Genomic DNA, 55,921 nt, shown 5'->3' with positions numbered 1-55,921 from the left:
ATCTTCGTCTTCTCTGATGCCTCGGGCCAGTTCGAAGCCGTGCTTTTCTCGGAAACGCTCAACCAGTATCGCGACGTTCTCGAAGTCGGCAAATCCTTCGTCATTACCGCCCAGGCAGATGAGCGCCCGGAAGGCATCAGCCTGCGCCTGCAGACGGCGCAGTCGCTGGAGGAGAAGTCGTTGCAGATGCAGAAGGCACTGCGCGTCTATGTCCGCGATTCCGGCCCGCTGAAAGCCGTCGCCGCGCATCTGAACGCCAAGGGCGATGGCCTGGTTTCCTTCATCGTCATCAAGGAGGAAGGAATGCGCGAGGTCGAGGTGGCACTGCCGGAGAAATATCGCATCACGCCCGAAATCGCTGCTGCCTTGCGCACGGCACCCGGCGTGATCGACGTGGAGCTGGTCTGAAGCAATTCCAGGAAAAGTGGATAGCGGTTTTCCGTCCGGAATTGCGTAAAAACAAAAAGGCTCTAGCCCTTCTTACCCAGCGCGCCATTGTTGGTAATGGTGATGAAATCGGTCTCGTTGCCGGTTTCCGGTCCCACACCGGTATCGGAAATCGTCAGTGACGACCCGGCTGTCAGCAAATCCTCGATGCGGTGACGGATATCGTCGGGAATGGTGATGCGATTGAGCGCCTGTCCGGCTGCGTCGAACGATTGCGATTGCTCCTCGCTGGTGATGCCGTAGCGCTTCTTCGTCTGCTTGCTCAAATCTTCTTCGAGCGTCATGCCGAACCAGTCGGCCTTTCCGCTGATCCGGTCGATCGCGTTGGCGGTGAAGAAATGTACGCCGAGCGCTTCTTGCGGCTCGGCGATAATTGCGGGGCCTTCGAAGAGCGGCTTGAAGTTCTGGCGGACCATGATCGCACCGTTCGGCGGTTCGCCCTTGCCGGCGGCGGCATAGACCGCCTTCATCAGCGTGGGACTGACAAGGCCGCCCGTCGTCTTGATATCATGTGCCTTCTTGAAGTCTTCGATCGCCTGTACCGTCGCCGGCCCGAGCATCCCGTCGGGTGTTCCGGTGATAAAGCCCATTCCATTCAGGATGCCCTGTAGGTCGCGCACGTTTTCGCGCAGCCCGCGCCGGGTGATGAGGATGCTGAGCGGCGCTGGATCGGCCGGTGGCGCTAGAGTCTCCTGTGCCTTTGGTATCTTGATCGAGGTTACGTCATTCGTCGCGACCTGCAACGGTTGTGCCTGCGGCAGGAAGCTCGCGGTCATGGGGCGCAGTTCGATGCCGGAAAACAGCGCCGGTGGTGGAGCTGGCAGCGGCTGGAACAGCGTCGCGTTTTCGAATGGCTGCGGCACGAGCGGCTGATCGGCGATGACGACATGGACGCCGCGCTCGGTCATTTGATAGAGCGTCTTGGCAAAGGCCTTCGGCATGCGCACGCAGCCATGGGACGCCGGATAATTCGGCACCGAGTTGGACTCGTGCAGCGCAATTCCCGACCAGGTCAGCCTCTGCATGAAGGGCATAGGCGAGGCCGAGTAGAGGTTGGACTCGTGATAGACCTTCTTTTCCAGAATGGAGAAGATGCCGCTCGGGGTCGTGTGCCCGCGCTTGCCGGTGGAAACCTTCGAAGTCGCGATCACTTTGTCGCCGTCATAGACCGCAAGCGACTGCCTGTCCTTCGACACCACAATCTGCAGGGTGCGGGCATCCGGCGCAGCAAAGACGGGATGAGAAAGGGCGGTGGCTGACAACAGCGCGAGCCCCAGCAACAAAAATGGCTTCATAGACACAACCAAAACGCAATACTCGTTGGGCCGAAGGTTAGACTTCGAAGTTTAAGGAAGACTTGCCGAAAACTCATGCCTTTCCGCGTCCATGAAAACGTGAGTTCGCCGAATGCCAGCCCAATACAGCATCGCCGAAGCGGAGCGGCCACACTCTGCTTCGGCGATGAATGAAATCTGCGGCTTATGTGCGATCAGTGGACGTTGGAGGCCACCCAGTTGTGCCAGTCCTGCTCGCTGCCGTGGAAGGCGTTGAGGTCGATCCTGCCTTCGACGCCGTGGGATACGCCGGAGCCGGAATATTGCCAGAACAGCCATTTACGGCCCGGATAGACCTTGGATGGATGTTGAGCCACGGCGCGCAGCCAGAAGGGATAGTCGAGCAGCTCGCCGCTCAGATTGTCGCGATAGAAATCCGGTGCGGTGTAGACGATCGGACGCTGGCCGTAATGCTTTTCCAGCTTGTCCATGAAGACCTGCATCTTGGCGAGAACCTGCTCTCGCGAAGGACGCCGCTTGCAGCTCGACTCGCCGTTCCATTCGACGTCGATGACAGGCGGCAGCGCTCCGGCCTCCTTGGGCACGTTGCGGATGAACCAGTCGGCCTGCTCTCCCGCAGTCCGGCACCAATAGAAGAAGTGATAGGCGCCGTGCTTCAGGCCGGCCTGCTGGGCGGCACGCCAGTTCTTCTTGAACATGGGATCGAGATGATCGCCGCCATCCGTTGCCTTGATGTAGACGAAGTTCGCACCCTGTGTGCGCAGCGTATCCCAGTCGATCTCGCCCTGCCAGCGCGAGACGTCGACGCCATGGACGGCGAGCTTCCGGGGCGAGGTAGACGTACCGAAGTTGATCGGCTTGGCATCGCGGAAGCGATGGCTGTAGATCTGCATCGGCTGCTGCCTCAGGGCGCGGGGCATCGGGTTTGATGGAGAGAGCATGGCGAGCGGCCGCTGCAGCGGCACGGGTGCGTCACCGTCGTCGCTCTGATCGGAAGGCATGATCCCCTCCGGACGGAGGTTCGTCGGCATGGCGACTGCGAGAGCCTGCTGTCGCTCGACGCGCGAAACCGTTTCGCCGATTTCGACCGACGGCACCGGCCTGCTGGTCTTTGCAATGGAACTCGTCAATTCTTTCGAAGGCGGTGCGGCTTGCGCGGCTTCGCGCTCACCTCGGGCGGCGCAGCCTGAAATCGTCAGGCAGGCGAGAAAAATGGTCGATACAGCCGATAGACGCATAGGAACCCGTACGCAAAACACACTCGGCGACGAGTTCACGCCGCCGAAAAGTTACAGAATCCAAGTCCTAATGGAAATTTACCAAAAAAGTTTGAATCCGAGCTTTTTCGCGCGAAAGAATCGCGCGCGTGGCGCGATTATTTGCGACACAGCCAAAAATCACCATGTGGTGACTTGTGCTAAATAATTGTTATTTGTGGTTTTTGTCGCCAAACGTGTAGCCGGTTTCGACTGTCTTATTGCCGAATTTTTCTCGCAGCTTGTCCATGGCTGCTTCCGCCGCAGCCCGTCGCGCAGCCTGCACGTCGATAAGATCGGGTGGATCTGCGCGTCCGGCATCGCCAAGATCGGTGACGCCGATGCCGATGAGGCGAAACTTCGTGCCGTCCGTCTCGGGCTCGAGCAGCCGCAAGCCGGTGCGAAAAATCCGGTCCGCCAATTGGGTCGGGTCCTCCAGACGGCGGTTACGCGTGCGGATCTTGAAATCCGAGGTTTTGAGCTTCAGCACGACGGTCTGGCCGGCAATGCCGCTGCGTTTCAGACGCCGTGAAACCTTCTCGGAGAGATCGCGCAGGATCGGCACGAGATCCTCATGGCGCCCGATATCTTCGAAGAAGGTGGTTTCGGAAGACACGCTTTTCGCCGCTTCGTTGGGATGCACGGTTCGGTCGTCGATCCCTCGTGAGAGACGGAAAAGCCGCTGCCCGATAACGCCGTAACGGCGCATGAGATCGCCTTCCTCCATGGCCTGCAATTGGCCGATAGTGCGGATGCCATCGCTTTCGAGCGTCGCGGCAAAGGCCTTGCCGACACCCCATATCGTCGTGACTGGCCGTGGCTTCAGAAAGGAGAGGGCCTCTTCCTTGCCGATGACGGAGAAGCCTCGCGGCTTCTGCAGGTCGGAGGCCACCTTGGCGAGGAACTTGCAGTACGACAGCCCAACGGAGATGGTGATGCCGATTTCCTGCTCCACCCGCTTGGCGAACTTGGCGAGAATGCGAGCCGGCGGATCGTGATGGAGCCGCTGCGTGCCGTCGAGTTCAAGAAACGCTTCGTCGATCGAAAGCGGCTGAACCAGCGGCGTCAGGTCCTGCATCATGCCTCGAACCTCGCGGCCGACGCGGACGTATTTCTCCATGTTTGGACGGATGACGATAGCCTGTGGGCAGGCTTCCAGCGCCTTGAACATCGGCATGGCGGAGCGCACCCCGTGGATGCGGGCGATATAGCAGGCGGTGGAGACGACGCCGCGCTTGCCGCCGCCGATGATGACAGGCTTATCGGCGAGCTCCGGATTGTCGCGTTTTTCGATGGAGGCATAGAAGGCATCGCAATCGATATGCGCCAACGTCAGCCCATAGAGCTCCCGGTGGTAAACGAGGCGGGGGCTGCCGCAGCTCCGACAGCGCGTGCGCATGGCCGATTGCTCGCTCAAGCAATCGCGACAGAAGCCGGAGATCTTGTCGGGCGCATGGGTCATGGAACGAGAACAAAAATTGAACATCGCCACTTTATGTTCTAAGCTTGCGAGTCTCAAGCTGGAAAACTGCCGGGGAGGCGGGAGTGCAGAATTTAATCGTGCAGCCGTTGACGCCAGACCGATGGGACGATTTCGAGACGTTGTTTGGGCCAAGCGGCGCCTGTTATGGCTGTTGGTGCACCTATTTCCGCGTCCCGACATCGCAGCGCAAGACGATGGATGCAGCAGCAAAGAAGCAGTTGATCCGCGAGCGAATCTCGGCTGGGCCGCCGCCCGGCCTTCTAGGCTATAATGATGGACAACCGATCGCCTGGGTGCAGGTCGGTCCGCGTGCAGAGCTGCCGCAATGGAACTCGCCGAAAACGGTGTCGCGTCCGCTCGATCCCGCCGATGCGGAAGACAGTTCCGTCTGGGCGGTGAGCTGCTTCTTCATGAATTCGAAGGATCGCGGCAAGGGACACAGCCACCGCATGTTGTCGGAGGCCGTGAATTTTGCCCGTGCGTCAGGCGCGCGGTTGCTCGAAGGCTGTCCGATCGAGCGTACCAAGCAGTCGAAATCCGTCGGTCTCTATGTCGGTTCGCAGCGCATCTTCGAGGCCGCCGGATTTTTGGAAGTTGCAAAGCGCAAGGATGGCAGGCCTCTGATGCGCCTCGTGCTCTGAGGGCAGCTTGGGCGGCGTCAGCGCGCGATATGGGCCTGGATCAGCGGCGCTGCCTGGCTCCATTCGTTGGCTTCTGGAATACCCGCGGCCGCTGCCGGTGACATGCGGTGGACGATGGAATCCGGTTTCAGATTGATGAGGAGGCACTCCGGAACATGCTCGCTAACCGAATGCAGATTGTGGGCCATATCATCGACGAAGGCGAGGGGCATCTCGCGCCGCCGATGCAGCGAGCGCACGATCGGCCCCTTGGGCTGCAGCGACGCGAGCAGTGGATAGGTAAGCTCGAGTCTGTCCAGCAGTCGCCGCCTCTGTTCCCAGAACTGCGGCGGCATGGCGGTGAGGAAAACGATGTCAGCGTCTTTCGAGAATTCGCCGAGCGTATCGACCACGCGATCGAGTGGTGTCTGCCATTTTTCCTGTGCCTCGAAGAAGGCTCCGATCAGCCGATGAACATCCTTTTCTTCCAGCGCAGAGCCGTTGGCCTTGGAGACGATGTTGCCCGTCAGCCGGAAGGAACGCGGCAGGAATTCATGGCCTTCTGCCTCGATGAAGGTCAGGAAGGGCGCAAAGAAGTGCAAGACGACGTCGTCGACATCGCAAACGATCAACGGCCGCTCCTGCAGCTGGATATGCGATACGTCGAATTCGATCGGGGCATCCATGATCAGTATTCTCCAGAGGCAAGGCCTGGCGGCGAAAAATGCGCCGATGCAGCGGCGACGGCCTCCGGCGCAATGCCGCTGGCCTCGCAGAAGGCCAGCAATGTCGGTTCGTGGTTCATGAGGAAATCGAGCATACCGGCAAGAAAGGCCGGCTCGTTGATGGCGTTGCGCACCTGTGCCGGCTCTATGCCGGTCAGCGCCAAGAAGCGGCCGAACATATCCGGTTCATTGGCCAGCCAGCCGAGTACGGCAATGGCAGTCTCTTGCGGGTCGGCCGCGCTCTTCTTCGGGTTCTTGAAGTTACTTTGCATTTTGACGGGTGAGTTACCTATTTTTCAACCAAATGCCGGTAGTTTGCGATTCAAGTATTTCTGGAATCGGTTCCTCGCGACCCTATATTTCGAGAGAATGGATGCAATACCGGATGCAGGGACAGCTTTCCATGCCTAAGCAGGTAATGATTGTAGAAGACAACGAGCTCAATATGAAGCTCTTTCGCGATCTGATCGAAGCGTCCGGCTACACGACGATCCAGACCCGTAACGGTATGGAAGCGCTCGATCTCGCGCGCAAGCACCGTCCCGATCTGATCCTCATGGATATCCAGCTGCCGGAAGTTTCCGGTCTGGAGGTCACCAAATGGCTGAAGGAAGACGACGATCTTCACGTGATCCCTGTGATCGCGGTCACGGCCTTCGCCATGAAGGGCGATGAGGAGCGCATTCGCCAGGGCGGTTGCGAGGCCTATGTGTCGAAGCCGATTTCGGTGCCGAAATTCATTGAGACCATAAAGACCTATCTGGGCGACGCCTGATGATGGGGAAGAGCTGATGACCGCACGCATCCTGGTAGTCGACGATATTCCGGCCAATGTGAAGCTTGTGGAAGCGCGGCTGCTCGCCGAATATTTCGAAGTGCTGACAGCCGAAGACGGCTTGAAGGCGCTCGCCATTTGCGCGGGCACGCAGGTCGATCTCATCCTCCTCGATATCATGATGCCCGGCATGGATGGTTTTGAGGTGTGCGAACGCCTGAAATCCGATCCCCGCACCGCCCATATACCCGTCGTCATGGTCACGGCGCTCGATCAGCCTGCCGACCGTGTGCGCGGCCTGAAGGCCGGTGCCGACGATTTCCTGACCAAGCCCGTCAACGACCTGCAGCTCATTTCGCGCGTCAAGAGCCTGCTTCGCTTGAAGACATTGAGCGACGAGCTGCATATGCGCAACGAGACTGCGCGCAATTTCGGTATTGACGATCTGATGCGGGCTGGCGACGGCCGCACCGAGGAAGCCGGCCAGGTACTGCTGGTCGATGGCCGCGCCAATTCGCAGGAGCGTATCATCCGCACGCTCAAGCCGATCGCCCAGGTCGTCGCAATGTCCGATCCGCAGGCCGCTCTGTTCGAGGCTGCTGAACGGGCGTTCGAACTGGTCATCGTCAATTCGAATTTCGACGACTACGACCCGCTGCGGCTTTGCTCGCAGCTTCGTTCGCTGGAGCGCACGCGTTTTCTGCCCGTGCTGCTGGTGACGGAGCAGGGCGCAGACGACATGATCGTCCGCGCGCTGGATCTCGGTGTCAACGACTATATCGTCCGGCCGATCGATCCGAACGAACTCGTCGCGCGCTGCCTCACGCAGATACGCCGCAAACGCTATAATGATCGCCTGCGCGCCAGCGTACAGCAGACGATCGAGCTTGCCGTCACCGATGCGCTCACTGGCCTGCATAACAGGCGCTATCTCGACAATCACCTCAAGGTGCTTTTCGACCGTTCCCTGGCGCGGGGCCGGCCGCTCTCGATATTGATTACCGATATCGATCGCTTCAAGACCGTCAACGACACCCATGGCCACGATGCCGGCGATGAAGTTCTCAAGGAATTCGCCGCGAGAATCCGTTCCACGGTACGCGGCGCAGATCTCGCATGCCGTTATGGGGGCGAGGAGTTCGTTGTGGTTATGCCGGATACGCCTGCCGATACGGCCGCCGCGGTCGCGGAACGACTACGCGCTGCGGTAGAAAATATGCCGGTGAAATTACGCGAAAACGGTGTTGCGCTTAACATCACCGCTTCCTTCGGAATTTCGTGCCGTTTGGAGACGATCGAGACGCCGGAGCAGTTGATGAAGCAGGCGGACATTGCGCTTTACGAGGCCAAAAGAGCAGGACGCAATAGGGTTGTAGCTTCAGCGGCCTAGGGATGAATGGCGGAGAAATGCGGCCGCCCGTGAATATTGAGGGTATTTTTCAGGTTTTGAACAACAGTTCAAAATTTTTTGTTCTTTATCCTGCGGGCATCGTCACATAGCCTTGTTTTAAAGAAACGCTGCATACTTATACTTTTGAATTCGCCAGATACCTTCGCTTTTCGGGTACTTTCGAAATATTCTTGTCTTATCGGCATATAGTTTTGTTTTGTTGGCGGCGTGTTGATGAGATGTCCGTTGAAAGTTGACCGATTAACTGAATGTAATTTGTATATTCAAATGCTCTTGAATATCTGTATTCGATCTTTTCTAACAAAGGAGGCATTATCACTTTATTCTTGATAGTTTCTTGAGTTAATTTCACTAAGACTATCGGACATTCCTTTCCACCAAAGTCATGAATTTTAACCATCCGAGCAGACAGGCATTTTTTATCATTAAGAATTTGTTGATTTTCTTTCGGTTTCGCGCGAATTTAGTCTCGTACATGGACAACCCGCAAGGGTTCCGAGATACCCCATGATGCTCAGGTCCGCCGCATCTCCTGGGTCGTGGGGTCGGTCGGCTGGCAGGCAGAAAGATAACGGTTCCTCGTGCCGTTTTGCAGGCTAGCCGGCCCCCAATTTTAAAACGCCGCTCTTCGTTCGTCGAAGGCGGCGTTTTTCTTTTCTACCGACACGGCAGGCCATTGCTCCACGCGGGAGTTTTCTAACTGACGTCGCAAAATCGGACAACGATCGAGACGATACCGCCAAAACAAAAAAAGGCGCCAACCCGAGGGTTTAGCACCTTTTTGTAACCTAAAGTTTAGGAAACTTACTTGATCTTCGTTTCCTTGAACTCGACATGCTTCTTAGCAATCGGGTCGTACTTCGTCTTCGTCATCTTGTCCGTCATCGTACGGCTGTTCTTCGTCGTGACGTAGAAGAAACCGGTGTCGGCCGTCGACAGCAGCTTGATCTTGATGGTGGTAGCCTTGGCCATGGTCGTCCTGCCTTTAATAAAAATGAACGCCGTGGACGGCCAGTGCGGAGGTCCACGGCGAATTCTGGCGCGAAAATACAAATCGCGCCCGAAAAGTCAACCTCTGTTGCCCATGAAAAGCAGGCGTATCCCCGAAAGCAGGACATAAAGGCCGAAGAAAAAGGCCACAGCCCAGGCAAAGCCGCTCGGATTGGCGAGATCCATGGCGGTACCGATCGTCGGCGGCCCTAGAACCATGCCGACGGCGTAACAGAAGACGAAGGCCGCGTTGGCCGCCACCAGATCGACGCCGGTCAGCCGCGTGCCCAGATGGCTGAGCCCGACCGTATACATGCCGGAAACGCAGCCTCCCCAGAAGAGCAGGATGATCGCGAGAATGATCCAGTTCGATGCTAGGGAGGGCAGCAGAAGCGCTCCGACAAGCCCGATCGTGGCCATGATCGACAGCAACGGCCGCTTGTCGCGCATGCGGTCAGCAAGCAGGCCGAGTGGAATCTGGAAGACGAAATTGCCGACGCCCATGACGGTCAGCAGCAGTGCGGCCTGTGATTCGTTGAAGCCGAGACGTGTCGCATAGCTGGTGAAGAGCGAGCCGCCGCCGACGGTGACCGCGCCGAACACGAAGACTGCGGCTGTCGCCGTTGGCACCAGGAAGATGTAGCGGACGAAGTGCAGCTCCGGCTTCTCGTCGACGATCGGGCTCTCGTTGCGGGCGATGAAGATCGGGATGGCAGCAGCCAGAATGATGCAGGCGCCGATGATGAAGGGCATCAAGCCTTCGCTGCCGACAACGGAAAAGAGCAGGGGGCCGGCCGCAAAACCGAGCGAGAACACGGTGGAGTAAAGCCCGAGCACGAAGCCGCGCTTCGAAGGTGGCGATGCAGCATTGATCCAGAATTCCGACAGGATGAACAGCGTCGTCGTCGCCCCATGAAAGACGATGCGCAGCGGAAACCACAGCAGCAGATTTTCCGCATAATAGAAGCCGAGCGAGCTCAGTGCCGACAGGAAGACGGCCCAGATCATCGTCTGTACGACGCCGAAGCGGTGCGCGAGCTTGGTCGTGACGACCGCTGCCAGCATCGAAGCGACGCCCATCATCGCAGTATTGAGCCCGATCAGACTTGAGGGAACGCCGCGTTTTTCAAGAATGATACTCAGAAGCGGCAGGCCAAGGCCGATGGCGATGCCGACGGCGGATACGGACGCTATGGCTGCGACGAGCGAGGGCCAGTGAATTTCTTCGACATGGCCGGCCTTGTCGTTCGTCGGTTCAAGCATAAACTGATTCCTGGAGCATGAGACGGTCGAATCGATCCGGACGCGGAACATAGAAAGGCACGGCTCGGCCAAATTCAGGTGACGGGTCGGCTTTCATGAGATCGGTCAAACCCTCCGGAATGGTCCCCTTGACGCGGGGCATGTTCAGACAAGAAATGTTGCCGATGTCAAGCCGTTGCTGATTAACGAGCTCGCGCGAATGGCGAATATTGGTCGAATCGACGACGATTCCCGATAGAAGAGTGCGATGTGGCAAGACAACTTCGGCCATGAGCGCTGGCCGGCTGCGGGGACGGGCACCTATCGTCACGAACGATCGTTCCCCTGATCCCATTCCTCCGGGCTGTCATCATGGCCGCCGAAGCCATGCATGCGCAGCGCCCATTGCAGGCCGATGACGCCACCCTTAATCGGCTGGATGATGGCAAGCGCCGCGATAATGGTGATCGGTGCCCAGATGGCGAGATGCGCCCAGAGCGGCAGCTTGAAGGTCATATCAGTCAGCATGTAGCCGCCGACGATGATGTGGCCGAGAACGAGGATCACCAGATAGGGCGGCAGGTCGTCGGCGCGCTGGTGGGAAATATCTTCGTCGCAGACCGCGCAACGGTCGACAGGCTTCAGGAAAGCGCGAAAGAGCTTGCCGGTGCCGCAGCGCGGGCAGCGGTTCAGCATGCCGCGGGAAATCGACCGTCCGAGCGCACGTTCGCTCTCGTCTGAACCGCCGAAGCGGATGGGAGAGTCGGATGGGCTGCCCGTCATGAATACGCTTCCTCCGTGCCGGCAGCCACCTTTTATCTACGGCCGCGCGGCGGTCTCGTGCCTGGCGCCTTGCGGGCCTGGCTCTTGTTGCGGCGGGTCGCCTTGTGGAAGGAGCGCACCGCCGTCGGCATAGGCTTGCCGTCGCTCAGCATTTCGAAGCGCAGGGCTCCGGCAAGCGGCACGGCTTCCGCCAGTCTCACCGTCACATCGTCGCCGAGACGATAGCCGAGCCCTGTCCTTTCACCCGTCAGCGCCTGATGCGCCTCGTCATAAATGAAGTAATCAGTGCCGAGCGTAGATATAGGGATGAAACCGTCGGCGCCATAGTCCGGCAGGGTGACAAAAAGTCCCGACTTGGTGACGCCGCCGACCCGGGCCTCAAATTCCGCACCGACACGGCCGGCGAGATGATGAGCAATCAGCCGGTCCACGGTCTCGCGCTCGGCGGCCATGGCACGGCGCTCGAAGGTCGAGATCTCAGCTGCGATATCGTCGAGCGACGCCTCTTCGTCCGGCGTGATCGCACCTTCGCCGAGGCCGAGCGAGCCGACGAGCGCGCGATGCACGATCAAGTCGGCATAGCGGCGGATCGGCGAGGTGAAGTGGGCGTATTTCATCAGGTTCAGGCCGAAATGCCCGATATTGTCGGGGCTGTAGATCGCCTGGCTCTGCGAGCGCAGCACCATCTCGTTGACCATGGTTTGATGCGCCGTACCCTCGGCTTTCGCCAAGATGCCGTTGAAACTGTTGGCGCGCACGTTGCCGCCCTTGGCAAGCGATATGCCGAGGGTGGCGAGGAATTCGCGCAGCACCTCCTGCTTGGCGAGCGTCGGGCCATCGTGGATACGATAGATCAGTACCTGCTTCCGCTTTTCCAGCGTCTCGGCAGCGGCGACATTCGCCTGGATCATCATCTCTTCGATGAGCTTGTGCGCATCGAGGCGCGGCGGCACGAAGACGCGATCGACGGTGCCGTCCGGCTTCAACAGGATCTTGCGCTCGGGCATGTCGAGCTCGAGCGGCTGGCGCCGGTCACGGCCCTTTTTAAGAATGTTGTAGGCGTGCCAGAGCGGCTTCAGGATCGGGTCCAGCATCGGACCGGTCTTGTCGTCGGGCTTGCCATCGATTGCCGCCTGCGCCTGCTGATAGGAAAGCTTGGCCGCGCTCTTCATCATGATGCGATGGAAGGTATGGCCGGCCTTGCGGCCTTCCTTGGAGAAGATCATTCGAACCGCGAGGGCAGGGCGGTCGACGCCTTCCTTAAGCGAGCAAAGATCATTGGAGATGCGCTCGGGCAGCATCGGCACGACACGATCGGGGAAGTAGACCGAATTGCCCCGCTTCAGCGCCTCGCGGTCGAGCGGCGAGTTCGGACGCACATACCAGGAGACGTCGGCGATGGCGACGGTGACGATCACGCCGTCCGGATTGTCGGGCGAGGGATCCATTTCGGCGTAGACAGCGTCGTCATGGTCCTTGGCGTCGGCCGGGTCGATTGTTATCAGCGGCAGGCTGCGCCAATCCTCGCGATGGGACATGGTGGCCGGCTTTGCGGCATCGGCCTCCGTGATCACGGCGGCGGGGAAGACATGTGGAATTCCGTGCGCATGAATGGCGATCATCGAGATCGCCTTTTCCGAGGCGACGGAGCCGATGACCGACAGAACCTTGGCGCGCTGCAGGCCGAAGCGGCCGAGACGCGCCACTTCGACTTCGACCAGGTCGCCGTCTTTGGCGCCGCCGGTATAATCCGGGTCGATCACCATCTCCTCGCCGCGCCGTTCGATCGGCATCAGGCGGCCGCCGCCGCCAGGCGTTTCGCGGAAGACGCCCATGGAGGCGCCCTGCCGCTTGTCGATGACCTTGATGATGCGAGCCGTATAGGCTGGGCCGCCGCGATCGACGGCTGAGAAGATCTTCGCAAGAATGCGGTCGCCCATGCCGGCGACCGGCGCCTTGCCCTTGCCGTTGCGGCCGGCCGGCGAGGAAGACTGCTTGATCAACACGGCAGGCGCGACGCCATTTTCCTCAGCCCATTCGGCGGGACGGCCGATCAGCATGCCATCCTTGTCGCGCGTTGTGATGTCGAGCACGGCGATCGGTGGCAGCGCGCCGGGGCGGATGAGCGACTTGCGGCTCTTCTGCACCATGCCTTCTTCTTCGAGCTCTCGCAAAAGGTCCTTCAGCGCGACGCGGCTCTCACCCTTCAGGCCGAAGGCTTTGGCAAGCTCGCGCTTGGACGCCTGCTGCGGATGATCAGCGATAAAGCGCAGGATGACCTCGCGCGGCGGCAGAACGCCGTGCATGATGGCCATCATCGGCTCTGCACTCTCGCCCCGCTTGATCGCGCGACCAGACTTGCCGGGGCGTCGCTCCGACGATGAAATCCTGCCGCGCGGTTCTCTGCTCACTCTGCACTCTTCTTTTTCGCTGCCGTCTTGGCCGCAGGCTTCTTTGCGGCAGCCTTCGGCTTGGCGGTCGTTTTCGTCGCTTTTGCGCCGGCTGCCGCGGTCTTTGCCTTGGCAGGCGCCTTCTTGATGGTGCCGCCGCTCTTACCCGCCTTGGCAGCGATCAGAGCCAGAGCTTCCTCGACCGTGATCGCCTGCGGATCCGTGCCTTTCGGCAGCGTCGCATTGACCTTGCCCCAGTTGACATAGGGGCCGTACTTGCCGTCGCGAACGGTGATCGCGCCGCCCCCATCCGGATGTTCGCCCAGTTCCTTCAGTGCTGCCGGTGTGCCGCCGCGTGCCTTGCCGCCAGCTGCCTTGCTCTGCTTTTCGGCAATCAGCGTCACCGCGCGGTTGAGACCGACGGTGAAGACATCCTCGACGCTTTCGAGGTTGGCATAGCTGCCGTCATGCAGAAGGAAAGGCCCGTAGCGGCCGATGCCGGAAGAGATCATCTTGCCGGTTTCCGGATGCTTGCCGATATCGCGTGGCAGCGAGATCAGCGCCATCGCCTTCTCATAATCGATATCCTCGGGCTTCCAGCCGCGCGGCAGGGAGGCGCGCTTGGCGTCCTTGCCGTCGCCGCGCTGGATATAGGGACCGAAGCGGCCCGAACGCAGCGTCAGCTCTTCACCGGTCACCGGATCGGCGCCGAGAGCCTTCGGCTCGTTTAGTCCGTTGGATTCGGCTTCCGCGCCGCCTTCCGACGAAAGCTGGCGGGTATAATTGCATTCCGGATAGTTCGAGCAGCCGACGAAGGCGCCGTATTTGCCGAGTTTCAGCGAGAGATTGCCCGTGCCGCACACCTGGCAGATGCGCGGATCGCTGCCATCCTCGCGCTTCGGGAAGACAAGCGGCGCCAGCGCATCGTTCAGTGCATCGAGCACATTGGTGACGCGTAGTTCCTTGGTGTCCTCGATCTGGGCAAAGAAATCACGCCAGAAGTCGCGCAGCACGTCCTTCCAATTCAGCTCGCCAGCGGAGATGCGGTCGAGCTTCTCTTCGAGATCGGCCGTGAAATCATACTCCACATACTTGGTGAAGAAGCTTTCGAGGAAAGCCGTCACCAGCCGTCCCTTGGCCTGCGGCACCAGCTTGCGCTTGTCGATGGTCACATAATCGCGGTCACGCAGCGTTGCGAGCGTTGCCGCATAGGTGGAGGGGCGGCCGATGCCGAGCTCTTCCATCTTCTTGATCAGCGATGCTTCCGAATAGCGCGGCGGCGGTTCGGTGAAATGCTGGGTCGAGTTGATCTTCTGCTTGGCGAGGTTTTCGCGGGCATTGATTTCCGGCAGACGACCGCCTTCTTCGCTGTCGTCGCTCTGCTCGCCATCTTCCTTCTGATCGGTATAGGCGGCGATGAAGCCGTCGAAACGAATGACGGAGCCGACGGCGCGCAGGCCGGCCTTCTTGCCGGCGTTATCGGCCAGGATCTCGACGGTCGTGCGCTCGATTTCGGCCGAAGCCATCTGGCTGGCGATGCCGCGCTTCCAGATCAGGTCATAGAGCTTCAGCTGGTCGTCATCGAGGAATTTGCGGATGCGATCCGGCACGCGGTCGAAATCGGTCGGGCGGATCGCTTCGTGCGCTTCCTGGGCGTTTTTCGCCTTGGTGGAATAGAAGCGCGCCTTTTCCGGCAGGTAGCGGTCGCCGAACTGATTGGCGATGGCGCGGCGTGCCGCATCGATCGCTTCCGGGGCCATCTGCACGCCGTCGGTACGCATATAGGTGATGAGACCGACGGTCTCTCCGCCGATATCGACGCCCTCATAGAGCTTTTGCGCCACCTGCATGGTGCGCGAGGCCGAGAAACCGAGCTTCGAGGAGGCGGCCTGCTGCAGCGTAGAAGTGGTAAATGGCGGGCTGGGGTTGCGCTTGACCGGCTTTGCCTCGACCGTGTCGACGACATAAGAGGCGCCTTCGAGCAGGGCCTTTAGCTTGCCGGCCTCTTCGCCGTTGCCGATCGCGCGCGGCTGCAGGCGCTTGCCGTCGGCGGAGACCAGACGCGCTTCAAACTCGTCGCCGCGTGGCGTCTTCAGGATCGCCGAGAGGTTCCAGTATTCTTCCGAGATGAAGCGTTCGATCTCCGACTCGCGATCGCAGACGAGGCGAAGGGCGACGGACTGTACGCGACCAGCCGAACGGGCGCCTGGCAACTTGCGCCACAGGACCGGAGATAGATTGAAGCCGACGAGATAGTCGAGGGCGCGGCGGGCGAGATAGGCGTCCACCAGCGGCACGTCGATGTCGCGCGGCTCGGCCATGGCGTCGAGCACCGCCTTCTTGGTGATGGCATTGAAGACGACGCGCTTCACCGGCTTGCCGTTGATGACACGCTTCTTGTTCAGCACGTCGAGTACATGCCAGGAAATGGCTTCACCCTCGCGATCCGGGTCGGTCGCGAGAATCAGGCCGTCGGAGGTTTTCAGCGCATCGGCGATGTCCTTGATGCGCTTTTGTGAGGCGCCATCGACTTCCCACAGCATTTCGAAATCCTGATCCGGCAGCACCGAACCGTCTTTAGCGGGCAGGTCGCGCACATGGCCGAAGGATGCAAGAACCTTATATCCGGGTCCCAGATATTTATTGATTGTCTTGGCCTTGGCAGGCGATTCCACCACTACAACGTTCATCATCAAGTCTCTGAATACGAGGTCGCGCCGGTATAAGACGCGGGAGATACCGGGTTTTTCCGTCTTCCCGGCCTTCCGACATGGACAGGGAAATCGTCGCGGTCAAGAGGCTACTGCATAATTCCTTAAATCGGAATCGATTGAAGGCTAAAATTATGCAGCACCTTTAACGTGTTACAGCGACCTTTGCGCGTCATATCTGACGCGCGGCACTGTAATGCGATTTTTGCGCTTGCGCGACGATGCGATGCTCAGAATCGGTATGCCCGTCACAGTTTTCAATCCAGCATGGAGATCGACACAAGTCCGCCGGGGTGGCGATGCAGCCGTCCGGCCATGTCGAGTTCGAGAAGAACGGAGTGAACGGCCGATATCGATAAGCCGGTGTGGCGGACGATATCGTCGATTTCGACCGGCGTCGGCCCGAGTGTTTCGACGATATGGTCGCGCTCGGCGTCATCGGGCGGCGCGGCGAGCGGTCCGCTTCTTTCAACGGGCGGCGCGGCGGGGCGCGGGCGAAAGAGGTCCGGCTCGGCGAGCGGTCGCAACGCCTCAACGATATCGTCCGGTGACGCGACGATCATCGCGCCGTCTTTCAGCAGGCCGTTCGTCCCTTCGCAGCGTGGATCGAGCGGCGAGCCGGGAACGGCAAAGACAAGCCTGCCGAATTCTCCGGCCAGACGTGCTGTTATCAGCGAGCCGGATCGGGTTGCCGCCTCGACAACAACGACACCGAGTGAAATGCCTGATATCAGGCGGTTGCGGCGCGGAAAATCGCGCGCCCGAGGCTCCCAGCCGAACGGCATCTCGCTCACGGCAAGTCCGTTACCGTCCCAGATATCGTTGAGCAGGCCGATATTCTCGGGTGGATAAGGCTGGTCCAGCCCGCCCGCCATAGCGGCGATCGTGCCCGTTGAGAGGCTCGCGCGATGGGCTGCCGTATCGATGCCGCGCGCGAGCCCGGAAACCACTGCATAGCCTGCTTCACCGCAGATGCGCGCGATGATGGCGGTGAATTTCGCGCCGCTGACTGAGGCGTTGCGGGAGCCGACCATGCCGATAGCCGGCTTGGTAGCTACAGACATGTTGCCTTTGACGGCCAGCAGCGGTGGAGCGCCATCGATCTCGCGAAGGGCAGGGGGATAGTCCGGTTCACCGATGCCGACGAAGCGCGCTCCGAAACGATGCGCCGCTTCCAGTTCTCGCAATGCATCCCGTTCGTCGGCGATACGGACGCTGCGCGTCGAGCCACCGCGTTGCGAAAGCTCCGGCAGCATGGCTAGCGCAGCTTCGGCGGAACCATAGTGATTGATGAGGTCACGAAAGGTGGACGGACCGACATTGTCGGAGCGGATGAGCCTGAGCCAGGCGATCCTCTGTTTTTCGGTCAGCGCAACTCCTGTCCGTCTTGCGCTGCCAGTATCCATTATCCCTTTGCTCCGATCTTGCCTTCCGTTCCCGCAGTCAGCCGAGCAATGTTTGCCCTATGCTTATACCAGGAGATGACGGTCATCAGCGCCATGACAGCGGCGATCTTGTCGACGCCCAATATCCACAATACAACCGGGATGACAAGAGTTGCAACCAGTGCGGAAAGTGAGGAATAGCGCGTGGTAAAGGCGATCGCCAGCCAGACGATGGCGAAAATCAAAGCCATCAGCGGCGCGAGGCCGAGCAAGATGCCGAGGTAGGTGGCGACACCCTTGCCGCCCTTGAAGCCGATCCAGACCGGGAAGATGTGGCCGATGAAGGCGGCGAAGCCGGCGAGCACACCGGCATCCTCGCCGAAGAAATGCACGGCGATCAGGACGGCCGCCGTACCTTTGAAGGCATCGAGCAGTAGGGTCGCGGCTGCAAGCCCCTTGTTGCCAGTGCGCAGCACATTGGTTGCGCCGATATTGCCCGAACCAATATTGCGCACATCGCCGAGACCGGCCATTCGGGTCAGCAACAGGCCGAAGGGGATGGAGCCGAGCAGATAGCCGATGACGAGGGCGGCAAGCGCGGTCTGCAGGGTAAGCTGCCAAGTCCAGAAATCAGCCATCGCGTCTTATTCTCCGTAAACCCTGGCGCTTGCCTTAGAGACTGTGAACCAGCTTGCCGGCGACATAGGTTGCAACCGCCCGGCCGCTCATTCTCGCATCCTCGAAGGGCGTATTCTTCGAGCGCGACAAAAGCATGTCTTTTGCGACAAGCCAAGGCTCGTCGAGATCGACAAGAGCGATATCGGCCTTTGCGCCGGGCTTCAGCGTGCCGGCGGGAAGTCCGAAGATCTGCGCCGGTCGCGTGGAGAGCGCATCGACGAGCCGCATCAGGCTGACCTGACCGCTGTGATAGAGCCGGAGCGCTGCCGGAAGCAGGGTTTCCAGCCCAACCGCACCGTCTTCCGCTTCTCCGAACGGCAAGCGTTTCGTATCGACGTCCTGCGGATCATGCGAGGAGACGATGATGTCGATCGTGCCGTCCGCCAACGCCTCGATCATGCCCGTGCGGTCATCCTCGGAGCGTAGCGGCGGGTAGAGCTTGAAGAAGGTCCGGTACTCGCCGATGTCATTCTCGTTGAGGGCGAGATTGTTGATCGAGATGCCGCAGGTGACCTTGGCGCCGCGCGAGCGGGCGAGACGGATCGCCTCTGCTGATTCCGGCACCGAGATCATAGCAGCGTGGTAATGGCTGCGCGTCAGCGTCGCGATGCGAAGGTCGCGTTCCAGCGGAATCAGTTCGGCTTCTTTCGGGATGCCCGAGAGCCCGAGCCAGCTTGCCAGCAGGCCCTCATGCATGACGCCGTTGGCGCCGAGATATTTATCGCGCGTCTCGCAGGAAATGACAGCGCCGAATTCGCGCGCATAGGTCATGATGCGGCGCAGGACCTGACTGTCGTGGACGCTGGAATGGGCGTCGGTGAACACGACGGCTCCCGCTTCCCGCAGCAGGCCGATTTCCGTCATCTCCTCGCCGGCAAGCCCCTTGGTAAGGGCCGCTGCCGGATAGACATTGACGACGGCCGTGTCGCGCGCCGTCTTCCGGACGAATTCGACCAGGGCGATATCGTCGATGACCGGATCTGTGTCCGGCATCATGATGAAGGAGGTGACGCCACCGGCTGCCGCTGCACGGCTGGCGGAGGCAATTGTTTCGCGATGCTCGCCGCCGGGTTCGCCGACATGCACACGCGCGTCGACGAGGCCAGGAATGGCGATGAGGCCATTGCAATCGCGAACGGTCGCGCCTTTGGGAATGCCGTGGTTCTTCGCATCCTTGCCTGAGGCAACGATCACGCCGTCTTCGACGACGATCGTGCCGACCTCGTCGAGATCGCGCGAGGGGTCGATGATCCGGACGTTCTGGAGGACGATCGAGTTGCTCATGCGCCCACTCCCTCGGTGCGAGGTCCCTGGTTCTGTGAAACGAGCAGGGTCTCCATCACAGCCATGCGCACAGCGACGCCCATCTCGACCTGTTCGGCGATGACGCTTTGCGGGCCGTCGGCCACCTCAGAGGCGATTTCCACTCCGCGGTTCATCGGACCTGGATGCATGACGAGTGCATCCTCCTTGGCGACCTTGAGCGTCTCGGCGTCGAGGCCGTAGAAGTGATAATATTCGCGCACCGAAGGCACGAAGGCGCCCGACATGCGCTCGCGCTGCAGACGCAGCATCATGACGACGTCGGCATCCTTCAGCCCTTCTTTCATCGAATGGAAGACCTCGACGCCCATGTCGGCAATGCCGGCCGGCAGCAGCGTGGCGGGTGCGACGACACGGACGCGCGCACCCATGGCGTTGAGAAGGAGGATGTTCGAGCGGGCCACACGCGAATGCAGCACGTCGCCGCAGATGGCGACGATGATGCGCGAGAGCTTGCCCTTGGCGCGGCGGATGGTCAGTGCGTCGAGCAGGGCCTGGGTCGGATGCTCATGCTGGCCGTCGCCGGCGTTGACGACGGAGCAGGACACCTTTTGCGCCAGAAGTGCGGCGGCGCCTGCGCTGGAGTGGCGGATGACAAGCACATCAGGCCGCATCGCATTCAGCGTCATCGCCGTATCGATCAGCGTCTCGCCTTTTTTGACCGAAGAATTGCCGACCGACATGTTCATCACATCGGCGCCGAGCCGTTTGCCGGCCAGTTCGAAAGAGGATTGCGTGCGCGTCGATGCTTCGAAGAAGAGATTGATCTGCGTCAGGCCGCGAAGCGTCGACGTCTTTTTCTCGCGCTGGCGGCTGATCTTGACCGCCTCGTCGGCCTTGTCGAGAAGATAGGTGATATCCTGCTCGGTGAGGCCCTTGATGCCGATGAGGTGGCGGTGGGGAAAGAAGACCATGAACCTGCCCTCTGGATTTCGTCAGGCGGTCTATAAAGAGGGAGCGCCGATGGGGCAAGCGGCGGCGTGCGCCGAGGCTGCGTGTTCCCCATGCAATTTCGCCCGAATCCCGCTACAGGAGCTATGCCGGTGGGAGACGTAACTTCCGGTTTCCCTTTCCAACCCACTTGCTCTACAAGCGATTCATGACCCAACCGACCCGGACTGACGACCCCTTTGCCGACCTGAACCAGCCGAGCCTCTGGACCGGCATCAATGCCTATCGTTCCGATCCGCTGATCGTCGATCTCACCTCCGGCCTGCCGCGTTCGATCCGGGAAGAGCTGGAGCAGCACGGTCGTTTCGTCACTTCGCACGAGGCGCAGGAACTGGCGCGCATGGCAAACCAGGGCACGCCGCAGCTGCGCACCCATGGGCCGCGTGGCGAGCGTCTGGACGTCGTGGAATTCCATCCGGCCTGGCACGCGCTGATGCGCCGCTCCATGGCGATGGGCCTGCATTCCTCGATCTGGGATGCGCAGGCCGATCCCGAGGCGAAGGGCCAGTCCCACAAGCTGCGCGCGGCCCGTTTCTATCTGACTGCGCAGCTTGAGTGCGGTCATCTCTGCCCCCTTACGATGACCAGCGCCTCGGTCGCCGCCATGATGGCATCGCCGGCGGTGCAGAAGGATTGGGCGCCGAAGATCCTGTCGCGCAAGTACGATTCGTCCAACAAGCCCGCCATGCAGAAGAGCGCCGTCACCATCGGCATGGGCATGACGGAAAAGCAGGGCGGCACGGATGTGCGCGCCAACAAGACAAGTGCCGACAAGGTCAGCGAAGGCATCTATAGGCTTTCGGGTCACAAGTGGTTCATGTCGGCGCCGATGAGCGATGCCTTCATTATGCTCGCCCAGACCAAGGAGGGCATGGGCTGCTTCCTGGTGCCGCGGCTGCTGGAGGATGGCTCCGCCAACGGCCTGCATTTCCAGAGGCTGAAGGACAAGCTCGGCAACCGCTCGAATGCCTCGTCGGAAGTCGAGTTTACCGACACGTTCGGCTTCCTGCTCGGCGCGCCCGATGCGGGCATCCGCACGATCCTGGATATGGTGACGCTGACGCGGCTCGATTGCGCTCTGGCCTCTGCAGGTATCATGCGTGCCTCGCTCGCCGAAGCCGTGCACCATGCGCGCGGTCGCAGTGTCTTCGGTAAGATGCTGGTCAATCAGCCGATCATGACGCGCGTGCTCGCCGATATGGCACTTGATGTCGCCGCAGCAACCGCGCTCGCCTTCCGCCTGGCCGAGGCCTTCGACAAGGCAAGCGGCAGCAGCGAAGATGCCGCCTATGCGCGCGTCATGACGCCGGTTGCCAAATACTGGTGCTGCAAGATCGCGCCGGCGCTGATCTACGAAGCCATGGAGTGCATCGGCGGTAGCGGCTACATCGAGGAGCGCCCGATCGCCCGCCATTACCGTGAAGCCCCGGTCAACGCGATCTGGGAAGGCTCCGGCAATGTCATGGCGCTCGATGTCTTGCGCGTGTTGAACCGGGGCAGGGACCTGTTCGAGACTGTCTTTGCCGGTCTCTCCCGCGATCTCGGCCCCGCCGGCAAGAAGACCATCGATGTCCTGCGCGCCGCCATGGCGCTATGCGAGCAGGATGAGGGCGCTGCCCGCCTGCTGGTCGAGCAGATGGCGCTCGCGGCCGGTGCCGCCGAGCTTTATCGCCTCGGAGCCGGCAAGATCGCCGATGCCTTCATCGAGACGCGTCTCGCCGGTGGCTGGCGTGCGACCTATGGCATGCTCGATTCACGCTTCGATGCCAGCTACATTGTCGATCTGCTGTATCCGCCAGCGACATAAAACCATGCTGTCGGCTGCGTAGCCAGTATCCTTGATTGATGCGATACCAGTATTTATTATCTATTGGTATCCGTAGGAGGGCTTCATGGCTCGCAACACATCCGTTTCGCTGGGAGATCATTTCAGCGCCTTCATCGAAGCGCAGATAAAGACAGGGCGATATGGCTCTGCCAGTGATGTTGTTCGCGCAGGTTTGCGCCTGCTTGAAGAGCACGAGGCAAAGGTCAAGCATCTGCAGAGTGCGTTGATCGCCGGGGAAGAGTCCGGGGAGGTTGCTTCCTTCGATAACGCCGCATTCCTCAAGCGAATGCGCGCGACCTATGGTGAATAGGCCTCGCAAGTGCGGTCTTTCGCCGCTTGCGGTGGCGGATCTTGAAGGTATCTGGCGATATACGGTCGAGAACTGGTCTGTAAGGCAAGCTGAGATCTACCATGCTGAAATCGTTGCAGCTTTCGAGGGGTTAGCGTCCGGCGAGAAAATTGGTCGCGCGACTGACATCCGTGACGGCTATTTCAAATATGCCGTAGGCTCTCATGTGATCTACTATCTTTTACGGGATGGCGAGGTCGCGATCATTCGCATATTGCACCGGCGAATGGATGTCGGTCGGCATCTTTGAAGAGATGTCTGGCATCCGGAACGACAGTGTGATTTGGTCAATATCTCTAATCTGTGGATTCGCGCGGTTGGCGGACGTGAGCCTTGTCAGATTTATTGTTCGAGGCGACTTGGCTTGCTATTCACCGGTCGGTGACAGATTGGAGTCGAGTCGATGTCCCCAGCAAATACTGCCGTTAAAATTCCGGTAGAAATGCCAGTCGTGGAAAAGCGTGTGCGCAATCGCGCCGCGACGGAGCAGGCAATCCTGGACGCCGCCAAACGGCTTTTGGCGGAGCAGGGGTTCCAGAATTTCGGTATCAATGCGGTGGCCCGCGGTGCCGGCTGCGACAAGCAGCTGATCTACCGCTATTACGGCGGCTTGAATGGCCTTGTGGAGGCCATCGGCACCGATCTCGGCAGCTGGGTCACCGATCGCATTCCGGACGATACCGGCGGCATGTTCCTTTTGACCTATGGCGATCTGATGGAGCGGCTTTCGCTGCTGTTCCTCGATGCTTTGCGCGCCGATCCCCTCATGCGCCGCATCGTCGCCTGGGAAGTCTCCGAAAATAGCGAGCAGGTGCGCCGGCTTTCCGAGGCCCGATCCAAGGCGCTCGCCGGCTGGATCGAGCGCATGCGCGGCTCGCTCGTGCCGCCCAAGGGCGTCGATGCTCAGGCCGTCAATGCCATGATCTTTGCGGCCATCCAGCATATCGTCCTAGCTGCGGCCGTTAGCGACCAATGCGCCGGCCTCGTCTTGAAGAACGGCAAGGATTGGGAGAAGGCGGCAACGGCCTTGAAGCGGATCGTGCGCGGCGTTTACGGCTGATGCCAGCCGTCGGGCAGGGATATCCACAGGCTCGCTTCGCCGTTAACCTTAACAAATGGTTTACATTGCGCCGCAGCGGTTAACTCGTCACTGTCGGAGAACGATTAGTTAACCATCAAGCGTGCAGCCATGGGGTTGAAACCCGCTAAATTAGTGTTTCTCGTTACCACGGTGATGTTCTTTGCCGTGCTCGCACTAGATATAACGCTGCCCGCGATGGTGTTGAGCGCCATGGCGCTGTCGAACTGGCTCGTCCTTTCGGCTGGCACGACGCAATTTCAGCGTCGAAGGGGTACCGCATGAAGTGGTTGTTGATTTGCTGGGCCGGACCGGTCTCGTTTCTCGGGGCATGGTATTATCTGTCGTACTACGACATGAGCTTCGGCATCTTCATGCTGACGCGGCAGATGCACGATCTGGTGTTCGATATCTACGGCAAGATCCTCGGTATTCCGCCGGAAACCATCCCGCCGCTGGTCGCGCGTGCGATCGCCTTCGACAGCCTGCTGGTCTTCGCAATCTACGGCTTTCGCCGCCGGGCAACTATCATCGGATGGTGGAAGCGCCGTCAGGAGGCGTCCGAATCGGGCAAGGCGGCCCTGCCGAGCGCCGATAGCCTGTCCAAGGCTCCCTGAAGAATGAAGCTTGCCGCCGCCGAGTCGATGCGCTCGGCGCGCTTGGCCCGCGAGACGTCCATTTCCAACAGCGCCCGTTCGGCCGCAACGGTCGAAAGCCGCTCGTCCCAGAAGACGAAGGGCAGAGCGGTCTTTTCCGACATGCTACGCACGAAGGCGCGTGTCGCCTGCACGCGCGGCCCGGCGGAGCCATCCATGTTCATCGGGAGTCCTATGACGAAGGCCGCCACCTTTTCCTTCTCGGCGAAGGCGAGCAATGTTTCGGCATCCTGGGTGAATTTCACGCGCTTGATGACGGGGCGAGGCGTGGCGAAACGCCGCCCGAGATCCGACATGGCCAATCCAATTGTCTTTGTGCCGAGGTCGAGACCGGCAATCGGCTGACCGGGCAGGAGCATCACGGCTAGATCTTCGATGGTCAGCGTCGTCATCAGGGTACTGCTCCTGTCAAAACAAATTGAAGTCCTAACCGCTTTTCTTTGTTGCGGTTTGAGATATCTCCTAGACACCAGCCTCACATTTCAAATCAAGTCATAAGGAGAAATCCAATGAAGATCACCTGGCTCGGCCACTCCGCTTTTCGCATCGAAACGGCGACGGCAAAAATACTGATCGATCCATTTCTGTCTTACAATTCTTCCTTTGCGGCCGCCGGTCTCAACATCAAGGACGTTGCTCAGGGCGTGACTCATATCCTGCTGACGCATGGCCATGCGGACCATGTCGGTGACACGGTTCAGATCGCCAAGGATACCGGCGCCGTCGTTCTTGCCAATGCCGATCTCGCCTCCTGGCTCGGCACCAAGGGCGTCGAGAAGCTGGAAATGGGCAATACTGGCGGCACCGTCGGCCTCGGCGGCTTCTCGGCCACCTTTACCAATGCGCTGCATTCCTCCGCCCAGATCACCGAAGACGGCGTTTCCCACGCACTCGGCAATCCGAACGGCCTGATGCTGCATTTCGATGACGAGCCGACATTGTTCCATATGGGTGATACGGATATCTTCTCGGATATGGCGTTGATTAACGAGCTGCATCAGCCCGATATCGGCATCCTGCCGATCGGCGACCGCTTCACCATGGGCGGCGCGGTAGCGGCACTTGCCTGCCAGCGCTTCTTCAACTTCAAGACCGCCATTCCCTGCCACTACGGCACGTTCCCGATCATCGACCAGACGCCGGAAAAGTTCATCGCCGGCATGGAAGGCTCGAAGACCGCGGTTGCCGCGCCGAAGGTGGGCGAGAGCGTTTCTGCCTGACGATACCCGTTGCGTATGGCGGGCATGGCCTTTATAGCGATAGGAAAAATCCTACCCGGAGAATGCCATGTCCGTCGATCTCGCCACTGTCAAACGCGTCGCCCATCTTGCCCGCATCGCCGTCAATGAAGACGAAGCGCAGCGGATGATGGGTGAGCTTAACGGCATTCTTGGCTTCGTCGAGCAGCTCTCCGAAGTGAATGTCGATGGCGTCGAAGCCATGACCTCGGTAACTCCGATGGCGATGAAGAAGCGCGCCGACGAAGTAACGGACGGCAACAAGGCTGCCGACATCGTCGCCAATGCGCCGAATACCGATCAGAATTTCTTCCTGGTGCCCAAAGTCGTCGAATAACGGTTCCTTCGAGCCTTTCCGACCCGTTGCCCAATTCCAGATCTGAAGCGAAACAAAATGAGCGAACTGACCAGCCTGACCATTGCCGAAGCCCGCGACAAGCTGCGCGCCAAGGAGATTACCGCCACCGAACTGACCGAGGCCTATATCTCGGCGATCGAGGCGGCCAATGCTCAGCTCAATGCCTATGTGAAGGTGACGCCGCAAAAGGCGCTGGCAATGGCCAAGGTGTCGGACGCTCGCCTCGCGGAAGGCAAAGCCGGCCCGCTGGAAGGCATTCCGCTTGGCATCAAGGACCTGTTCGGCACGGAAGGCATTCATACGCAGGCCTGCAGCCACATCCTGGACGGCTTCGAGCCGCACTATGAATCGACCGTCACGCAGAACCTCTGGAACGACGGCGCCGTCATGCTGGGCAAGCTCAACATGGATGAGTTCGCCATGGGCTCCTCCAACGAGAGCTCCTACTATGGGCCGGTGATTAACCCATGGCGTGCCAAGGGTTCGAACCAGCAGCTGGTGCCGGGGGGCTCGTCCGGCGGTTCGGCTGCAGCCGTTGCAGCCCATCTGTGCGCCGGCGCGACGGCCACGGATACCGGCGGCTCTATCCGCCAGCCCGCAGCCTTCACTGGTACTGTCGGCATCAAGCCGACCTATGGCCGCTGCTCGCGCTGGGGCATCGTCGCCTTCGCCTCGTCGCTTGACCAGGCCGGCCCGATCGCTCGCGACGTGCGCGATGCCGCCATCCTCCTGAAGTCGATGGCAAGCGTCGATGCCAAGGACACGACCTCGGTCGACCTGCCGGTGCCGGATTACGAAGCCTCGCTCGGCAAGTCGCTGAAGGGCATGAAGATCGGCATCCCGAATGAATACCGTGTCGATGGCATGCCGGAAGAGATCGAGACGCTTTGGCAGCAGGGCATTGCCTGGCTAAAGGACGCCGGCGCCGAGATCGTCAACATCTCCCTGCCGCATACGAAATACGCGCTGCCGGCCTATTACATCGTCGCGCCCGCCGAGGCCTCTTCGAACCTTGCCCGCTACGACGGCGTTCGCTACGGCCTGCGCGTCGACGGCAAGGATATCGTCGACATGTACGAAAAGACGCGCGCTGTCGGCTTCGGCCAGGAAGTGAAGCGCCGCATCATGATCGGCACCTATGTTCTGTCGGCCGGCTACTACGACGCCTATTACCTGCGCGCCCAGAAGGTGCGCACGTTGATCAAGCGCGATTTCGAACTGGCCTTCAACGCCGGCGTCGACGCGATCCTGACGCCCGCCACCCCATCCTCGGCCTTCGGCATTGCCGATGAGGACCTCGCTTCCGATCCGGTGAAGATGTACCTGAACGACATCTTTACGGTGACGGTCAACATGGCGGGTCTACCCGGCATCGCCGTTCCCGCTGGCCTCGACCCGAAGGGCCTGCCGCTCGGCCTGCAGCTCATCGGTAAGCCGTTCGAAGAGGAAACCCTCTTCAAGACAGCCCACGTCATCGAACAGGCCGCCGGCAAGTTCACGCCGGCGAAGTGGTGGTAAGCACTACCATGAGACGAACGGCTTGATGACCAGTCTCGTCAAGCTTGGCGACATCAGAAGCCACTTATCGGAAGGGCCGTTCGGATATCCGGACGGCCCTTTTTGCACATGCCAATATTCCGCCCGCGCTCCATCACACTTTGGACCGAAATACGATCATAAACTGCAGCGGGCCGCTTGGTCTCGTCCTCTGCAACCGAATCGGAAGGTCTCTTCATGCTCAAGCAAGTCACGGCGATCCTGCTCCTCAGCGTGTCATGCCCAGCGATTGTGCTGGCGACCGATAATGGAGCCATTCGATCCATCACCCTGTCTTCGGGCGGCCTGGCACAGGTGTCTCGATCGGCGGATATCAGCAGCGACGGCGTGATCCGGATCGAGGTTCCCCTTGATCAGGTCGATGACATCCTGAAGAGCCTTGTGGTCAACGGGTCGGCGGGTTCGGTGGCCGGCATGGCGTTGGCGGGGCCTCAGCCATTGCAGGAAACCTTCAAGGGCCTGCCGTTTAGTCTGGAAGCGCTTTCGTCCGTGCCGTCGCTTCTGACATCGATGCAAGGCACCAAGGTCGCGGTCACCAGCGGCGGAAAGACCGTCGAGGGAAGCGTTCTCGGCATCGAGATGAGAAAGGCTGACGATAAGGCCACTACTTACCTGCTGACGGTTATCGACAAGGATGGAGCGGTGGAGACGCTGGCGCTTGGCGAGGATGCCTCCGTCCGGTTTGATGACCCCGACGTAAGAGCAAAGCTCGCCCAGGCGACGGCAGCTATTGCCCGCGGCAAGAACGATCGCACCCGCGCGATCGATATCAAGGTGAACGGCGTGAAGGATAGCGGCGCCATCGGCCTAACCTATGTCGTGCCGTCACCGATCTGGAAAACGGCTTATAAGGTCGTGATCGACGAAAAGAACAAGGCGCGCCTGCAGGCATGGACGGTGCTGGAAAATGCCAGCGGCGAGGACTGGAAGGGCATCAAGCTGACGCTGACCTCGGCCGAGCCGGTGACGCTGAAACAGGGTCTGCACCAGCTCTATTGGAGAGAGCGGCAGGAAGTGCCTGTCAACACGGCGTCCAACAATGGCCCTGATCCCGATAGCGGCGATCTGTCCAACAGGCAGCGTCTCGCTTCGAATGCCGAGGAACGAGCCGCGCCCGCACCTGCCAAGGCGATGATGGGTGGCGTCAGCAGAAAGGCATACGCGGCTGACGAGCTGGAAGGTTCGGTCGCGCCGATGCAGATTGCCGCGTCCAATCCCGCCAGCGCGACCGAGAGCGATATCTCGGCCACTTTCGAGCTTCCAGGGACCTACGATCTGGCCAATGGCGATACCTTGTCGGTGCCGATCATGGATGCAGAAGTGGAGGCCGACATGGTGGATATGTATCGGGCCGGCAGCAGCCTGCGCAATCCCATCGCCGCGGTGATGCTGAAGAATACCACCGGCGTCAGCATGCCGGCGGGAATCCTGACGCTTTACGACGGCAAAACCGGCTATATCGGCGATTCCCAGCTATCGGCATTACCCAAGGACGACACGCGCCTCGCCAGTTTCGCGACCGATCGCAAGGTAACGATCAGCGAGCAGCAAACGCCGACGGAGGAGATCGCCTCGCTGAAGGTTGCCGACGGCGTGATGAACGCTACCGTCAAATATCGCCAGACGACGACATACACCGTATCAGGCGCGCTGGACGGCGAACGGACTGTTGTCATCGAGCACCCGATCCGGGACGGCTGGTCATTTTCTTCAGCCGAAAGCTTCGGCAAGACGGCAACGCACCAGCGGCTCAAGGCGGCGGTGCCAGCTGGGGCGGAAAAAGTACTGACGGCAGTCGACGAGCAGCTTCAGAGCAACAGCTACGCCTTGGTCGATATCGATCCGGACATGCTGCTCGGCTGGTCGGCCTCGACCCATGACAAGGAACTGACGGACAAGCTTACAAATCTCGCCGACGCTCGTAAAAGGCAGGTCGCGATCCAGAACGAACTGACGAGCCTTGACAGTGAAATCGAGAAAACCGTCAATGAGCAGGAGCGGATAAGGCGCAATCTCGGCGCCGTGCCTGACAACAGCGATCTGAAGAAGCGCTATTTGAAGGCCTTAGCGGATAGCGAGGATCAAATCGCCGCCATGAACGAAAGGCGCGATGCAGTGCAGCAGGAAAGCGATCGCCGCGGCGACCATGTGACTGACATCATCAGGACATTTTGATCGCCACGCGCTTTCTCATTCGAGCCTTATCAATCGGTGAGAGCCGCCCATGGGGCGGCCCTCCTGTTTGCTCTATCGATTGTTCAATTGCGATCGTACGAGCCGCAATCCCTTTTCGCTGATGCGATAGGGATGGCCGTCGGTGGATTTGATGGCCTTGAGCCGTTTCAGCCGCCGGAAAAGGTCGAGGCCGAAATCGGGGTAGATCCAGCCGTCCCGCGTGAAGCAGTAGGCTGTCTCGATCTTCTTGTTGTCGCTGCGTTCGATTTCGATGCGCCCGCCCTGGGCGAGCAGGTGCAGGATGCGCTGTTCGGCGCGGGAAATGTCCATTGTTGTCAGAATCCGTATAGCGCCAAAAGGCGCACAAAAACGATCCGAAGCTTCCCTTGGGGGAAGTCGGGGCTTCGTTTTTCAGGCCCGGCACGCAAGAAGACTTGCGGGCGGGGCCTTTACCGGCACTGACAAAAGTTAGACATAAAAACTCCGTTGATGCACCTCTCTAAAACAGGTTGCGATCCACAGTCAAGCTTCAACCCTGTGGGCATTTTTGCATGCCAGTCCGCCGGTGAATCTCGCCGCTGGCAAAAGCCTTGCGCCGGTGCTTTACTGCTTGCAAATGGCGGGGGCCCGATGATCCACATTCGCAATGCCCATGAAGGTGAAACTGCGGTATTGGCGAGCATTGGCTTGCGCTCCTGGCAAAGGGCGATGGGCGCGATCGGTGGCACGGGCGAGCTGCTGGAAAGTGCAAGCGAAGCCTTTACCAATTTCACCCGCAATCTCTGGCTGACGATCACGGTCATCGAGCTGAACGGCGAGGCTGTGGGATGGGCGGCGCGCGAGGCGCTGGACGAAGCGATTTCCGATTTCTGGATCGATCCGGATTTCGTCAGACGCGGCCTCGGCTCGGCGCTTCTGGCGCGGATCGAAGCGGATGTGCGCGGGCAGGGGCTGGAGAAGGTTTCGCTGCAGAGCCATGCGGGCAATACCGATGCCATCGCCTTCTTCAGGGCGCGCGGCTATGAGATCCGCTGGCTGTCAATCGTCTATTCCCCCAAGCTCGACAGCGATGTTCCCACAGTCGGGCTTTCGAAATCGCTGGTCGATGAAAGCGATGGTGTCTATGGCCCGGGCATATAGCACGCAGCCGATGCCGAAAGCCTTGCGCCGCCTCGCCAATTGCTCTACCTCACCAAAGCAGAAAACAGCATTATACAAGAGCTTCCCATGACCATTGTCGACGTCCGTACGCCAGATCCGAAACGCCTCATTCCCGGTGCCACGGGTGATTGGGAAGTCGTTATCGGGATGGAAGTCCACGCCCAGGTACTGAGCAAGTCCAAGCTCTTCTCCGGCGCCTCGACGGCGTTCGGCAATCCTCAGAATTCCAACGTGTCGCTCGTCGATGCAGCCATGCCCGGCATGCTGCCTGTCATCAACGAAGAATGCGTGAAACAAGCCGTGCGCACCGGTCTCGGCCTGAAGGCCAAGATCAATAAGCGCTCGATCTTCGACCGCAAGAACTATTTCTATCCCGACCTGCCGCAGGGCTATCAGATCTCGCAGTTCAAGGATCCGATCGTCGGCGAGGGCAAGATCGTCATCTCGCTCGGTCCGGACCGTCAGGGCCAGTTCGAGGATATCGAGATCGGCATCGAGCGCCTGCATCTGGAACAGGATGCCGGCAAGTCGATGCACGACCAGCACGCCACCATGTCCTATGTCGATCTGAACCGCTCCGGCGTCGCGCTGATGGAAATCGTCTCCAAGCCGGATATCCGCTCCGCCGACGAGGCGAAGGCCTATATGACGAAGCTGCGCTCGATCGTGCGCTATCTCGGCACCTGCGACGGCAATATGGACGAAGGCTCCATGCGCGCCGACGTCAACGTTTCCGTTCGCCGTCCCGGCGGCGAATTCGGCACGCGCTGCGAAATCAAGAACGTCAACTCCATCCGCTTCATTGGTCAGGCGATCGAATATGAAGCACGCCGCCAGATCGGCATTTTGGAAGACGGCGGTACGATCGATCAGGAAACCCGCCTGTTCGATCCGAACAAGGGCGAGACGCGGTCTCTGCGCACGAAGGAAGATGCGCATGATTACCGCTATTTCCCCGATCCGGATCTGCTGCCGCTTGAGTTCGACGATGCCTTCGTCGCGGAGCTTGCCGAGCATCTGCCTGAGCTGCCCGACGATAAGAAGGAGCGTTTCGTCCGCGAACTCGGCCTCTCGGTCTACGACGCCTCCGTGCTCGTCTCGGAAAAGGCGATTGCCGATTATTTCGAAGCAGTTGCCGCCGGCCGCGATGGCAAGATGGCGGCAAACTGGGTCATCAACGACTTGCTGGGCGCTCTGAACAGAACCGGCAAAGACATTGAAGAGACTCCGGTTTCGCCCGCCCAGCTCGGCGCGATCATCGACCTCATCAAGGCGGAAACCATCTCCGGCAAGATCGCCAAGGATCTGTTCGAAATCGTGCTCACCGAGGGCGGCGATCCCGCGGAGATTGTCGAGGCGCGCGGCATGAAGCAGGTCACCGACACCGGCGCGATCGAAAAGGCTGTCGACGAGATCATCGCCGCCAACCCGGATCAGGTTGCCAAGGTTAAGGCCAAGCCGACCCTTGCCGGCTGGTTCGTCGGCCAGGTGATGAAGTCGACCGGCGGCAAGGCCAACCCGCAGGCGGTGCAGGCGCTGGTCAAGGCCAAGCTCGGCATCGAAGAGGAATAAGCGGTGTTCTTCGTCCGCACCGCCAGCGAGCAGGACCTGGAAAAGGTCCGCGCTCTGCTCGGCGAAACCTGGCATGCGACCTATGACCGGATCTACGGGCCGGAAAAGGTCGGCGAGCTGCACGCCTCCTGGCATTCGCTTGCCTCGCTGAAGGCGCGGTTGGCGAATAAGAATTCCGAATTCCTGGTGGCCGACGACGGCAAGACGATCGGCGGCATGGGCTATGCCGCCATGTCCAAAGAGATGACGAAAACCGTCATGCTTCACATGCTCTATGTCAGTCCGGAGCATCAGCGCGAGGGTATCGGCCGCGATATTTTCGCTGAGCTGGAGACCTGCTTCCCGGATGCGGAGATCATGCGCCTTGAGGTCGATCCGCAGAACGCGCCTGCGATCGCCTTTTACCAGGCCCACGGCTTTGTCGAGGTTGGCCGCACGGAAAACTGCGGCAATGGGCAGTCGGGCATTCCGGCGCTGATATTCGAGAAGCCGCTGGCGGGCCACTGAAAGAATAGGCGAGATCATTCATGGAAGCCGGCCGCCTGCTAATCCGCGAAGCGAAAGAGTCCGACCTTCATGCCCTGATCGCGCTCTTCGCCGCCGACACCATGGGCGGTCATGGCGATACCGCCGAGCCTTCGGCCTATGACGACTATGCCAATGCTTTTCGCGTGATTGCCGCATCGTCGAACCAGACGCTTTACGCCGCTGAGTTTGCCGGCGAGGTCGTCGGCACCTTTCAGACAATTGTCGTCACCTCGCTGCACGGTCGGGGATCGTCCGTGATGATCATCGAGTCCGTCCAGACGCGTGGCGACATGCGCGGGCAGGGGATCGGGGCGGCGATGATCAACTTCTGCATCGAGGAGGCGAAACGCCGCGGCATGCGGATGGTACAGCTGACCTCGAATGCGGCTCGCAAGGATGCACATCGCTTCTATGAAAGACTCGGTTTCAAGCCGACACATCTGGGCTTCAAGATGACATTGAAATGAAGCCGTTTGCCTGCTGGAATCACTGGACAAGCAGGATCAGGGGCGGCATAAGCAAACTATCGAATTCTGGTATCGCTCGCCCCTCAGCGAGTATCGAGGAAAAGACATGTGGAATTTCATCGTACAGACCTTCACCTGGTGGAACAGTCAGACCATGGGGACGCGCTTCGCGACTTGGCGGTTTGGCAAGCGTGTCGGCGAGGATGAGTTCGGGAATGTCTATTACGAAGGCGGCACGTCCTCTTACGGCCTTCCAAAGCGCTGGGTGATCTACAAGGGCTATGCCGAAGCCTCCGCCATTCCTCCGGGCTGGCACGGCTGGATGCATCACCGCACCGACGTTCCGCCGACCAAGGAAAACTATGTCGCCAAGGACTGGCAGAAGGAGCATCGCGCCAATCCCACAGGCTCGCCGCAGGCTTACCGCCCGCCGGGCTCTCTCGCCGTTGCCGGCGAGCGTCCGCGCGTGACCGGCGACTACGACGCCTGGACCCCGGGCAACTGAGCGCGACAGCCGGCTCGTCCTTTGGCCACAATTGGGCTTTAGGCGCGACATATGCCGGCGCGAGCTCGGCGCCTTGACCGAGACCAAGCGGAGACTGGCGGATATGATGTTTTTCACGCGGAGCGCTTCTTTGCGTGCGGTGGCTGCAGCGGGAATCACCCTCTTCGCCGGCATCATGGCAGCCCCTACTGCCGAGGCTGCCCGCATATCAAATCCAGTTGCGGTCTTCTCCGGCCTCGACAAGATCACCGGCCGCATCACCACCTTCGACGTTTATGTCAACGAAACCGTGCAGTTCGGTGCATTGCAAGTGACGCCGCGCGCCTGCTATTCACGAGACGATACCGAGCAACAGAAGGTGGACGGTTTCGTCGAGGTGGACGAGATCACTCTCGATCGCCGTATCCGCCGCATCTTCACCGGCTGGATGTTCGCCGACAGCCCCGGCCTCAACGCCGTCGAGCATCCGATCTATGACGTCTGGCTGAAAGAGTGCAAGCAGAAGTCCGACGTTCCGGCGCCGGATACTGCCGGCGCGAAGTAGTCGGTTTCGAGACATTCACAGCAGGATTATGTAGCCCGCAGAAGCCTTTCTCCTGCGGGCATAGTTTCATTCTCGCTCGGTATTTGCCGCCGCTTCACCTATCGCCAGACGATCGGCCACCTCCGACAAGTCGAGTACGATCCGCACGCCGTCTTTGATCTTGTGCCGCAACAAGTCGTTGCGGTCCGGATAGGCTTTCAATTTGCCTCCATCCCGAAAGCCCTGAAGCCGCGAGCGCGAGATTGCCAACTCCGATGCAAGCAGCCGATCAAGGCGCAGGTTTGTCGGGAATTGAGCTGATATCCCGATATCAAGCAAAGTCCAGCCGCTTGCCACACCTATAGCCTCTTTCAGGATGGAGACATCGGGCGGCTCCTCAATACGTTTGGCTTTCCGCCTCAGCCCGTCGAGATCGAATTCCTGCGCGCGTACCCAGTCCGGATCGCTGCGCTGCAGTGCATCGAGCGTGGAAGGGGCGAGGTCGTGAACGGTCCGGCGCTCGAAAAGCGTTCGGTTCCATGTCTTGTCGCAATCGATGCACTTATAGACAAGCCAGGCATCGAGCCGCTTGCCATTGGCGTTGAGCCTGATCTTGCCGCTCGATCTGAAGGGTTTTGGAGATCCGCAGCCGCTGCAGGCGATCCATGGTTGAGGCGATGTTTTAGGCGTAAGGGTCCAACGGACCTGAAGAATATTGCACATACCGTCTTGGTCTTCCGTCTGGAAGTCCACCAAGCTGGCGGTGAGACAAGCCCGTCAGGGCGCGGTATGGCGATATTGCGGGACGGCTGAAGAGCTGAGACAGCGGTGGCTGTATTAGGCGCGTTTTGACAATGCCAAACCGGTCTCAGGCCATCACCCGATGGACATGAATATGCGTCGGACGGCATGGAACCGTCCCGATGCACTGGGTGATTTGGATGAGACCGGTATTTACGACGGCAAAGTGGAACCTCTATGCACCAACGCTCTTCGCTTGCAGGGATAGCAGGCCACAATCAGGATTTGAAGTGGTAAAAAACTTCAGGCGTGGATTGCTTCAGGCGTCACCATTTCCTTTGCGGCGGAACAGACTCAGGATCTTGCGGCCGGCCGCCACGACACCCGCCAGCACTACGATGAGGCCCTTCTTCAATGCCAGAAGGGCGACGCCAAAACTTTTGAAGAAGCCGAGAACGACTGCAAGCAGGCCAAGCTTTGCCGCAACCTTTACGCCCGCACCGGCGGCGATCATGCCCGCCATACTATAGGCGGCGATCTTGTCGCCATTGGTGAAATCGGCATAGCGCTTGCCGCTATCATATTGCACGGTGTTGATGACGTTGGGGATAGCGGCGTTGATTTCCTGCAGCTGATCCAGTCCGGCGACGAAATCGAGCTCGGTGACGCCTTCGCGTCCCAGCACGCGCACGGAATAGTTCAGCGTGTGACCGGCATTGGGATCCTTGCCGAAAATCAGATCGCGCGCCCAGTGGAGGGCATGGGTCGCCTTATCGTAATGTGGCGGTTCTGCCCAGCCGACCAGTGTGATCGGGTCGAAGCCCTGCTGTTCACGTTCGGGATTCGCTTCCTTGATCGCGTCCTGGATCTTCTTCAAAAGATCGTCGTAATCGGTCGATGCTGCATCCTCATCGGAGACATAGCCGCTGCCGTCATAGTCGATGACGGAACCCCAGGAATGTGGGTCGGTCGGCGGATATTTGGCTGGGAAGATCATGCCGAGCGGATTACCCACCGAACTTTCCGGATTGCCCCAGAGCTCAACCAGCACCTTCTTCGAATCCTGCGGATTGAGATAGTAGAACTGGTCAGAGACAGTCAGTGTGGCATTGGCGGTGGGGATCTTGATCGCGCCCTGCTGGAAATCCAGCGTTTTAAGCACGGCGCCTTCGTCGCCTACCGGCGGCTCGACTCCGAACATGTCGTGGAATGATTTGGCGTTGGTCTGCGTCGCGATGGTCAGCGCGGCGAGAAATGCAATTGCAATATGATTCTTCACGATTCTACCCTCGGCTGTTGTGCCGAACTTAGGGCAATCCGTTTCGTAATCAATTCATTTCCGGCCGATTTCCACCATCGGAGAAGCTGAGATTGGGCGATTCCATCGCTTTCTCCAGCATCTTGGCATAGGCATCCTTAGGCACGTCGATGGCGCCGAATGTCTTCAGGTGCTCGGTGGTGAATTGCGTGTCGAGTAGGGTGAAGCCGCGTTCGCGCAGGCGCTCCACCAGATAGACGAGACAGATCTTGGAGGCGTCCGTGCGACGGGAAAACATGCTTTCGCCAAAGAAGGCGGATCCCAGCGAAACGCCATAGAGCCCGCCAACCAGCCGGTCGCCGTCCCAGGCCTCCACGGAATGGGCGTGGCCGATATGATGCAGGGTGGCATAAAGCGTGCGGATCGTGTCGTTGATCCAGGTGCTGGGGCGATCGCTCGTCTCTTCAGCGCAGGCGGCGATGACCGCTTCGAAATCCGTGTCGAAGCGAATATCGAAGGGATGTTGACGGGTCTTCTTGGCGAGGCTCTTGGAGACGTGAAACGTATCCAGAGGGATGATGCCTCGCAATTCCGGCTCGACCCAGAAGATCTCCGGATCGTCTGCCGATTCAGCCATCGGAAAAAGCCCGATGGAATAGGCGCGCAGCAAAATCTCCGGGGTAATGCCGGGACGTTTGCCGCGCGCTCCGGGCACAGGCTAGGCCGATGTTTTTGCCAGGTAGTTTTCCAGCCAATGGATATCGTAATCGCCGTTGGCGATATCCTGATTGGAAACCAGATCCTGGAAGAGCGGCAGGGTGGTCTTGATGCCGTCCACAACGAATTCGTCAAGCGCACGGCGCAGGCGCATCATGCATTCGACGCGGGTGCGCCCGTGCACGATGAGTTTGCCGATCAGACTGTCGTAGTAGGGAGGGATCCTGTAGCCCTGATAGGCACCGGAATCGATCCGAACGCCAAGGCCGCCGGGCGCATGGAAATGCGTGATCGTGCCGGGCGAGGGGACGAAGGTGCGGGCATCTTCGGCATTGATACGGCATTCGATGGCATGGCCTTGGAAATGCACCTCGTCCTGCGTGACCGAAAGACCGCCGCCGGAAGCGACGCGAATCTGCTCGTGCACGAGGTCGATGCCGGTGATGGCTTCCGTGACCGGATGCTCCACTTGCAGACGGGTGTTCATTTCGATGAAGTAGAACTCGCCGTTCTCATAGAGGAATTCGATGGTGCCGGCGCCGCGATACTTCAGCTTCTTCATCGCGTCGGCGCAGATCTGGCCGATCTTCATGCGCTGCTCGACGTTGAGGGCTGGGGAGTTGGCCTCTTCCCAGACCTTCTGGTGGCGGCGCTGCAGCGAGCAGTCACGTTCGCCGAGATGGATCGCATTGCCTTCGCCGTCACCGAAAACCTGGATTTCGATGTGGCGCGGCTTGCCGAGGTACTTTTCCATATAGACGGATTCGTTGCCGAAGGCGGCTGCCGCTTCCGTGCGTGCCGTCGACCAGGCCTCGATCAGGTCTTCTTCCGTGCGGGCGACCTTCATGCCGCGGCCGCCGCCGCCGGCAGTTGCCTTGATGAGCACCGGATAGCCGATCTCGCGCGCTGTCTTCAGCGCATCCGCCTCGGTCTTCACTTCGCCATCGGAACCGGGAACGACCGGAATGCCGAGCTGCTGCGCCGTGGTCTTGGCGGTGATCTTGTCGCCCATGATGCGGATATGTTCCGCCGTCGGACCGATGAAGGTAATGCCGTGCGCCTCGAGAATATCGGCGAACTTGGCATTTTCCGACAGGAACCCATAGCCGGGATGCACGGCGTCCGCGCCGGTGATCTCGCAGGCGGCGACGATCTGATGGATATTGAGATAGCTTTCGCGCGACGGCGGTGGGCCGATGCAAACGCTCTCATCCGCAAGCCGTACATGCATGGCATCGGCATCGGCCGTGGAGTGCACCGCAACGCTCGCAATGCCGAGCTCCTTGCAGGCGCGCAGCACGCGCAGAGCGATCTCTCCGCGATTGGCTATGAGAATCTTCGAAATCATGGGCATCGGGCCGACCTTACTCGATGACGACCAGGGCTTCGCCGTACTCGACCGGACGGCCGTCCTGAACGAGAATTTCAGTCACCGTGCCGGATTTCGGAGCGGGGATCTGGTTCATCGTCTTCATTGCTTCGATGATCAGCAGCGTCTGACCTTCCTTGACGGATGCGCCGACCTGGATGAAGGCAGCCGAGCCCGGAGCCGGCGCCAGATAGGCTGTGCCGACCATCGGCGCGCTGACGACATTGTCGGGGTTGCGGGTCTTGCCGGCGGGAGCGGCGGCGGCCGGCGCTGCTGCCGCGGCAGCAGGAGCGGCGTAAGCGGCCGGGGCGGCAATCGGCGCCTGAACATACTGCGTCGTGCCGGCGCGCGACACGCGGATGCGCAAATCTTCCTGCTCGACTTCGATCTCGGTGAGATCCGTGTCGTTGAGAATATTGGCGAGATCGCGAATCAGCGCCTGGTCGATACCCGATTTCTTTTCAGCCATTGGATTTCTTGCCCTGTATTTTTGTTATTGGGTGATGGATTTCAGCGCTTGAAGCGCCAGGATGTAGCTATGAGGTCCGAAACCGCAGATCATGCCCTTTGCTGCGGGCGCGATCATCGATTTGTGCCGGAATTCTTCGCGTGCGTGGATATTGGAGATATGTACCTCCACGACGGGAATGGAAATGGCGCGGATCGCGTCATGCAGCGCGATGGACGTATGACCGTAGGCACCGGGATTGATCGCGACACCGGCGGCCTTGTCGCCGGCTTCGTGCATCCAGTCGACCAGCACGCCTTCGTGATTGCTCTGGCGGAAATCGACGATGAAGCCCAGGCTTTCACCTGCGACCTTGCAGTCGGCTTCGATATCCTTGAGCGTCTTGCCGCCATAGATGCCCGGCTCGCGCTTGCCGAGAGCATTCAAATTGGGTCCGTTCAGGACGAAAATAGTTTGCGCCATTAGAGGTTCCGTCAAAGTGCAGCGCAACCTATAGACTCCCAAGGCTCTGTAGGAAAGCCCTGGCACGAAGGTTGCGTGCCTCTAGGTGTGGAAACGCCGCGATTTTGGCATTTTTGCGCCATGCTGTGTCGCGGCGCCGTTCCGAAGCTCGTAAAAAAGCGAATAGGCCACTTGCTTACCCGCTTTTGAGAGTGGGCTTTTGCGCCGTTCAGCAGCTCGTCTTGCCGCAGCTGCGAACGTTGGCAATCTTTTCCTTGATAGCATCGAGGCCGATTGCGCCCGAAACCATCTCGTTGCCGATGACATAGGCCGGCGTGCCCGTCACGTTGAGATCGGAGGCAAGCTGATAGGTCGCCTTGATCATGTCAGTGTTCGGCGCTTTTGCCATTTCGGCGCGGATGGCCGCTTCGCTGACACCGAGCGAGGTGGCGACATCGATGGCGGTGTCTTCGGAGGCGCGGCCGTCGCTGCCCAGCAGCTTGTGATGGAACTCGGCATATTTTTCCGGCGCGAGCAGGCGGAACGCGCTGGAGACCCGGGAAGCGGCAACTGAATCCTGACCGAGGATCGGGAATTCCTTCAGCACGAAACGAACATTTTTGTCCTGCTGCAGAAGCTTGTCCATATCGCCAAGCGCATGGCGGCAATAGGTGCAATTATAGTCGAAGAACTCGACGACGGTGATATCGCCCTTCGGATTGCCGATGGCCACGTCATCCTTGGAGTTGAAGATCGCATCCTTGTTCTGGGTGATCACCTGGGCCGACTGCGCAATGCGGGCTTCATCCTGTTTCTTTTCAAGCGCGGCCTGTGCATCCAGCAGTACCTCCGGGTGCTCGACGAGATATTCCTTGATGAAATCCCCGATTTCCTTCTTCTGCTGGTCGTCCAGCGCGGCGGCCGGCTGGATCGTGGCGAAGGACGCTGTCAGGGCAATCGCCGAAACCGTCAGCAGGCTTTTGAGAGAAAAGATCATGGGGTCCTCGTTTGGATCTGGGCGGAGACGTCATTCTCGGATGCGCAATAACATCGTCGGGTTAACATCCGCAAATAAGCATCGACAATTTACGGTGCGTCCTTACTTCCAGAAACAGGAATTTTCACGACAAAGCCGCAATCGCAGGATTGTGAACGCGCCGATATTGCGGCAAATGTCGCTTGCCAATCCGATCCGAGAGAGAATTGACCTTGTTTTCCCTATCCAAGCGCAGCGATGTTGAACCCTTTCATGCCATGGATGTGCTGGCGGAAGCGACACGGCGTCGCCAGGCAGGGCATTCCGTCATTTCCATGGCGGTTGGACAGCCCTCGCATCCCGCGCCCCAAGCGGCGTTGGAGGCGGCGCGCGTAGCTCTTGGCCATGGCCGGATCGGTTATACGGACGCGCTCGGTACTCTGGCCCTGCGGCAGGCGCTTTCCGCCCATTACCAGGTACGCCACGACCTCAGCATCGATCCGAAGCGCATTGCGATCACGACCGGATCGTCGGCGGGCTTTAATCTTGCCTTTCTGACTCTGTTCGATGCCGGCGATAGCGTTGCCATCGCACGGCCGGGCTATCCGGCCTATCGCAATATCCTCGCCGCACTCGGTCTCGATGTCGTCGAGGTGCCGGTCACAGAGGAGACGGAGTTTACGTTAACGCCCGAGAGCCTCGAGGCAGTGCAGGCGGCAAGCGGCAAGCGCCTGAAGGGCGTGCTGCTAGCAAGCCCCGCCAATCCCACAGGCACGGTGACGGGCAGGGCGGCCTTGAAGGCGCTGGCTGATTATTGCGCGGATCGTTCCATCGCCTTCATCTCCGACGAGATCTACCACGGGCTGACTTTCGTCGGTGAGGAGACGAGTGCGCTGGAGCTGACGGACGAGGCGATTGTCATCAATTCCTTCTCGAAATATTACTGCATGACCGGCTGGCGTATTGGCTGGATGGTCTTACCGGAACGGCTCGTTCGTCCCGTCGAGCGCGTGGCCCAGAGCCTTTACATTTCCGCGCCGGAACTGTCGCAGATTGCCGCCGAAGCGGCACTCGACGCAGGCGCGGAACTGGATGTCTATCGCGAGAGCTACGGCCGCAACCGCGATTTCCTCACGCGTCGGCTGCCGGAAATCGGCTTCCGTATTGCCTCGCCGATGGATGGCGCTTTCTACGCCTATGTCGATGTCAGCGGCTTCACGAACGACAGCATGGTCTTTGCGCAAAAGATGCTGGCCGAAATCAACGTCGCCGCCACGCCCGGCCTCGATTTCGATCCTGTGGAAGGACATCGCGCGATGCGTTTCTCCTATGCCGGCTCGAATGCCGAGATCGAGGAAGCCATCGAACGTATGGCCGCTTGGCTGAAATAGAATCTACAATCAATGGTTTGCGCGAGCTTGCGGAAGCATTTTCGCAAGCGTGGAACCGCTGCGCTTTGGCTTCTTATGCAGCGTGAATGACGAATAAATCGCGCAACGGAAACGAAAAATCCGGCCGCGTTGCCACAGCCGGATTTTAAGTTCATCACGAATTGATCTTCTTAGAAGAAGCCGCGGCGTTGCCACCAGCCAGCTTTCTTCGGCTTGGTCGGCTCTCCGTCGCTCTCGCTACCTTCGTTAGCGCGGGTGGATTTCACCACCGGAGCAGAGGAGGAAACGTTGGATTCGCGGTTGGCGCGGGCCGGTTTGGCTGCATCCTCAGACGCTTCGGGTGTCGCCGTGTCTGCCGAATTGTCCAAAACTTCGGCGATCTCGGCAACTGCCTCGATTTCGACATCCGCTGTGGGCGCTTCCTCGACAGCGGGCGTTTCGACCGGCGATGCCTCGACAGCCTTCGCCTTGCGGCGACCGCGGCCCTTGGCGGGCTTGACGTCTTCGGTAACGACGGCTGCCGTTTCAACCGCTGCCATGGCGGGCTGCGCCTCGACGGCGGCTTCGCCTTCGGCAACCGCGATCTCGGCCACCGTTACGGTTGCGTCGTCGCCGTCTTCTGCATCGTTCTCATCAACTTCGCCGGAACCGGCTTCCTCGCCTGCTGCAGTCTGTTCGTTGCCTTCGTTTTCACGATTGCGTCGGCCACCACGCTTGCCGCGACGACGGCGCTTGCGCTTCTGCTGTGTGTCATCGTCACTGCCGGTGGATGCGGTGTTTTCCGCACCAACATCAGCTTCGTCGTCGTCACCTTCTTCGCCGTCCGCATCCTCAGCGACACTGGCCGCTGAGCCTGCCTCGGAAGCCGGAGCGGCTTGGGTATCGTTGCCACGGCCGCGGCGCCGGCGGCGACGCTTGCGCTTGCGGTTGCCGTCATTGCCTTCGGAGCGAGCCGATGGCTGCTGCTCGGTGCTCGCAGCCTTTTCTTCCAGCTCTTCGTCTTCCTCCTCGTCCGTTTCGATGACGATATCGTCGTCATCGTCGTCCGGGATGGCTGCGAAGTTGAACAGGCTTTCGATCTTCACCGGATTGGCGACCGGCTCACCGCGGTCGATCGCGAAATGCTGTGTGCCGACGGCATTGTCGGCATCGATGACGATCGCGACGCCGAAGCGGCTTTCATAGTCGATGATCGTCTGCCGCTTGTGGTTGAGCAGATAGAGCGCAATGTCCGGCGTCGTGCGCACGGTGATGTCGTGCGTCGTGTTCTTGAGCAGATATTCCTCGATGCCGCGCAGGACATGCAGGGCAACGGAAGACTGCGAGCGCACGTGACCGGTGCCGCCGCAATGCGAGCAGATCTGCGTCGTGCTTTCCAGAACCGAGGCGCGGATGCGCTGGCGCGACATTTCCAGAAGACCGAAATGCGAGATGCGGCCGACCTGAATGCGGGCACGGTCGTTCTTCAGGCATTCCTTCAGCTTCTTCTCGACCGCGCGGTTGTTGCGCTTCTCTTCCATGTCGATGAAGTCGATGACGATCAGGCCAGCAAGGTCGCGCAGGCGTAGTTGGCGCGCGATTTCCTCGGCGGCTTCCAGGTTCGTCTGGAGCGCGGTGTCCTCGATCGAATGTTCCCTGGTCGAACGGCCGGAGTTGACGTCGATCGAGACCAGCGCCTCCGTCTGGTTCATGATTAGGTAGCCACCGGAACGCAGCGTCACCTGCGGCTGCAGCATGCGGTCTAGCTGCGCCTCGATGCCGGAGCGTGAGAAGATCGGATGGATGTCGCGATAGGGCTGAACCACCTTGGCGTGGCTCGGCATCAGCATCTTCATGAAGTCCTTTGCTTCACGATAGCCTTCTTCGCCGGCAACGATGATCTCGCCGATATCCTTGTTGTAGAGGTCGCGGATCGAGCGCTTGATCAGGCTGCCTTCTTCGTAGACGAGGCATGGCGCGGTCGAAGCCAGCGTCAGCGTGCGGACGTTTTCCCAAAGGCGCATCAGATATTCGAAATCGCGCTTGACCTCGACCTTGGTGCGGTTGGCACCGGCGGTACGCAGGATGACGCCCATGCCCTGCGGCACTTCGAGCATCTTGGCGATTTCCTTCAGGCGCTTGCGGTCCTGCGGATTGGTGATCTTGCGGGAGATACCGCCGCCGCGTGCCGTGTTCGGCATAAGAACCGAATAACGGCCTGCGAGCGAGAGATAGGTGGTCAGCGCCGCACCCTTGTTGCCGCGCTCTTCCTTGGCCACCTGCACCAGCAGGATCTGGCGGCGCTTGATGACTTCCTGGATGCGGTATTGCTTGCGCGGCTTGCGCTGGGCGCGATCGGGAACCTCTTCCATCGCGTCTTCGGCGCCGACGGATTCGATCACTTCCTCTTCGTGGTCATGATCGTCATCATCATCGTCGTCATCGTGGCGGCGCTTGGAGGTCGTGACGTCTTCTGAGATCGAATCGGTTTCGACCATTGCAGCCATTTCGCCGGACGGTCCTTCCTCTTCCTCGCTCGGCGCATCGACGGCAGCCGTAGCTTCGGGAGTTGGCGTCTCTTCGGCGGGCGCGTCCGCTACTGCCTTCTTGCGGCTGCGGCGCGGCTTTGCCTTCTTGGCCGGAGCTGCTTCTTCGGCGGCCGCGGCTGCCTCTGCGGCAGGGGCCTCTTCGCCGATCGCAGCCGGCACCTCGGCTTCTTCGCCTTCCTTCGCCACGATGCCGATATCGGGCTGTTCCTGCTGCGAAAGATCGAGCGCTGTCTCGACATGCTCGACATCATCGTCGCGGCGATGCTCCTCGGCCTCGGCCTTCAGCAGCGCCTGACGATCGGCGAGCGGGATCTGGTAGTAATCGGGATGGATTTCGGCAAAGGCCAGAAAGCCGTGTCGGTTGCCGCCGTAGTCAACGAAGGCGGCCTGAAGCGAAGGTTCTACCCGCGTTACTTTTGCAAGATAGATGTTGCCGCGAATTTGCTTCTTGTGCTGTGACTCGAAGTCAAACTCTTCTATGCGGTTCCCGCGAACGACAACGACGCGCGTCTCTTCCTCGTGAGACGCATCGATAAGCATTTTGTCTGCCATGAAAGCTGTGCTCCTCGGCGCAGACAACCGGATGGGGGCCTGCCTGTCGCTGGGACAGGCCGGATATGATCCGCAATTGTTGCACCGGATAATGAAAGTCGCGATTGGTTCGGCGATGACAGCATCCAGACGGCAGCCGGGGCGTCAGTTCCCTGGGGTCTGTTGACTTTCTGAAAAAGCTGCTGCGGTAACATCCGTAACCAAGCGAGATCGACTATGCCTTAGACCCAAATGGGTCCGATGAATGTGCTCTCTAAAGAGCGTTTGGTGGCTCTCCACCGATGAATTTCCCGTTTGAAGCCGGAAATTCAGATATCCACTGTTTTGAGCAGAAGTACTGCAGACGGCGGATGAATGCCGCTTATTGGCGCCTGGTACTCGAGGCGGCTGCCTTTGCGACGACTCTATCCCGTCAACACTTCTACCCTAATATGCGTTGTATGTTTTATCTGTCACAATAGCAAGGGAAAAGCCAAGTATGCCATAATATTGATGGATTCGTCGGATGATGAGGACGCGGGAGGGTGTCTGGTCGATTCGTCTCCCGGCGCATCATCGATGCGGCCATCAGGTCAAACCTGGTTCCCGTTATTGGGACTTCAAAAACAACGGCGAAACCAATATGGGGCGCGTTGGTCACTTGGTAAAGGGATTGCGGCATGTGGCGGAGAGTGGCGTGAGGGCTTTGCGATTTGCGGCAGCGGCCTTCGCTCTGGTGATTCTGGGTTCGGTTTCGACATTTGCGCCCGCCGCGGCGGCGGATGATTCCGTGCTCGCCTATGGTGCCCGCATTGCCGGTGATGATGCCCGCACACGTATCGTCATCGACATGGACCGCGCTCCCACCTTCACGGTTCATTATCTTGACAATCCCGTTCGCATCGTCGTCGATCTTCCGGCGACCGCATTCGGCTTTCCGACCGCCAATCTCAAGCCGACCGGCCTCTTCAAGGATATTCGCTACGGCACGATGGATGCGGACAGCGCCCGCATCGTGCTGACGGCAAAGAAACCGGTAAAGCTGGTCACGGCCAGGGTTCAGGCCGATGAAAGCGGCAAGGGGCAGCGCCTCGTGCTGGATGCCGAGATGCTGCCGGCGGAACAATTCGCCGAACTGGTGAAGAAGCAGAACTGGACGAGCGACGATACCGCCAAGGATGTCGGCCCGGTCGAGCCGGCGCAGAAGGCCGATCCGAATGTGTTCCTCGTTGCAGTCGATGCCGGTCATGGTGGTATCGACGCGGGCGCAACCGGTACGGACGGCGTCACGCAGGAAAAGGATATCACGCTCGCATTTGCGAAAATGTTTGCTGACAAGCTGAATGCGCAGCCTGGGATCAAGGCCTTCCTGACGCGCGACAAGGATCAGTATCTATCCCTGTCCGAACGCGTGACGATCGCCCGCCAGAATCGCGCCTCGCTCTTCATCTCGCTGCATGCCGATACGCTGAAGCAGAAGGATATTCGCGGTGCGACCGTCTATACCATCTCGGACAAGGCGTCGGACCGGCTCGCCAGCGAAGTGGCCGATCGTGAAAACAATTCCGATCAGATCGCCGGCGCCGAGGCTCAGACGCAGCCGGCCGCCGTCAACGACATTCTGATGGATCTGACGCGCCGCGAGACCCAAGCCTTCTCCATTTCGCTGGCGCAGGACGTATTGTCCTCGTTCAACGGTCAGATCGCCATGATCAACAATCCGCATCGCCATGCGGGTTTCCAGGTCCTCACGGCGCCGGACGTGCCCTCGATCCTGCTTGAACTCGGCTTTCTCTCCAACAAGGAGGACGAAAAGCTGTTGCTCGATGCCGACTGGCGGCAAAAGGTCGCCGACCGACTGACGGAAGCGGTGAAGCAGTATCGCGTATCGATTATCGCAAATGGCGGCTGACGGCTCCGAAGGGGCGATCCGCCGTGGCTTCCATGTAACAGCGATGTACTTTAGAACTGGATGAAATTGGAATGCTGGCGTCGGGCCCTATTTTGCTCACATTCCCGCCGTTACAGCGAAGTATCGTTTGCTCGCGTATGAAGCACGGCTTTGTCCCATTGCCGTCTTGCATTCCCGCCGCGAGCGTGCAAAACGCCCGTGATTATGCGATGATCTCGCGCACGTGCAGCATGAAGAACAAGCACCGGTAGTATCAGATGATCAGACTGATTGGATATTTCTTTGGCCTGGGCTGCCTCCTGTTTCTGGGTGCTGCGGCTGCGGCGGCCATCTATCTGAGCGTGGTCTCGAAGGAACTGCCCGATTATGAGGTGCTTGCCAAATACGCGCCGCCGGTAACGACCCGCATTCACGCCGGCAACGGCGCGCTGATGAAGGAATATTCGCGCGAGAACCGGCTTTTCGTGCCGATCCAGGCCATTCCCGATCGCGTCAAGGCCGCCTTCCTTTCTGCCGAAGACAAGAATTTCTACAACCATCCCGGTGTCGATGTCGGCGGCCTTATCCGCGCCGTGGCCGTGAACTTGCAGAATATTGGGTCCGGCCGCCGCTTCGTCGGTGCGTCCACCATCACGCAGCAGGTCGCCAAGAACTTCCTGCTGTCCGCCGACCAGACGTTTGACCGTAAGATCAAGGAAGCGATTCTCTCCTTCCGCATCGAGCAGGCCTACAGCAAGGACAAGATCCTCGAGCTCTACCTGAACGAGATCTATTTCGGCCTGAACTCCTACGGTATCGCTGGTGCCGCGCTCACCTATTTCGACAAATCGGTCAACGAGCTGACCATCGCTGAATCGGCCTATCTGGCCTCGCTTCCGAAAGGCCCGTCAAACTACAATCCGTTCCGCCGTGCCGAAGCAGCGCTCACCCGCCGCAACTGGGTGATCGATCGCATGGTCGAGAACGGCTATGTCAGCCAGAGCGACGGCGAAGAAGCGAAGAAGCAGCCGCTCGGCGTCGTGCCACCAAAGAGCGGCCCTTCGCTGTTTGCATCCGACTATTTTGCCGAAGAGGTTCGCCGCCAGCTCATCGACCAATATGGCGAAAAGACCCTATACGAAGGTGGCCTTTCCGTTCGCACATCCCTCGACCCGCAGATGCAGCTCGAAGCCCGCAAGGCGCTGCAGGATGGTCTGGTCGATTATGACGAGCGCCGCGGCTATCGCGGCCCAATCAAGCAGATTGCCACTTCGCAGGATTGGGGTGCCGAGCTCGCCAAGGTTCCAAGCCTGAGCGATGTGCCGGAATGGCAGGTCGCCGTCGTTCTTTCCGTATCGGATCAGGGTGTCGATATCGGACTGCAGCCGCGCGTCGATGCCGCAGGCAAGGTATCGACGGAGCGGACGCGCGGTACGATCGCTCCCGCCGACATGCGCTGGGCCTATCGCTCGGCCGGCGGCAAATCGGTCAAATCGCCAAGCGGCGTTTTGAGCCCCGGCGACGTGATTTACGTGCAGAAGAGCGGCAATGCCGATTCGAGCAGCTATCGCCTGCGTCAGCCGCCGAAGGTGCAGGGCGGTCTTGTTGCCATGGACCCGCATACCGGCCGCGTGCTCGCCATGGTCGGCGGCTTCTCCTATGCGCAATCAGAATTCAATCGCGCCACGCAGGCTAAGCGCCAGCCGGGTTCGTCCTTCAAGCCCTTCGTCTACGCGGCCGCCATGGATAACGGCTATACGCCGGCCTCCGTCATTCTGGACGATCCGCTGCAGATCACGCTCAGCAATGGCGATGTCTGGAAGCCGACGAATTACGAAGGCGAGGGCGGTGGCGTCCATACGCTTCGTTTCGCGATCGAACATTCGCGCAACCTGATGACGGTGCGTCTCGCTTCCGACATGGGCATGCCGCTGGTTGCCGAATATGCCGAGCGCTTCGGCATCTACGATCATATGAACCCGGTACTGGCCATGTCGCTCGGCGCCGGCGAAACGACGGTGCTGCGCATGGTTTCGGCCTATTCGGTCATCGCCAACGGCGGAAAGCAGATCAAGCCGACGCTCATCGACCGTATTCAGGACCGCTACGGCAAGACCATCTTCAGGCATGAGGAGCGCGTCTGCGACAATTGCAACGTCAGCGCCTGGCAGAATCAGGACGAGCCGGTCATCGCCGACAATCGCGAACAGGTGCTCGATCCGATGACGGCCTATCAGGTCACGTCGATGATGCAAGGCGTCATCATCCGTGGTACGGCGGCCGGCAAGATCAAGCTCAACACTGACGTCGCCGGCAAGACCGGCACCACCAACGATGAGAAGGATGCCTGGTTCGTCGGCTACACGCCGAGCCTCGTCGCCGGCCTTTATATCGGCTACGATACGCCGGCCACGCTCGGCCGCGGCGGCACGGGCGGCGCGCTTGCCGCTCCGATCTTCAACGAATTCATGCAGGCCGCCACGAAGGATGAGGCGCCGGAGAAGTTCCAGGTTCCGGCCGGCATGACGATGGTTGCGGTCAACCGCGCGACCGGCATGGCCGCGCAGCCCGGCGAGCCGAATGCCATCATGGAAGCCTTCAAGCCCGGCACCGGCCCAGCCACCAGCCTGCAGGTCATTGGCGGCGGCGATGCGGCGGCTCAGGTGGCGCCCGAGGAAATCCTCAGGACCTCGCCGCAGGCGAACCAGGCGGTCACCTCCGGATCCGGCGGTCTCTTCTGATCCGATCCTATTTGTCTGATCGACATGCCGCGGGGCTTTACAGCAGCGGCATGTATATCTATGTCACCAGCACTCTTTGAATTGGATGACCGCTTGTCTTGAGCGGTGAACTGAAGAAGTGGGATTATGCGAGCCGAAATCGAGAAAGTAGTTGATGAAACCAAGCAGGCTATCACCCTGCTGAGGAGGCATCTTTGACTGGGACCAGGCGATAAGACGACTGGACTGGTTGAATAATAAGTCAGAGGATCCGACCCTCTGGAACGATGCTGCCGAGGCGCAGAAGCTGATGCGCGAGCGCCAGCAGCTTGACGATGGCATCAGCGGCGTGCGCGCGCTGGAACAGCAGCTTGCCGACAATGTCGAGCTGATCGAGCTTGGCGAAGAAGAAGGTGACGCTGATGTCGTTCGTGAGGCTGAAGAAGCGCTCAAGGGCTTGAAGGCGGAGGCCGCACGCCGGCAGGTGGAAGCCATGCTTTCGGGCGAGGCCGACGGCAACGATACCTACCTCGAAGTCCACTCCGGCGCCGGCGGCACCGAGAGCCAGGACTGGGCGAACATGCTTCTGCGCATGTACACCCGCTGGGCCGAGCGCCAGCGCTTTAAGGTGGAGCTGCTGGAAGTCCATGACGGCGAAGAAGCCGGCATCAAGTCCGCAACTCTGCTCGTCAAGGGCCACAATGCTTATGGCTGGCTGAAGACCGAATCGGGCGTGCATCGTCTCGTGCGCATTTCGCCCTACGATAGCAACGCGCGCCGCCACACGTCGTTCTCGTCGATCTGGGTCTACCCGGTCGTCGACGATTCGATCCAGATCGAGATCAACGAAAGCGATTGCCGTATCGATACCTATCGCTCGTCAGGCGCCGGCGGCCAGCACGTCAACACGACCGATTCGGCCGTCCGCATCACGCATATCCCGACGGGGATCGTCGTGCAGTGCCAGCAGGAGCGTTCGCAGCACAAGAACCGCGCCAAGGCGTGGGACATGCTGCGCGCCCGTATGTACGAGGCCGAATTAATGAAGCGGGAAGAGGCCGCCAATGCCGAAGCCGCCTCCAAGACGGACATTGGCTGGGGTCACCAGATCCGCTCCTATGTCCTGCAGCCTTACCAGTTGGTGAAGGATTTGCGCACCGGCGTTTCCAGCACGGCGCCGAGCGACGTTCTGGACGGTGATCTCAACGAGTTCATGGAAGCAGCCCTTGCGCATCGCATCAGCGGTGCTGCCGATGCCGTCATCGACGACGTCGAATAAGGTCGCATTCGTTCACGCATGAAAAAAGCCCCGTCTCCGGGGCTTTTTTCATGTTGCGTCCTGCCTGGCTGCCTCTGCCCTCCTGGGCTTGGCGCAGATGTCTCGCTCAGTCCGAGAATTGTTCCGCCAGGATCCTATCCGACCAAGACCTGTCCGGATCGGACAGAATGCGGGCCGTCGTATCTTCGCTCTGGCGGATCTGAATGCCGAGGACCGACTTGACTTCGGTATTGTCAGCGGCGGCGTTGACCGGACGCTTCTCCGCTTCGAGCACGGTGATGTCGACCGTCACCTTGTTCGGAAGCAGCGCGCCGCGCCAGCGGCGGGGACGGAAAGCGCTGACGGGCGTCATGGCAAGCAGCGGCGCTTCCAGCGGCAAGATGGGGCCGTGCGCGGAAAGATTGTAAGCGGTGGAGCCAGCCGGCGTCGTCACCATCAGCCCGTCGCAGATCAGTTCCGGCAGGCGGACCCGCCCGTCGATCTCCACCTTCAGCTTTGCCGTCTGATAGGACTGACGAAACAGTGAGACTTCATTGATGGCGAGCGCGACACAGGAGCTGCCATCTGCATTGCGCGTCGTCATCTGCAGGGGGTGAAATGCGTTTTCGACAGCTGCTTCGATGCGCTCGGCCAAGCCATCCGTGCGGTAGTCGTTCATCAGGAAGCCGATGGAGCCGCGATTCATGCCATAGACGCGTTTGCCGGTGTTCATCGTCTTATGCAGCGTCTGCAGCATGAAGCCATCGCCGCCGAGAGCCACGACAATATCCGCATTTTCCTGCGGTGCCTGGCCGTAGAGGCGAATAAGCTCCTCCTGCGCCGCTTGGGCCTCTGGCGCGGTGGAGGCGAGAAAACAAACGGATTGAAGATTGCGCGGCATGCAATGTCCTCTGAATAGCGATTCTTCGTAATGTTATTCCCCTGCCGCGACAAGACGTTTCGCTCGAACTGGTGAATCGGTCGATCCCCAGCTTTAACGTGGATCGGCCGATTTTCCCTTTACAGGATTTCAAAGTCTGTTATTTGGCATGCCCATACGCCCTTGTAGCTCAGTTGGTAGAGCACCTGATTTGTAATCAGGGGGTCGCGGGTTCGAACCCTGCCGGGGGCACCATTTTTTCCTGAATATCGTCGATCGTTTCATCTCCGGTATGGAAAACCGGCGGCAACGACATAATATCTCTTTGCTAACGGGCTCCGAACGCTCGTCACAGTCATCCATCCCATATTCGTGTGCCTGGAACCATATGCCGAGCAAGCCCAAGAAGCCTAAACTCGAACACTCCGAGCTTTCGGGTGAATTCACCGACGATGGCGTGACTGTCCTGGTCGATATCTTTCGCCCGGCCGGCACCAATGCCGACTGGCGGATGGAGGTCATCACGCCGGAGGAAGACCTGATCGAATGGGAAGAGCCCTTCGCGACCGACCGCGAGGCATTCGACGAGTTCCTGGCGACGATTGCGCGCGACGGCATCCGGTCGTTCTTCGACGAAGCGGACCCTATGGTTCACTGAACCTACCGATGGGTCCTGGCGAGCGCATCAAATCGTCCCCCGGTTCTTCATGCATCCATTCGCCTGCCTGCTCGGGATTGTAGACGCATTTACAACGTCGGAAATCGGCATACACTTCATCCATCTGTGGTGGGGAGGATACGTTCATGCGCGAGATATCGCGGCATGTCGTCTTGGGATTGCCGCTTGTCATGATCACGGCGTTCACAGGCGCATCAGCGTTGGCTGGCGAAAACTGCTACTGTAAAAATGCGGATGGAAAGCAGCATGCGGTCGGCGAGGTCGCCTGTATGACCGTCGGGGGGCGGAGCTACCTTGCGCAATGCGAGATGAACCTCAATGTCACCTCCTGGGCGAAGCTGCAGGATGGCTGCCCCGTTACCGAGAGGGTGCTTTGGCGCCAATCGGCCTGGCACCCGGCGCCGATGATCGTACGATGAGCATTACGCGCTTGATTTGGCGCTCGCGGTGAGCGTGCTTAGATATGCTTCAGCCGGCTTATTTGCGGACCAGCAGCAGCGGCTCGCCTTCCTCTTCCTCGGACTTCTGGAAACTGCCGTCGGGCTTCATATCAAAAGAGAGCGAGGAGCCATCGCTGCCCAGCATGACAAGTCCGAACCCTTCTGTCGCCCAAAGGGAAAGCTTGAGGTCGCCGACTTCGCCGGCGCAGTTGCCGCTCGATGACATCTTGGCGGTGCCGTCCTGATCCTTTTCGGTGGTGAGCGTGATATCGCAGACGGGCTTGCCGTCCGGCGTCTGGATGCGCCAGGCGCCGGCAAGGCTTTCGGTGGTCGGCACGTGATCGACATCGCCGAGCGCCGGCAGCAGCCACGTCCGATCGCCGCCTTCGCTTTCCCATGGCGAGCCTTCCTCCTGCTGGAAGCGCATGAGAGGCTTGCCCCCACCATCCGCGATCGCCAGCGACCCGTCATCGGTGAAATTCCAGATCTTGGCTGCGGCGAGCGCGGGAAGTGGCGTCGCGCAGGCGTCCGCCCCCGTAACCTCGTAGCCGCCAGACACGGTATTCGTGCCGAAGGTAAGGCGGCAGCCCTTGGCGCCGTTTTCCGGCGCAACCAGCCAGACGCCGGCTTGCGCCTGGATCATTTCGTCATCGGCGGCGCGTGCCGGCTGGATCATTGTCAAGGCAAGGGCGGCGGCAATCGCCGCAGGACCAAGAAGACGGATCAAAGCAAATTCTCCCAACGTGCTGCGGCCGCCAAAGGCGCCACTATGATTTGAGATAGGACCGCGTCGCATATAGCGCGATCGCGGCTGCATTCGAGACATTCAGCGACTTGATGGCGCCTGGCATATCGAGCCGAGCGAGCGCATTCACCGTTTCCCGCGTTTTCTGGCGCAGGCCCTTGCCCTCGGAGCCGAGCACGAGGGCGATCTTGTCGCCGCTAAAGGTGCCTTCCAGCGGAGCCGGACCTTCCGAATCGAGCCCGATGGTCGTGAAGCCGAGACGATGCAGTTCTTCGAGCGCATCGGCGAGATTGGTGATCTGTATATAAGGTATGAGCTCGAGCGCGCCCGAGGCCGATTTTGCCATTACGCCTGATTCGGTCGGGCTGTGGCGCTGCGTGGTAATGACCGCACCCGCATCGAAAGCGACGGCCGAACGCATGATGGCGCCGACATTGTGCGGGTCCGTCACCTGATCGAGAACGAGCAGCAGCGGACTGTCTTTCAATGCCTCGAGGCGGCGCACGGGCAGGGGGCGCGTTTCCAGCATGACGCCCTGATGGATCGCCTCCGGACCAAGCACCTTGTCGATATCCTGCGGCGAGACGATCTCGACCGGGATGCCGAGCTGCTCGGCCGGGCCGACTTCCAGCCGTACCAGCGCATTCTGGGTGGCCGACAGCTTGACGTTCTTGCGCTGTGGGTTGGTCAGCGCCGCGCGAACCGTATGCAGGCCATAGAGAAAGACCTGGTCGGGCGCGAGCGCCGGCGGCTTCCAATCGTCAGCGCCGGCCTTCTTGCGCTTCTGTGGCGTCGGCGTCGGGATTTCGCCACGCTCGCGCTTGGCATCGCGATGCGCGCGGCGCAGCGTTGCATAATGAGTGTCCTTGGCCGAGCGGTCGCCGGCGGTGCTGTCTTGGCCCTGACGGCCGGATGATTTGTCTTTGCTCATGCGGCTTTATAACCAGCGCCTTCCTGAGCGCCTAGCCTCTTTCAGTGCCGGGCTTTTCCCACAGGCTGAAATTTTTTCGTCATTTTTGGCAATTCCTTGTGTTGACAGACGGAAATCGTCCGGTCATATACGCGGCGCAGATGACGGCGGCGACGCCAACGTCTAGCAAGCCTGGTCGCAAGATCCAGTCGGAAAACTGGAGGGATGCCCGAGTGGTTAAAGGGGACGGACTGTAAATCCGTTGGCTCAGCCTACGTTGGTTCAAATCCAACTCCCTCCACCATTCCGAGCCGGATCTTGACCATCCCGCGGGTATAGCTCAATGGTAGAGCAGCAGCCTTCCAAGCTGAATACGCGGGTTCGATTCCCGCTACCCGCTCCAAGATTTTTAAATCGTTGCTTGCTGATTGTCTCCCCTCGTGGTTGAGCGATCCTGTTGTTTGCCTCCCGGTTACCCCTCGTGCAAATGCGCCTTTCATTTCCATACTCGCTCTGGTGCAGTCTTTGCATATTTGACATGAAGGGTTGCTTATATTCGCGCGAGCGATACATATTGCTCGGGCAACCGAAACGGGAGAGCGCAAATGGGTATCTTCGACAAGATCAAGGGTGCGATCTGGGGGCAGGCGAAGGCTGCCGAGGCAGCTCCGGCGCCGACGACGACAGCCGCAACGGACAATCCGGCGCCCGCGCCGACGCCGGTTCCTTCAGCGACGACGGCAGCAACCTCGCCTGCGACCAGCGCGCCGTCTGCGCCGGTGGATATCGCTTCGATCCTCGATGCTGCTGTCAAGAAAAGTGGCCAGAAGCTGGACTGGAAGCATTCGATCGTCGACCTCATGAAAGCGCTCGGCATGGATGCGAGCCTTTCCGAGCGCAAGGAACTGGCGCAAGAGCTTGGCTATGCCGGCGATACGGGCGATTCCGCCAAGATGAACATGTTCCTCCACAAGGCTCTTCTGAAGAAGCTTGCGGATAATGGCGGCAAGGTGCCGGCCGATCTTCTCGATTGATTGTCTTTCGTCCGGTGGTTGGCAATGCGGCCGCCGCCGGGATGGTGTGCCAAATCAACCATGATTGCGTCCGATAGTTGCGCGCTCCCGCCGATGGGCGAGGGCGCGTTTTGCTGTGCAGTGGCCAGATCTCCGAGGCTCTAAGGCGGAACATCTGGAATTCCTCCTCAGCGTTCCTATCTAAGCGCTTGAACCGGCAAATGCTTTTACATCTTTCCGGATCGGCCGGCGAACCTTGCGCGGCGAAGGAATGCCGAGCGTTGCGGATCATCCGCCATCGGCCGGACTTTGCCGGGAATAGGGCCTGCAATTAAGTCTTGCGCAAACGCAACGAAAGCCTTAAACGGCGGCACTAAACCGGTTCGCCGGGGTCACTCATTACGTTCACAGGAAGCATTCAAATGGCAAAGAGTAAGTTTGAGCGCAATAAGCCGCACGTTAACATCGGGACGATCGGTCACGTTGACCACGGCAAGACGTCGC

The 55,921-nt window shown here is 59.9% G+C and carries 54 protein-coding genes, 3 tRNA genes and 1 pseudogene (1 of these 58 cut by a window edge); 30 read left to right on the top strand and 28 right to left on the bottom strand.

Going from position 1 to position 55,921, the window contains the following annotated elements; all coding sequences use genetic code 11:
• Positions 1-408, top strand: partial view of a DNA polymerase III subunit alpha gene (dnaE, locus tag AC13QY_RS25105; RefSeq protein ID WP_113328965.1) — the final stretch only. The gene continues 3,087 nt to the left of window position 1, outside the view; the window shows 408 of its 3,495 coding nt (coding positions 3,088-3,495); its start codon lies off the left edge, out of view; its stop codon occupies positions 406-408.
• Between the two features lie 62 nt (positions 409-470).
• Here the strand turns inward: dnaE and AC13QY_RS25100 are convergent, their stop codons facing one another.
• From AC13QY_RS25100 to AC13QY_RS25090, 3 genes are all read right to left on the bottom strand, one after another.
• On the bottom strand, positions 471-1,742 hold the full coding sequence (locus AC13QY_RS25100; RefSeq protein WP_152094295.1) for a L,D-transpeptidase family protein: 1,272 nt from the start codon (positions 1,740-1,742) through the stop codon (positions 471-473).
• A 194-nt stretch (positions 1,743-1,936) separates the two neighbouring features.
• Entirely contained in the window at positions 1,937-2,980 is a 1,044-nt protein-coding gene (locus AC13QY_RS25095) for a glycoside hydrolase family 25 protein (RefSeq protein ID WP_113328963.1), read from the bottom strand.
• A gap of 190 nt (positions 2,981-3,170) precedes the next feature.
• Positions 3,171-4,460, bottom strand: coding sequence for a DNA polymerase IV (locus AC13QY_RS25090; RefSeq protein WP_152094294.1), 1,290 nt, complete (start codon positions 4,458-4,460; stop codon positions 3,171-3,173).
• Positions 4,461-4,543: 83 nt separating this feature from the next.
• Here AC13QY_RS25090 and AC13QY_RS25085 point away from each other — a divergent pair, with 83 nt between their 5' ends.
• Positions 4,544-5,122, top strand: coding sequence for a GNAT family N-acetyltransferase (locus AC13QY_RS25085; RefSeq protein ID WP_069614954.1), 579 nt, complete (start codon positions 4,544-4,546; stop codon positions 5,120-5,122).
• Positions 5,123-5,139: 17 nt separating this feature from the next.
• On the opposite strand, the gene AC13QY_RS25080 is transcribed toward AC13QY_RS25085, so the two are convergent.
• A complete protein-coding gene (locus AC13QY_RS25080) occupies positions 5,140-5,787 on the bottom strand; it encodes a hypothetical protein (RefSeq protein ID WP_113351565.1) in 648 nt (215 codons plus the stop codon).
• A 2-nt stretch (positions 5,788-5,789) separates the two neighbouring features.
• Positions 5,790-6,098: a DUF3572 domain-containing protein gene (locus tag AC13QY_RS25075; protein WP_069614952.1), complete on the bottom strand. Its 309-nt coding sequence runs from the start codon at positions 6,096-6,098 to the stop codon at positions 5,790-5,792.
• Positions 6,099-6,229: 131 nt separating this feature from the next.
• On the opposite strand from AC13QY_RS25075, the gene AC13QY_RS25070 reads away from it, so the two are divergent.
• Together AC13QY_RS25070 and AC13QY_RS25065 are read left to right on the top strand one after the other, a co-directional pair.
• Positions 6,230-6,601, top strand: coding sequence for a response regulator (locus tag AC13QY_RS25070; RefSeq protein ID WP_028754034.1), 372 nt, complete (start codon positions 6,230-6,232; stop codon positions 6,599-6,601).
• Between the two features lie 16 nt (positions 6,602-6,617).
• Positions 6,618-7,991, top strand: coding sequence for a PleD family two-component system response regulator (locus AC13QY_RS25065; protein ID WP_488494129.1), 1,374 nt, complete (start codon positions 6,618-6,620; stop codon positions 7,989-7,991).
• 825 nt (positions 7,992-8,816) lie between these two features.
• On the opposite strand, the gene rpmG is transcribed toward AC13QY_RS25065, so the two are convergent.
• The 10 genes from rpmG to AC13QY_RS25015 all read right to left on the bottom strand — a co-directional run bounded on the left by rpmG (position 8,817) and on the right by AC13QY_RS25015 (position 20,428).
• Entirely contained in the window at positions 8,817-8,984 is a 168-nt protein-coding gene (rpmG, locus tag AC13QY_RS25060) for a 50S ribosomal protein L33 (RefSeq protein ID WP_003587245.1), read from the bottom strand.
• 96 nt (positions 8,985-9,080) lie between these two features.
• Complete coding sequence (locus AC13QY_RS25055) at positions 9,081-10,265, bottom strand: MFS transporter (protein ID WP_069614950.1); 1,185 nt, start codon at positions 10,263-10,265, stop codon at positions 9,081-9,083.
• The gene (locus tag AC13QY_RS25050; protein WP_113328959.1) at positions 10,258-10,536 is read right to left on the bottom strand and encodes a hypothetical protein; all 279 of its coding nucleotides are present in this window, start codon (positions 10,534-10,536) and stop codon (positions 10,258-10,260) included. The genes AC13QY_RS25055 and AC13QY_RS25050 overlap by 8 nt, the downstream gene beginning before the upstream one ends.
• A gap of 35 nt (positions 10,537-10,571) precedes the next feature.
• A complete protein-coding gene (locus AC13QY_RS25045; RefSeq protein ID WP_113351563.1) occupies positions 10,572-11,027 on the bottom strand; it encodes a DUF983 domain-containing protein in 456 nt (151 codons plus the stop codon).
• Positions 11,028-11,059: 32 nt separating this feature from the next.
• A complete protein-coding gene (gene rnr / locus AC13QY_RS25040; RefSeq protein WP_113351562.1) occupies positions 11,060-13,438 on the bottom strand; it encodes a ribonuclease R in 2,379 nt (792 codons plus the stop codon).
• Positions 13,435-16,107: a type I DNA topoisomerase gene (topA, locus tag AC13QY_RS25035; RefSeq protein ID WP_113351593.1), complete on the bottom strand. Its 2,673-nt coding sequence runs from the start codon at positions 16,105-16,107 to the stop codon at positions 13,435-13,437. The genes rnr and topA overlap by 4 nt, the downstream gene beginning before the upstream one ends.
• Positions 16,108-16,385: 278 nt before the next feature.
• Positions 16,386-17,534 (bottom strand): DNA-processing protein DprA, encoded by a 1,149-nt coding sequence (dprA, locus tag AC13QY_RS25030; RefSeq protein ID WP_113351561.1) that lies wholly within the window; start codon positions 17,532-17,534, stop codon positions 16,386-16,388.
• Positions 17,534-18,151 (bottom strand): glycerol-3-phosphate 1-O-acyltransferase PlsY, encoded by a 618-nt coding sequence (gene plsY, locus AC13QY_RS25025; protein ID WP_113351560.1) that lies wholly within the window; start codon positions 18,149-18,151, stop codon positions 17,534-17,536. The genes dprA and plsY overlap by 1 nt, the downstream gene beginning before the upstream one ends.
• 34 nt (positions 18,152-18,185) lie before the next feature.
• Positions 18,186-19,475: a dihydroorotase gene (locus AC13QY_RS25020; RefSeq protein ID WP_113351559.1), complete on the bottom strand. Its 1,290-nt coding sequence runs from the start codon at positions 19,473-19,475 to the stop codon at positions 18,186-18,188.
• Positions 19,472-20,428 carry an aspartate carbamoyltransferase catalytic subunit gene (locus AC13QY_RS25015; RefSeq protein WP_113351558.1) on the bottom strand — a complete coding sequence of 319 codons (957 nt, stop codon included), beginning with the start codon at positions 20,426-20,428 and terminating at the stop codon, positions 19,472-19,474. The genes AC13QY_RS25020 and AC13QY_RS25015 overlap by 4 nt, the downstream gene beginning before the upstream one ends.
• 185 nt (positions 20,429-20,613) lie before the next feature.
• Between AC13QY_RS25015 and AC13QY_RS25010 the strand changes: the two genes are divergently transcribed.
• The 5 genes from AC13QY_RS25010 to AC13QY_RS24990 all read left to right on the top strand — a co-directional run bounded on the left by AC13QY_RS25010 (position 20,614) and on the right by AC13QY_RS24990 (position 24,337).
• Positions 20,614-22,272, top strand: a complete 1,659-nt coding sequence (locus AC13QY_RS25010; RefSeq protein WP_113351592.1) for an acyl-CoA dehydrogenase family protein — start codon at positions 20,614-20,616, stop codon at positions 22,270-22,272.
• Positions 22,273-22,357: 85 nt separating this feature from the next.
• Complete coding sequence (locus AC13QY_RS25005; RefSeq protein WP_113351557.1) at positions 22,358-22,603, top strand: type II toxin-antitoxin system ParD family antitoxin; 246 nt, start codon at positions 22,358-22,360, stop codon at positions 22,601-22,603.
• Entirely contained in the window at positions 22,593-22,892 is a 300-nt protein-coding gene (locus AC13QY_RS25000) for a type II toxin-antitoxin system RelE/ParE family toxin (RefSeq protein WP_112723131.1), read from the top strand. Before AC13QY_RS25005 ends, AC13QY_RS25000 begins: the two co-directional genes overlap by 11 nt.
• A gap of 153 nt (positions 22,893-23,045) precedes the next feature.
• Entirely contained in the window at positions 23,046-23,702 is a 657-nt protein-coding gene (locus AC13QY_RS24995; protein ID WP_488494128.1) for a TetR/AcrR family transcriptional regulator, read from the top strand.
• A gap of 299 nt (positions 23,703-24,001) precedes the next feature.
• Positions 24,002-24,337: a DUF6105 family protein gene (locus tag AC13QY_RS24990; RefSeq protein WP_152096427.1), complete on the top strand. Its 336-nt coding sequence runs from the start codon at positions 24,002-24,004 to the stop codon at positions 24,335-24,337.
• Here the strand turns inward: AC13QY_RS24990 and ruvX are convergent.
• Positions 24,271-24,768 carry a Holliday junction resolvase RuvX gene (gene ruvX, locus AC13QY_RS24985; RefSeq protein ID WP_095434546.1) on the bottom strand — a complete coding sequence of 166 codons (498 nt, stop codon included), beginning with the start codon at positions 24,766-24,768 and terminating at the stop codon, positions 24,271-24,273. The two genes, AC13QY_RS24990 and ruvX, sit on opposite strands and share 67 nt — an antisense overlap.
• Before the next feature lie 117 nt (positions 24,769-24,885).
• On the opposite strand from ruvX, the gene AC13QY_RS24980 reads away from it, so the two are divergent.
• The 4 genes from AC13QY_RS24980 to AC13QY_RS24965 all read left to right on the top strand — a co-directional run bounded on the left by AC13QY_RS24980 (position 24,886) and on the right by AC13QY_RS24965 (position 29,704).
• A complete protein-coding gene (locus AC13QY_RS24980) occupies positions 24,886-25,596 on the top strand; it encodes a metal-dependent hydrolase (RefSeq protein WP_488494127.1) in 711 nt (236 codons plus the stop codon).
• Between the two features lie 67 nt (positions 25,597-25,663).
• Positions 25,664-25,951: an Asp-tRNA(Asn)/Glu-tRNA(Gln) amidotransferase subunit GatC gene (gene gatC / locus AC13QY_RS24975; protein ID WP_037194314.1), complete on the top strand. Its 288-nt coding sequence runs from the start codon at positions 25,664-25,666 to the stop codon at positions 25,949-25,951.
• A gap of 57 nt (positions 25,952-26,008) precedes the next feature.
• On the top strand, positions 26,009-27,490 hold the full coding sequence (gatA, locus tag AC13QY_RS24970) for an Asp-tRNA(Asn)/Glu-tRNA(Gln) amidotransferase subunit GatA (protein ID WP_113351552.1): 1,482 nt from the start codon (positions 26,009-26,011) through the stop codon (positions 27,488-27,490).
• Between the two features lie 216 nt (positions 27,491-27,706).
• Positions 27,707-29,704 (top strand): DUF4139 domain-containing protein, encoded by a 1,998-nt coding sequence (locus AC13QY_RS24965; protein WP_488494126.1) that lies wholly within the window; start codon positions 27,707-27,709, stop codon positions 29,702-29,704.
• 72 nt (positions 29,705-29,776) lie between these two features.
• On the opposite strand, the gene AC13QY_RS24960 is transcribed toward AC13QY_RS24965, so the two are convergent.
• Positions 29,777-30,034 carry a YjhX family toxin gene (locus AC13QY_RS24960; protein WP_113328947.1) on the bottom strand — a complete coding sequence of 86 codons (258 nt, stop codon included), beginning with the start codon at positions 30,032-30,034 and terminating at the stop codon, positions 29,777-29,779.
• A 300-nt stretch (positions 30,035-30,334) separates the two neighbouring features.
• Between AC13QY_RS24960 and AC13QY_RS24955 the strand changes: the two genes are divergently transcribed.
• The 6 genes from AC13QY_RS24955 (at position 30,335) to AC13QY_RS24930 (ending at position 34,481) form a co-directional block, all read left to right on the top strand.
• On the top strand, positions 30,335-30,844 hold the full coding sequence (locus AC13QY_RS24955; RefSeq protein WP_488494125.1) for a GNAT family N-acetyltransferase: 510 nt from the start codon (positions 30,335-30,337) through the stop codon (positions 30,842-30,844).
• 87 nt (positions 30,845-30,931) lie between these two features.
• The gene (gene gatB / locus AC13QY_RS24950; protein WP_488494124.1) at positions 30,932-32,437 is read left to right on the top strand and encodes an Asp-tRNA(Asn)/Glu-tRNA(Gln) amidotransferase subunit GatB; all 1,506 of its coding nucleotides are present in this window, start codon (positions 30,932-30,934) and stop codon (positions 32,435-32,437) included.
• A gap of 3 nt (positions 32,438-32,440) precedes the next feature.
• Positions 32,441-32,944 (top strand): GNAT family N-acetyltransferase, encoded by a 504-nt coding sequence (locus tag AC13QY_RS24945; RefSeq protein ID WP_113351548.1) that lies wholly within the window; start codon positions 32,441-32,443, stop codon positions 32,942-32,944.
• 20 nt (positions 32,945-32,964) lie between these two features.
• Positions 32,965-33,432 (top strand): GNAT family N-acetyltransferase, encoded by a 468-nt coding sequence (locus AC13QY_RS24940; RefSeq protein WP_152094279.1) that lies wholly within the window; start codon positions 32,965-32,967, stop codon positions 33,430-33,432.
• Positions 33,433-33,538: 106 nt separating this feature from the next.
• Entirely contained in the window at positions 33,539-33,937 is a 399-nt protein-coding gene (locus AC13QY_RS24935; protein WP_113328942.1) for an NADH:ubiquinone oxidoreductase subunit NDUFA12, read from the top strand.
• A gap of 103 nt (positions 33,938-34,040) precedes the next feature.
• Complete coding sequence (locus AC13QY_RS24930) at positions 34,041-34,481, top strand: DUF2155 domain-containing protein (RefSeq protein ID WP_069614929.1); 441 nt, start codon at positions 34,041-34,043, stop codon at positions 34,479-34,481.
• 66 nt (positions 34,482-34,547) lie between these two features.
• Here the strand turns inward: AC13QY_RS24930 and AC13QY_RS24925 are convergent, their stop codons facing one another.
• From AC13QY_RS24925 to AC13QY_RS24895, 7 genes are all read right to left on the bottom strand, one after another.
• Positions 34,548-35,183, bottom strand: a complete 636-nt coding sequence (locus AC13QY_RS24925; protein WP_488494123.1) for a DUF1062 domain-containing protein — start codon at positions 35,181-35,183, stop codon at positions 34,548-34,550.
• Positions 35,184-35,520: 337 nt separating this feature from the next.
• Positions 35,521-36,480: a DUF2167 domain-containing protein gene (locus AC13QY_RS24920; protein WP_113328940.1), complete on the bottom strand. Its 960-nt coding sequence runs from the start codon at positions 36,478-36,480 to the stop codon at positions 35,521-35,523.
• 49 nt (positions 36,481-36,529) lie between these two features.
• On the bottom strand, positions 36,530-37,174 hold the full coding sequence (gene aat, locus AC13QY_RS24915; RefSeq protein WP_488494122.1) for a leucyl/phenylalanyl-tRNA--protein transferase: 645 nt from the start codon (positions 37,172-37,174) through the stop codon (positions 36,530-36,532).
• 3 nt (positions 37,175-37,177) lie between these two features.
• Positions 37,178-38,530 (bottom strand): acetyl-CoA carboxylase biotin carboxylase subunit, encoded by a 1,353-nt coding sequence (gene accC / locus AC13QY_RS24910; RefSeq protein ID WP_173002541.1) that lies wholly within the window; start codon positions 38,528-38,530, stop codon positions 37,178-37,180.
• 10 nt (positions 38,531-38,540) lie between these two features.
• Entirely contained in the window at positions 38,541-39,014 is a 474-nt protein-coding gene (gene accB, locus AC13QY_RS24905; RefSeq protein WP_069614925.1) for an acetyl-CoA carboxylase biotin carboxyl carrier protein, read from the bottom strand.
• A 24-nt stretch (positions 39,015-39,038) separates the two neighbouring features.
• A complete protein-coding gene (gene aroQ, locus AC13QY_RS24900) occupies positions 39,039-39,476 on the bottom strand; it encodes a type II 3-dehydroquinate dehydratase (protein WP_113328938.1) in 438 nt (145 codons plus the stop codon).
• Positions 39,477-39,684: 208 nt separating this feature from the next.
• A complete protein-coding gene (locus AC13QY_RS24895) occupies positions 39,685-40,452 on the bottom strand; it encodes a DsbA family protein (RefSeq protein WP_113351543.1) in 768 nt (255 codons plus the stop codon).
• Positions 40,453-40,664: 212 nt separating this feature from the next.
• Between AC13QY_RS24895 and AC13QY_RS24890 the strand changes: the two genes are divergently transcribed.
• Positions 40,665-41,822 (top strand): pyridoxal phosphate-dependent aminotransferase, encoded by a 1,158-nt coding sequence (locus tag AC13QY_RS24890; RefSeq protein WP_113351591.1) that lies wholly within the window; start codon positions 40,665-40,667, stop codon positions 41,820-41,822.
• 170 nt (positions 41,823-41,992) lie between these two features.
• On the opposite strand, the gene AC13QY_RS24885 is transcribed toward AC13QY_RS24890, so the two are convergent.
• A complete protein-coding gene (locus tag AC13QY_RS24885; RefSeq protein WP_113351542.1) occupies positions 41,993-44,902 on the bottom strand; it encodes a ribonuclease E/G in 2,910 nt (969 codons plus the stop codon).
• Positions 44,903-45,542: 640 nt separating this feature from the next.
• Between AC13QY_RS24885 and AC13QY_RS24880 the strand changes: the two genes are divergently transcribed.
• From AC13QY_RS24880 to prfB, 3 genes are all read left to right on the top strand, one after another.
• On the top strand, positions 45,543-46,793 hold the full coding sequence (locus tag AC13QY_RS24880) for an N-acetylmuramoyl-L-alanine amidase (protein WP_442966438.1): 1,251 nt from the start codon (positions 45,543-45,545) through the stop codon (positions 46,791-46,793).
• Positions 46,794-47,050: 257 nt separating this feature from the next.
• Positions 47,051-49,513: a penicillin-binding protein 1A gene (locus tag AC13QY_RS24875; protein WP_113328935.1), complete on the top strand. Its 2,463-nt coding sequence runs from the start codon at positions 47,051-47,053 to the stop codon at positions 49,511-49,513.
• 126 nt (positions 49,514-49,639) lie between these two features.
• Positions 49,640-50,771, top strand: a protein-coding gene (prfB, locus tag AC13QY_RS24870; protein ID WP_112723143.1) for a peptide chain release factor 2 whose coding sequence is annotated in 2 segments (ribosomal slippage) — positions 49,640-49,708 and positions 49,710-50,771 — 1,131 coding nt in all. Because the reading frame shifts where the segments join, the coding sequence is not laid out codon by codon here.
• Positions 50,772-50,877: 106 nt separating this feature from the next.
• On the opposite strand, the gene AC13QY_RS24865 is transcribed toward prfB, so the two are convergent.
• Positions 50,878-51,651, bottom strand: a complete 774-nt coding sequence (locus tag AC13QY_RS24865; protein WP_113351540.1) for an NAD kinase — start codon at positions 51,649-51,651, stop codon at positions 50,878-50,880.
• A gap of 158 nt (positions 51,652-51,809) precedes the next feature.
• Here AC13QY_RS24865 and AC13QY_RS24860 point away from each other — a divergent pair.
• From AC13QY_RS24860 to AC13QY_RS24850, 3 genes are all read left to right on the top strand, one after another.
• A tRNA-Thr gene (locus tag AC13QY_RS24860) sits at positions 51,810-51,885 on the top strand.
• Between the two features lie 133 nt (positions 51,886-52,018).
• Positions 52,019-52,288: a hypothetical protein gene (locus tag AC13QY_RS24855; protein WP_069614918.1), complete on the top strand. Its 270-nt coding sequence runs from the start codon at positions 52,019-52,021 to the stop codon at positions 52,286-52,288.
• A 146-nt stretch (positions 52,289-52,434) separates the two neighbouring features.
• Positions 52,435-52,728, top strand: a complete 294-nt coding sequence (locus AC13QY_RS24850) for a hypothetical protein (RefSeq protein ID WP_152094270.1) — start codon at positions 52,435-52,437, stop codon at positions 52,726-52,728.
• 58 nt (positions 52,729-52,786) lie between these two features.
• Here the strand turns inward: AC13QY_RS24850 and AC13QY_RS24845 are convergent, their stop codons facing one another.
• Positions 52,787-53,476 (bottom strand): AprI/Inh family metalloprotease inhibitor, encoded by a 690-nt coding sequence (locus AC13QY_RS24845; RefSeq protein WP_152094269.1) that lies wholly within the window; start codon positions 53,474-53,476, stop codon positions 52,787-52,789.
• Positions 53,477-53,516: 40 nt separating this feature from the next.
• Complete coding sequence (gene rlmB, locus AC13QY_RS24840; protein ID WP_152094268.1) at positions 53,517-54,425, bottom strand: 23S rRNA (guanosine(2251)-2'-O)-methyltransferase RlmB; 909 nt, start codon at positions 54,423-54,425, stop codon at positions 53,517-53,519.
• A gap of 198 nt (positions 54,426-54,623) precedes the next feature.
• On the opposite strand from rlmB, the gene AC13QY_RS24835 reads away from it, so the two are divergent.
• The 4 genes and pseudogenes from AC13QY_RS24835 to AC13QY_RS24820 form a co-directional block, all read left to right on the top strand.
• Positions 54,624-54,708 (top strand) — tRNA-Tyr (locus AC13QY_RS24835).
• A 25-nt stretch (positions 54,709-54,733) separates the two neighbouring features.
• A tRNA-Gly gene (locus tag AC13QY_RS24830) sits at positions 54,734-54,807 on the top strand.
• A 202-nt stretch (positions 54,808-55,009) separates the two neighbouring features.
• Complete coding sequence (locus AC13QY_RS24825) at positions 55,010-55,438, top strand: DUF3597 domain-containing protein (protein ID WP_488494121.1); 429 nt, start codon at positions 55,010-55,012, stop codon at positions 55,436-55,438.
• Positions 55,439-55,839: 401 nt separating this feature from the next.
• Positions 55,840-55,921: pseudogene (locus AC13QY_RS24820) on the top strand (GTP-binding protein); the annotation flags it as partial.

It is taken from the genome of Martinezella sp. CNPSo 3795, from assembly GCF_057784475.1.
The sequence above is the reverse complement of the archived record's forward strand: the minus strand, read 5'-3'. Positions and strand labels throughout refer to the sequence as shown.

Coding starts and splice junctions, on each gene's coding strand:
- AC13QY_RS25080 (WP_113351565.1), bottom strand. CDS start 5,787: ATGGATGCCCCGATCGAATTCGACGTATCGCATATCCAGCTGCAGGAG.
- AC13QY_RS24875 (WP_113328935.1), top strand. CDS start 47,051: ATGATCAGACTGATTGGATATTTCTTTGGCCTGGGCTGCCTCCTGTTT.
- AC13QY_RS25045 (WP_113351563.1), bottom strand. CDS start 11,027: ATGACGGGCAGCCCATCCGACTCTCCCATCCGCTTCGGCGGTTCAGAC.
- AC13QY_RS24930 (WP_069614929.1), top strand. CDS start 34,041: ATGATGTTTTTCACGCGGAGCGCTTCTTTGCGTGCGGTGGCTGCAGCG.
- AC13QY_RS24955 (WP_488494125.1), top strand. CDS start 30,335: ATGATCCACATTCGCAATGCCCATGAAGGTGAAACTGCGGTATTGGCG.
- AC13QY_RS24935 (WP_113328942.1), top strand. CDS start 33,539: ATGTGGAATTTCATCGTACAGACCTTCACCTGGTGGAACAGTCAGACC.
- gatA (WP_113351552.1), top strand. CDS start 26,009: ATGAGCGAACTGACCAGCCTGACCATTGCCGAAGCCCGCGACAAGCTG.
- rpmG (WP_003587245.1), bottom strand. CDS start 8,984: ATGGCCAAGGCTACCACCATCAAGATCAAGCTGCTGTCGACGGCCGAC.
- AC13QY_RS24995 (WP_488494128.1), top strand. CDS start 23,046: ATGTCCCCAGCAAATACTGCCGTTAAAATTCCGGTAGAAATGCCAGTC.
- AC13QY_RS24865 (WP_113351540.1), bottom strand. CDS start 51,651: ATGCCGCGCAATCTTCAATCCGTTTGTTTTCTCGCCTCCACCGCGCCA.
- rlmB (WP_152094268.1), bottom strand. CDS start 54,425: ATGAGCAAAGACAAATCATCCGGCCGTCAGGGCCAAGACAGCACCGCC.
- AC13QY_RS24960 (WP_113328947.1), bottom strand. CDS start 30,034: ATGGACATTTCCCGCGCCGAACAGCGCATCCTGCACCTGCTCGCCCAG.
- accC (WP_173002541.1), bottom strand. CDS start 38,530: ATGCCCATGATTTCGAAGATTCTCATAGCCAATCGCGGAGAGATCGCT.
- AC13QY_RS25050 (WP_113328959.1), bottom strand. CDS start 10,536: ATGGCCGAAGTTGTCTTGCCACATCGCACTCTTCTATCGGGAATCGTC.
- AC13QY_RS24855 (WP_069614918.1), top strand. CDS start 52,019: ATGCCGAGCAAGCCCAAGAAGCCTAAACTCGAACACTCCGAGCTTTCG.
- AC13QY_RS24990 (WP_152096427.1), top strand. CDS start 24,002: ATGAAGTGGTTGTTGATTTGCTGGGCCGGACCGGTCTCGTTTCTCGGG.
- AC13QY_RS25095 (WP_113328963.1), bottom strand. CDS start 2,980: ATGCGTCTATCGGCTGTATCGACCATTTTTCTCGCCTGCCTGACGATT.
- AC13QY_RS25055 (WP_069614950.1), bottom strand. CDS start 10,265: ATGCTTGAACCGACGAACGACAAGGCCGGCCATGTCGAAGAAATTCAC.
- dprA (WP_113351561.1), bottom strand. CDS start 17,534: ATGGATACTGGCAGCGCAAGACGGACAGGAGTTGCGCTGACCGAAAAA.
- AC13QY_RS24825 (WP_488494121.1), top strand. CDS start 55,010: ATGGGTATCTTCGACAAGATCAAGGGTGCGATCTGGGGGCAGGCGAAG.
- AC13QY_RS24885 (WP_113351542.1), bottom strand. CDS start 44,902: ATGGCAGACAAAATGCTTATCGATGCGTCTCACGAGGAAGAGACGCGC.
- AC13QY_RS25010 (WP_113351592.1), top strand. CDS start 20,614: ATGACCCAACCGACCCGGACTGACGACCCCTTTGCCGACCTGAACCAG.
- AC13QY_RS25100 (WP_152094295.1), bottom strand. CDS start 1,742: ATGAAGCCATTTTTGTTGCTGGGGCTCGCGCTGTTGTCAGCCACCGCC.
- accB (WP_069614925.1), bottom strand. CDS start 39,014: ATGGCTGAAAAGAAATCGGGTATCGACCAGGCGCTGATTCGCGATCTC.
- gatC (WP_037194314.1), top strand. CDS start 25,664: ATGTCCGTCGATCTCGCCACTGTCAAACGCGTCGCCCATCTTGCCCGC.
- plsY (WP_113351560.1), bottom strand. CDS start 18,151: ATGGCTGATTTCTGGACTTGGCAGCTTACCCTGCAGACCGCGCTTGCC.
- AC13QY_RS25000 (WP_112723131.1), top strand. CDS start 22,593: ATGGTGAATAGGCCTCGCAAGTGCGGTCTTTCGCCGCTTGCGGTGGCG.
- AC13QY_RS25075 (WP_069614952.1), bottom strand. CDS start 6,098: ATGCAAAGTAACTTCAAGAACCCGAAGAAGAGCGCGGCCGACCCGCAA.
- AC13QY_RS24925 (WP_488494123.1), bottom strand. CDS start 35,183: ATGTGCAATATTCTTCAGGTCCGTTGGACCCTTACGCCTAAAACATCG.
- AC13QY_RS24965 (WP_488494126.1), top strand. CDS start 27,707: ATGCTCAAGCAAGTCACGGCGATCCTGCTCCTCAGCGTGTCATGCCCA.
- AC13QY_RS25070 (WP_028754034.1), top strand. CDS start 6,230: ATGCCTAAGCAGGTAATGATTGTAGAAGACAACGAGCTCAATATGAAG.
- AC13QY_RS25005 (WP_113351557.1), top strand. CDS start 22,358: ATGGCTCGCAACACATCCGTTTCGCTGGGAGATCATTTCAGCGCCTTC.
- AC13QY_RS25015 (WP_113351558.1), bottom strand. CDS start 20,428: ATGGTCTTCTTTCCCCACCGCCACCTCATCGGCATCAAGGGCCTCACC.
- topA (WP_113351593.1), bottom strand. CDS start 16,107: ATGAACGTTGTAGTGGTGGAATCGCCTGCCAAGGCCAAGACAATCAAT.
- AC13QY_RS24850 (WP_152094270.1), top strand. CDS start 52,435: ATGCGCGAGATATCGCGGCATGTCGTCTTGGGATTGCCGCTTGTCATG.
- AC13QY_RS25090 (WP_152094294.1), bottom strand. CDS start 4,460: ATGACCCATGCGCCCGACAAGATCTCCGGCTTCTGTCGCGATTGCTTG.
- AC13QY_RS24980 (WP_488494127.1), top strand. CDS start 24,886: ATGAAGATCACCTGGCTCGGCCACTCCGCTTTTCGCATCGAAACGGCG.
- AC13QY_RS24940 (WP_152094279.1), top strand. CDS start 32,965: ATGGAAGCCGGCCGCCTGCTAATCCGCGAAGCGAAAGAGTCCGACCTT.
- AC13QY_RS25020 (WP_113351559.1), bottom strand. CDS start 19,475: ATGAGCAACTCGATCGTCCTCCAGAACGTCCGGATCATCGACCCCTCG.
- gatB (WP_488494124.1), top strand. CDS start 30,932: ATGACCATTGTCGACGTCCGTACGCCAGATCCGAAACGCCTCATTCCC.
- AC13QY_RS24895 (WP_113351543.1), bottom strand. CDS start 40,452: ATGATCTTTTCTCTCAAAAGCCTGCTGACGGTTTCGGCGATTGCCCTG.
- ruvX (WP_095434546.1), bottom strand. CDS start 24,768: ATGACGACGCTGACCATCGAAGATCTAGCCGTGATGCTCCTGCCCGGT.
- AC13QY_RS25065 (WP_488494129.1), top strand. CDS start 6,618: ATGACCGCACGCATCCTGGTAGTCGACGATATTCCGGCCAATGTGAAG.
- aroQ (WP_113328938.1), bottom strand. CDS start 39,476: ATGGCGCAAACTATTTTCGTCCTGAACGGACCCAATTTGAATGCTCTC.